Origin of the sequence: Halomonas organivorans, assembly GCF_014192055.1 — a bacterium.
In the GTDB taxonomy this organism is placed as follows: Bacteria; Pseudomonadota; Gammaproteobacteria; order Pseudomonadales; family Halomonadaceae; genus Halomonas; species Halomonas organivorans.
Map to the genome: position 1 here is coordinate 57,672 of NZ_JACHXM010000003.1, position 56,065 is coordinate 113,736.

The window sequence follows — 56,065 nt, forward strand, 5'->3', positions numbered from 1 at the left end:
GAGATGCGCCTCTACTACTACCCCCCCGCCGAGGAGGGCGCACAGCCCATCGTCCAGACCTACCCCCTCGGCGTCGGTCGCCAGGACTGGGAAACGCCGCTGGGCAATACCACCATCACGGAAATGGTCAAGGACCCGGCCTGGTATCCGCCGGCCTCCATACGTCGCGAGCATGCCGAATCCGGCGATCCGCTGCCCAGCGTGGTGCCTGCCGGCCCCGACAATCCCCTGGGTACTCGCAAGATGCGCCTCGGCATTCCCGGCTACCTGATCCACGGCACCAACAAGCCGGAAGGCGTGGGCATGCGAGTGTCCCACGGCTGCGTACGGATGCTGCCGGAAGACGTGGAGCGCCTGTTCGACCAGATCTCGGTCGGCACCCAGGTGCGGTTGATCAACGAGAGCTTCAAGCTCGGCTGGTCCGACGGCACTCTCTTCGTCCAGGCCTACCCCTACCTCGACGAGAAACAGGGCACCACCATCCAGCGGGTCACCGAGGCCCTGGATCTGGTGGGCGCCAGCGTCGACGGGCTCGACTATCCGGTCGACTATGCACGCCTGCGCGAGGTCGTCGAGGTGCCAGGCGGCATGCCGGTGGCCCTGGAGACGCCCCCAGAGCCTAAGCCAGCCCCGCGCTTCTACGAGCAACTGGAGCTGGTCACCGCTGACGCGTCTCGGGCCGACGCCGAGACGCCACGGCAAGAGGGCTGACACCCCGGGGCCCGGCCATCCGCCGGGCCCTCTCAATCGTCGATGCCAGAACCATAGCTGCCACCTCCCGCCGGTTCCGTGGCACCTTGACCCCTCCCGAGTTGCTCGCCCTCCCCGCGTTCTTGATTCGTTGCTCCCGCGCCCCAGACAGACGACGTCCCCGCTTCACCGACAAGCGGAGCTGCCGTCATTGCCTCGAGCGGCTGGCTGACATCGAAGAGCCGCCCCTGGGCCGAGACGAAGTTCATTCTCCGGATCGCCACCAATTGATCCGATGTCGCCACGCCGGTCACGGTGATGTGATGCCCCCCCAGCTTGGCCATGTCGCGCAGGCTCTTGAGCAGCAGCAGGGCCGAGCGGTCGCGCGGGATGCCCGTCATCAGCTCGGCCTCCAGCACCAGCCGGGACAGCGGTTGGCGAAAGATGGCATCCAGCGCGTGGGAAGAGTGCGCAAGCCCCTTGAGGGCAACCCCGAATCCCTGGTCACGGCAGTAGCGCAGTGCCGCCTGCAGCGACCAGGGCTCGCCCAGTTCCTCACCCTGCAGCTGCAGTTCGAAGCACGAGGTCGCCAGCGCCAGCTCCCTGCATCGATTCGCCAGCTCGTCGACGAATGCCGTGTCCATGACTTGCCCGATGCCGACCGGAAGCGCCCAGCGCGTGGGAATGGCACGGACACCTTCGTGATCTCGCACGGCACGCGCCAGGCTCGCCAGGCCCTCGACGGCCAATCGACACACCGTGCGATCCAGCAAGGCACGACGGCCCGCCGTCTCGGCCAGCCTGACCAGCTCTTCCTGCGGTACATCCCCCCAATGGGGATGCCGCCAGCGGACGATCAGCTCACCGCCACAGCGACGACGATCCGCCAGCAGAAAATGCGGCTCGACGCTCAGCCGCAACTGTACCGCGAGTCGCTCCGGGGACAACCGCTCCAGCACCTCGGTGAGGGCCAGGAAACGCTCCTTGGACGCCACGGATTCCGCCTCCAGCATGCGGGGGCGCCGCTCCCCACTACGCAGCATCTGCCGAGCGGCGCCCTGAGCCTCTTCCAAAAGCGCGAACGGCGTCGTGCCCTCGACCGACAGGGCAACCCCGATCCGTGGCAACAGCATCCGGTCGGCACGGCCGATCCGAAACGGAGCCGACAGGCTTTCCTGGAGCCGTTCGGCCAACGCCATTCCGACCGGAGACCGGCCATCGTCTGCCACCGGTAGAACGCTCATGACGGCAAAGACGTCGCCTTCGATATGGGCGACATAGCCCTCACCCCGCGTGACACGACGCAGGCGTTTGGCAATGCGCTGAATCGCCTCCTCGGTGCCGGCGGCGCCCAACGAGTCTCGCAGGCCGTCCAGGCGATCGAAGCCGATCCAGCATAGTTGAAGGCGCTGTCGATTCTCGAGGTAGTCTTGCAGGCGACGTTCGAGCCGCGGACGACTCGGCAGCCCGGTCAGCTCGTCGATGTCGAAACGCAAGCGCTGCCGGCGACGGCGACGCTCCATCCACATCGCCACCAGCATCGCCATCATGGCGACGATGGCCAGCCCCGAGGCAGCAAGAATCAGCCGATCGCCCCAGCGACGACGACTCGCCACGCTCTCTGGCACGTCGACATACTGGACATCGTCGCGCAGTGATTCTGCCACGCGCTGCCGATCGGCATAGCGCACCCTCGGTACGGCCGGTGCCGTTGCCTCACCACCGTCTTCCAGCAGTGTCAGCAGGCGTTCGGCCACTCCCGAGGCATCCGGCTGCACGCCGCCAACGCAGCCGTCCTTCAGCCATTCAGGCATCAGGCACCAGACGCTTCCGGCCTCCTGCAACAGCGATAACGCCTGCTGGCGTTGCGCCAGGTCGGGCAGGGCCAGCAGGACGTGGGCGGCATTGTCTCTCGCACCAGGCAGGTCTTGTCCCAGGATACCCAGGGCATCCACGCGCCCTTCCCCATTCGTCAGGATGCTCTCCAGCGCCCGCAGGGGAGAATTCACCGTGACCCACCCCACCAGCCTGGGGGCACCGCTGGCATGACGCACCCAGGCCAGATGACGCAGCAATACCGGCAGCAGGTCGAGGTGCCCCGCCCCTTGCTGGCGCAGCCACTGACGATAGATCGGGGAAAATACGCCGTAGGCCACCAGTTGGTCCGCCGCCGCCTCGTGACGGGTCGCGACGAGCTTGCGATATGCCGCCACTGCAGCGTCGTGGAGCAGGATGACCCTGGAACCTTCCAGGAGATCGCGTCGAAGCAGCGTCTCGTAGAGCGACTCCGTCGACACTGCGCCACCACGCAGATACACGACCTGCAGCGCCCCGGGGCCCTGATCGGCTTCCAGTCGATCCCCCAGTTCGGCGAGCAACTGCCGATCCAGTCGCTGCCCCGGCTCGCCCGGGGCGATCACCAGGGTGGAAACCGCTCCCCAGCAAGGGCCGACGACACTCAGCGCTGCCAGGAGCAACGCACCGCCTGCCCAGCGTCGCATCCCCCTCATGGGCGAAGGCTCGCAGAGACTCGAATCACCGCACCATGAGCAATGGCATCCGCCGAATCCGACTGTAGCCACGGTGGAAGCGCGATGCCGATCTCCCCACAGGACGTGACCATGCGACCGCCTTCATTATCTCCCGACAGGGCATGACGCTTGCGCTGGTCATGCCCTGCGTCAGCGGAAGGCCCCGCCACTGAAGGCGACCATCCCGGACTGTCGCTGCCGATGGCATACTGGAACCCCGTCACGATCATTCTCCACCCAGTGGGCTTTTCCATGCTCGCTCCACTGCCGCGATTGGATACACAGCATTGGCATTCAGGAAAAGCATACCCTGCTGATAGACGAATAGCAGGTATCGCGGAAGATGGCAGGGAGAGCCGGCGTAACGGCGGCTGTCCGCCAAGCCCCTGCGCCTTCATGATGGTGTTTCGTTCATCATATCCCCGGCACCGATATCAACCACACTGCCTGCCGCTCACATTCAGGCGCTATCTGCCCCCTTCCGAGGGGTCACGCTCGCACATCACCCGACTGCCAGCCATCGGAGAAAAGTCGAGAGCCGAGTGCCATCGATGGCCGCACACCGGGTCATCGAGCAGGCACAAAAAAACCACCCCTCTTGCGAGGGGTGGTTGATCGTGGCATCACCAGGCACTGAGCCTGGCCTGCCCGCTACCGCTTACTTGCGCATGGAACGCTCGAACATGCGGTTCATCTCTTCGCGGTTCTGCTGAGACATCTGCAGAGCCGCTTGAGCGTCGCGCTGGGCCTGGTTGGCAGTGTTCTGGGCCTGGGTCGCGATGCTACGAGCCTCGGCGGCGTCGGCCTGAGCGGACTCGGCGGTAGTGCGGACTTCTTCCAGAGCGCTGGAGGAAGCACAACCGGCCAGAACGGCGAGGGAGGCGGCAGCGGCGGACAGCTTCAGAGTAGTCTTGAGAGTCATGGTGTTCTCCTTGGGTCTTCCTTGGTACTGCGTTGGTGATGCCTGATGAACAGGCGTCCTGCGTTGCAGGTCCTATCGGCAGCAATACGCTTGCTGCCTCTCAAAGTCGTCAAACGCTGCGCTGAATCGCGGCACAACGCTTGCCTACCGACTAGAACGTCCTTAGCGCATGTAAAGCCTAGCGGATGACGACCCGCGTGCCAATGTCGATCATCGACGACAGGGTCTCGATCTGCCGATCGGTGACCGCGACGCAGCCATTGGTCCAATGAAAGCGCCGATGGATTTCGGGATCCGCCACGCCGACGCCATGGATACCGATATAGCCGCCCAGCGCCGTATCCTGCGGCGGACTCCCATGGCGACGATAATAGGTAAAATAGTCATCGTAGTCGCGCTGGCTATAAACGCCGGAATCCAGCGCCATGCGAGCATGGGTCGGCGTCGGATAGTCCAGGCCGACGAAGATATGGTATTTGCTGCCGTAGTTGAAGCGCGAGACATGAAACTCGCCCAGCGGCGTAGCGCGATCACCGCGCACTCGCTGCGGCTTGGCACCGCCTCGGCCCAGCGATATCGGGGAAAAGCGATCCACCAGTTGGCTGCCCCGGAAGATACTGAGCCTTGCCTCATCGTCGTCGACGAGCACCCATAGTTCATCGGGAAAACGTGGCCCGCTGGCATCGGCCAGCAGGTCGGACATCATGGTGGCCCCTTGAGCCGGCGCCCAGAACGGCAGGCTCAAAGCCAGCAGGCCGAAACGGCGGCGGGACAACTTGGGCGTCTTGGGCGTATTCATCATGGGCATGCGAGGGGCCGAGAACGAAGACGCCGTTATATCGCATTGCAACGTTGATGTCAGGGGCCATGGTATCGAATATCGCAATGGATGACGCCTACGCTCCCCGCCCGGGGCGTTGCGATGCCCACGACCAGCCATCTTGTCGCCAGATAGAGACACCTCGATAGAGACTGACGAGTATCGCTCAATACGCCTCGAGTCGCTGGATATCACGTACCAGTCGACGCACCTCGGCATCCTCACCCTGCACCAGCGCCTCGAAGAACTCTCGCTCCTCGGTCCCGCTCGCTCGCTCGCCGCGGTGACGATAGAGGTCCTGCAAGGTACGGTGCATGGTCAGGGCCGTCGCCAGCAATGCCTCCACCCCCTCGTCGTCACGCGCCTCCGGGAGGCACTCGAGTACTGGCGGATGGGGAAAGTCGTCCGGCTCATCGAACCAGGCGTCGAGCACCCGGCGATGGCCGCTGCCCTCGGCGAGGTAAGACTCGAGCTCGCGCCGCATCCGTCGCTCATGATCGGCGAGATAATCCAGCGCCAGGCGTAGCCGAGGAGCGACACTGTTCGTGGCCAGCCCCGTGTAAGCCGCCTCGAGTCGAGCGTGGTAATCCGCCGCCCAGCGCACCAATTCTCGCACTTGATGAAAGCGCATGGCTCTGCCCCCCGGTGATCCGACGTTGGCGATAGAAACATCCCGCCGCCTTCGCTACTGATATCCTAGACGAGACGAGACGCGTCCCGGCTTGATGCAGGTCAAGACGGCCTGAAGCCGTGGCAAACCGGCGAAGGGAGGCAAGCGTGGGCGAGGCAATGCTGGATTCGAGCCACCTGGCCGTGGTCGGCACCACTCTACTGGTGGTGGCGGCCTGCGTGCTGTTGCATTTCGAGGTGTCGAGCGTGCTTAGCCGACTGATGCGACGCACCTCACCCTCGCGACGGCGGCGCTTTCTGGGCCTGATGTTCGGACTGCTGACCGCCCATGTGGCGGAGATCTGGCTGTTCGGCCTGGCTGCCTGGTGGCTGGAAGGGACGACATCGGGCGCCGTGGCCGGCGCGCCGATGGTCAACGGGCTGGACTATGTCTACCTCTCGGCGATCACCTACACGACCCTCGGGTACGGAGACGTCTTCCCCGAGGGGCCGCTGCGTTTCCTGATGGGCACCGAGTCGCTGACCGGCTTCATGATGATCACCTGGTCGGCGTCGCTGACCTTCCTGGAGATGCAGCGACACTGGAACGACCGTGGCTAGGCCAGGATCAGGCCAGAAACCTATCTGCGCTCGGCGATGTGGTGCCACAAGAAGTCGGGGAGTACGCTCCCCCGCAAGGCCAACGGGCCTGACCCGACGCCTTCGCCCATCGACGTTGCCGACACCATCTTGCAGGCGACAGCTACCACTCTTCGCTGGTCTGGCGCAGTTCAGCGATCTCGCGCTTGGCCGCCGTCAAGCAGTCGTGCAGCTCATCGCCCAGTGCGGCAGCACTGCCCACGGCGATGATGCCCTGTGCAGCCCCACTGGCGCGACGCGCCACGCCGTCGCTTGCGTGCAGGGCCTCGATGCGGGCGATAAGCCGCGCAAGCCAGCTGTCCGGGCGCTGGGCCAGGCCACGCAGCCGCTCCAGCTCGGCCAGCGGCGCTCCCTGGGGCGCGAGAAGCTCACGCCAGTCGTGACGCTCGAGGCCGGCATGCTCGGTGACCTCGCGCAGCAAAGACTCAAGGGCCAGCTCGAGCAGCGCCAAGGCCCCCTCCTCACCGGCCATGCGTCTCGCCTCGGCATGCTCATCGTCGCCGGCAGGCGCCGCCAGCAGCAGCTCCGCCTGGTACAGCAGCTGATTGGTTCGGGCTCGCGGGGTCACTTGCGCTTGTCCTCCACCTGCCACTTGCCGTCGTCGAAGGTGGCCTTCCAGCCGGTGGCCTTGCCGTCATCCTCGGTCATCAGGAACTGCGCCTTGGCCTTGCGCGAGAAGCGGATCTGCGCCGGCCGGCCGTCCGGGTCCGCATCGGGAGCGTCGAGCAGGTAGCGATACTTGTCCGGCAGCTCCTCGGCATGGGCCTTTAGCTCGATCACCAACGGCGGCCGGGTCTCGCGATTCTTGGGGAACTTGCTGGCCGCCAGGAACAGGCCACTGGCCCCGTCGCGCAGCACATAGTGGTCGTCGACCTTCTGGCAAGCCAGCTCCGGCATGGGGATGGGATCCATCTTGGGCGGCGCCACCTCGCCGCTCTTGAGCAGCTTGCGAGTGTTCTTGCAGCTCTCGTTGGTGCAGCCGAAATACTTGCCGAAGCGGCCACTCTTGAGCTGCATCTCGCTGCCGCACTTGTCGCACTCGATGGTCGGGCCCTCATAGCCCTTGATGCGAAACTTGCCCTGCTCGACCTCGTAGCCGTCGCAGTCAGGACTGTTGCCGCAGACGTGCAGCTTGCGCGTCTCGTCGATCAGATAGCTGTCCATCGCCGTGCCGCACTTGGGGCAGCGATGCTTGGCGCGCAGCGCATCGGTCTCGGCGTTTTCGTCGGCATCGGCGGCCACCGCCTCGTCGCCAGGCAGCAGATCGATGGTGGTCTTGCAGCGCTCCTTGGGCGGCAGGTTGTAGCCTGAGCAGCCCAGGAATACGCCTGTCGAGGCGGTGCGAATCTGCATCTTGCGTCCGCAGCTCGGACAGTCGATGTCGGTGGGCACCGGCTGGTTGGGCCGCATGCCTTCCTCGCTCTGCGCCTCATCCAGCTCCTCGCGGAACTCGGCATAGAAGGCGTCGAGCAGCTCGCGCCAGCGGCGCTCGCCCTCGGCCACCTCGTCTAGGCTATCCTCCATGCGCGCGGTGAAGGAGTAGTCCATCAGGTCGGGGAAGGACTCCTTGAGCCGCTCGGTGACGATATCGCCCAGCTTCTCGGCGTAGAAGCGACGATTCTCCAGCTTGACGTAGCCGCGATCCTGGATGGTCGAGATGATGGCCGCGTAGGTGGACGGCCGGCCGATGCCCTTCTTCTCCAGCTCCTTGACCAGGCTCGCCTCGGTATAGCGAGCCGGCGGCTTGGTGAAGTGCTGCTGGGGATCCAGCGACGCCAGGGTGAGGGGCGTGCCTTCGGCCAGGTCAGGCAGCGACTGGTCCTCGTCCTTGCGGCCCATCGGCTTCATCACGCGGGTGTAACCGTCGAACTTCAGCACCCGGCCCTTGGCCTTGAGCTCGTAGCCATCGGCGGCCACGGTCAGGGTAGTAGAGAGATATTCCGCGGGCGTCATCTGACAGGCCACGAACTGGCGCCAGATCAGCTCATAGAGGCGTTCGGCGTCGCGCTCCATACCGGCCAGGTCGGTGGCGCGGCGTGTCACCTCGGAGGGGCGGATAGCCTCGTGGGCCTCCTGGGCGCCTTCCTTGCTGGAATAGCGGTTGGGCGCCTCGGGCAGATAGCGCGCTCCGTATTCCTCGCCGATGAAGTCGCGCACGCCGTCCACCGCCTCGCGGGACAGGTTGGTGGAGTCGGTCCGCATGTAAGTGATGTAGCCCGCCTCGTAGAGGCGCTGGGCGAGCGTCATGGTCTTCTTCACCGAGAACCCGAGGCGCCCGCTGGCGGCCTGCTGGAGCGTCGAGGTGATGAAGGGAGCGTTGGGCTTGGAGCGGGTCGGCTTGTCCTCACGGGAGGTGATCGCCAGCGACGCTTTCCTGAGCGCCTCGATGCGCTCCAGGGTCTCGGCCTCTGACGTCGGACGGAACGCCTTGCCGTCCTGTCGCACCAGCTCGAAGCGCACCGGGGCAGCCGCGGCGTCGTCGGCGGGCTCGAGATCGGCGTGGACGTCCCAGAACTCCTCGGGAACGAAGGCTCGGATCTCGCGCTCGCGCTCGACGATCAGCCGCATCGCCACCGACTGGACGCGGCCGGCGGAGAGGCCGCGGGCAATCTTGGCCCACAGCAGCGGCGACAGCATGAAGCCCACGACGCGATCCAGGAAGCGCCGCGCCTGCTGGGCCTCGACCCGCGGCATGTTGAGCTGGCCGGGATCCTCGAAGGCCTCATGGATGGCATTCTTGGTGATCTCGTTGAACACCACCCGGCGATAGCGCGAGTCATCACCGCCAATGGTCTCGCGAAGGTGCCAGGCGATGGCCTCCCCCTCGCGGTCCAGATCGGTCGCGAGGTAGACGGAGTCCGCCTTGTCGGCAAGCTTCTTGAGCTCGGCGACCACCTTCTCCTTGCCGGGCAGGATCTCGTAGTTGGCTTCCCAGTCATGCTCGGGATCGATCCCCATGCGCCGGATCAGCTGCTCCCGTGCTTTACGCTGGCGATATTCGGCCTTCTCCTCGGCGGACATCTTGCGCGTCGCGGCGGCCTGTCGGGCACGCTCCTTGGGATCCGAGGCCGTCTTGCCCGAGCCGCTGGTCGGCAGGTCACGGATGTGCCCCACGCTCGACTTCACGATGAACTCGTTGCCGAGATACTTGTTGATCGTCTTCGCCTTGGCCGGCGACTCGACGATGACCAGAGACTTGCCCATAGTGCTCCAAACGTCAGTAGGCGCGGGCATGGCCCGCGTCGAACGGAATCGACCACCCGTTGGCGGGTGAAAAATGCGCTTACCCTACCCTAGCGCCAGCCAACACGCCAGTCGCTCCCTCGCCGGGCCTTTGACCCTAGACCGCCGGCCACCGCTCGGCAAGCACCCTTCCACACGCAAGCCCCCGCCGGTCAGGCGGCAGGGGCTCGATGCGAAAGGTACGGGGATTCAGTCCTTGGACCGGGGCGGCTTGCGACGTCGCGTCGCCGATTGACGCGGACCTTGGCGACGCGCCTCGCGCTTCGCTGCCGAGACCGTCTCGGATGCCTTGGGCGGCTCAGCCGCCTTGGTCTCGCCGCTCTCGCCAGGCTTTCCTGACGTCGCGGGCGCCTCCCCGGGCGTTGACCGCGGCGGCGTTGCGGGTCGGGCGCTGGCGAACAGCGCTCGAATACGTTCGAAGCGCTGGGCGGCACGCTCGCTGAGCTCCCCGCTGGCCGCCAGCACGTGTTCGATATGTCCCAGGTGGCCGTCGATCGCTTCGGCGCTCTCACCAGCCACCAGCCGTGGAATGGCCTCCAGGGCCGCTTCGCGGTCCTGCTCGAGGATGAAGAACTGCTCACGCACCAGGTGCTTGAAGTCGGCCAGTCGAGCGGTCGGCTCGAGCTCGGCGCGGGATGCGCGCAGGCGCTTGAAGTTGCGCCCATCGGTCGCCGGCGCACCGCCCAGCACATAGATCACCGAGCGCATCACCGCCTCATGGCTGCCGCCCTCGGCGACCCTGGCCCGGATCGCCTCGCGACGCTGCTGAACGAAGCGACGCTGCTCCGGTTCGGCCCCGGGATGCCGGCGCACCGGCGCGTTGCCCCCAAGTCCGACCAGAACCTGCAACAGCGGCTGGCCGTAGACGTCCAGGAACAGCCGCTCGAGGCTGCGATCGCGCAGTTCCCGCCAGGCCTCCAGGCCCTGGGTGATCTGGCTCGACAGCACGCCCTCCAGGGCGCGAAAGACGTTGTCCTCGCCGACCGCCTGACGATCCTCGCGCACCCGCTCGGCCAGCACCGGAACCGGCACCATCAGCGGATTGCGATCGGACAGCAGCCGATATCCCAGCCGATTGGGATGCATGCGTCGCATCCAGCGAGCGGAGTCAGGGGTGGCCCAGGCCTGGACCCAGGGCTGGAGGAACTGGCGGTACAGCCCCTGGTTGATCTCCGAGACGCGGGCCACGGCGGCGAAGCGACGCTCGTCGTCGGGACGATGGTGCACCTCGCGGTCCAGTTCCTCGATGCTGCGCGGCTGAAATTCGAGCAGGTAGTCGCGCTCGATCAGCTCGGCGTCGGGGCGATCCTCGGCCCGCGAGATCGCCGTCTCGTAGAGCCCCGGCGGCAACACGTCGATGTAGTCCATGTTGGCGGTGAACTCGGTGTGCTCCTTGCGCGATACGCTGCCTGACACGAAGATGCCCAGGTGCCCGGTGGTGTCGTGGACGCAGTACACGATGGTCTGCCCGTTGGCGATGAGTTCATCGGTATCCTCGTAGAGATCCTGTATCCAGCCCAGGGCCTGCGGCGGCGGCGTAATGTCATCGCCCCGGGAACAGAACACCACCACCGGCGAACGCAGGTTGCGCAGATCGATGCGTCGCCCGTCGGCGGTGACCATCTGGGCGGTGGACAGACGGTTGCCGACGAACAGGTTGTCGACGATGTACTGGATCTCCTGCCCTCCCAGCACCACATGACCACCCCACCAGCGCTCGAAGTCCAGGTAGCGCTCCGCCTCGGTGTCGACGCGGGAATAAAGGTGATACTGCTTGCTCCACCAGGTGTTGGCCGGATTGAGCCGCTCGAAGTTCTGCACCAGCCAGGCACCGTCGAACAGTCCGGCTCCCAGGTCGCTGAGCAACGACGTCACCCAACTGCCACCGGTCATGCCGCCGGTGTAGCGCATCGGCGCCTGGCCCCGCTCGCCGGCCCAGTAGGATAGCGGTGCACCGGCGATCAGGATGGGCCCGAAGACGTCGGGCTCCAGGGCCGCCGCCATCATGATCTGCCAGCCGGCCTGGCAGTTGCCGACCACCATTGGCTTCTCCGCAGTATCCGGATGCAGCGATATCACCTGACGAAGGAAGGTCACTTCGGCCTCGACCACGTCCTCGACGGTCTGTCCGGGCTCCGGATAGGGCAGGAAACCGATGAAGTAGCAGGGATGGCCGGCGCGCAGTGCCACGCCGAGCTCGCTGTCGGGCTTGAAGCCGCCGATGCCCGGTCCGTGACCGGCCCGTGGGTCCACCACCACGAAGGGCCGCATCAAGGGATCGGTTTCCACGCCCTCGGGCGGCAGGATGCGCATCAATTCGTAGTTGACCGGCCTCGGCAATTCGCGGCCGTCGAGCAGCACCTCGGCGTCGAAGCCAAGCACGTTGGGCTTGGTCTTCTCGATGTGTTCCAGGTACTGGTTGCCACGCTGGCGCATGACGTCCAGATAGAGAATGCTGCGCTCCAGACCATCACGCCAGTACTCCAGGCCGGCACGACCGAAGCCGAAAGGATCCATCCAGGACAACACGGCAGGAGGCAAGTTCGACATCAGGGGGTTCATGGCATCGACTCCCTCGGTGGCCATGGGGAAAATGCGGTCTTGGGGTCGTTGCCCGACCGTCTTTGCTGCAATGCAATATAACCCAGATTCCACGCGCTGGCGAATGCCCCATCGTCACCCCGGCACGAGACGCGCCGCCTGCTCGTCCCCGAGCAGACACGACAGCGCCCGCCGCGCCCGAGGCTCGAGCTCCTCGAGGCGACGTCCCCAGATCACCAGGCGAGCCTCATGACCCGCGCCGGGATGATCCAGGCGGACCCCGGGGCCGCCGTCGAGGCGAGCATGCTCCGGCAAGGCCAGGCGCCACAGCCGCGCATGACCTTGCCCCACCAGATGAGACTGCCGCTCGCGCAGCCGTTCACCACACATCAGCCGCCAATGGGTGACCAACGGATCGAGGCCGAACAGCGCCTCGTCGAGCGCCTCCTCCCCCGCCGGGCCGGGACGCAGGGACACGAATCCAAGGGCATTGCCGGCGACGCGGAAGCCCGCCTCGACCAGCCCCGTTGCGCCCAGTGCCACGACGCCTCGAGCTGCCAGGCGTCCCAGGTAGGCAGTCCGCTCGGCGGTCAGCCAGGGTAGCGGCGCCATGGACATGGCGTCGCCGAGCGACTGTCGAGGCGCCAGGTACACCACGTGGCCGTGGCCATCGACCAACAGCGACAGATGGACCAGTGTCCCGCCGTCCTCGGGCGACGCCAGCGGTACGCCGGCTTCCGCCATCAGCCGACGCATGACGCGCTGCTGGGCCATGGCAGCCAGCAAGGTTGCCCCCTGGCCCAGGAAGCGCACCCCTGCCTCTCCACAGGCCTTGGCGAGTTCGAGCTGGAGCGGCGCGGCCAGTTCACCGGGGTGGATGGCGTCACATTGCCCCGCGAGGGCCCGGGCCAGCAATGTGCGGGAGTCGCCCTCGGCGGTCTGGCTCTCGATCCCCAGCTCCTGGGCGGCCTGGCACAGGCGAAGGGCGCCCGCCCCGGCCCCCACCACCAGGACGCGGCGCACAGGCATCTTGCGTGGGAACATGATCGATCTCCGGATAGCGAGTGGCGGAAGCGGAGTGCTAGCATGACGACAAGGCACGCCGGACGCTACCGCGCCGCCCAACGGATGACCCATGACCACGCCCAAACTGCTCAATCGTCTCACCTTCCGCCAGCTGCAGGTGTTTCGCGCCGTTCACGAACGCCAGTCCTATTCACGGGCGGCCGAGGCTCTGGGCCTGACCCAGCCTGCGGTCAGCGCACAGATCCGGCAGCTCGAACAGGCCCTCGGCCACCCGCTGTTCAAGTATGCCGGCCGCACCCTGCATGCCCTGCCCGCCGCGGACGCGCTGGCCGCCTCGACCCAGGCCATCTTCGGACAGGTATCGCGGCTGCAGATGAGCCTGTCGGACCTGGAAGGCACGATCACCGGTGAGCTCAACCTGGCCGCCGTGTCCACCGCCCAGTACGTGGTGCCCCATCTGCTGGCCCGCTTCCGCGCCCAGTATCCCAACGTCCAGATCCGCCTGCGGGTCTGCAACCGCAGCCAGGCCCTGGAACGCCTCGCCGAGCGCCGCGATGACCTGGTGATCATGGCACGGGTGCCCGACGACGAGGCCCTGGTGTTCATGCCGATCCTCGACAACGAGATGATTCCCGTGGTGTGGCCCGGCCATCCGCTGCTCGAGGCAACTCGCCCGACGCTCGAGGATCTGGCCCATCACTACATGCTGATGCGCGAACCCGGCTCCGGGGTTCGCGGCGCCCTGGAAGAGTTGGCCGCGGAGCAGGACGTACGCCTCGATCACGCCATCGAGATGGGAACCAACGAGGCAGTCAAGCAGGGCGTGATGGCACAGCTCGGCGTGGCCGTGCTGCCCCGCCTGGCCGTCCGCCTGGAACTCGAGGCCGGACTGCTGGCACCGCTGGATCTGCCCGGTTTCCCGCTGCGCCACTCCTGGTGCACGGTCTACCACCGCGAGCGCTTCCCCACGCCGGTCACCGAACTGTTCCTGCGCTTCGTCCGCCAGCACCTCGATGAGCTGCATGCCCACTTCGCCTCCGACCCCACCCCCCTGCCGAGTCATGGAGTCGCCTGCCTGCCACAGGCCGCCCAGTGACGGTCGACTGCCGAATCGTCATGGCTCGGTGCCTGTCCAGTCGGACGACGAATGTGATAAGTTACCCCCCTACCTTTGTATACACGCCATGCCTGCCGCCGAATGCGTCATCCAGGGACGCCCGGCGACCGGCCGCCGAGTGGAAGAGGCGCCCAGCTCATGAGCGACAACACCAGCAAGCACGTGTCCAGCGGCGAGAAGTACCGCAACGAACACGGTGCAACGGCCATCAAGGATGGCATGAAATCGCGCCCGCAGGCCGAGGAAAGCCCGGCCCTGGGTCGCAAGCCCAAGTGGCTGCGCGCCCAGATCCCCGGCGGCGAGCGTTTCGATGCCGTGAAGAAGAACGTGGCCGAGCACCGGCTGAGTACCGTGTGCGCCGAGTCGCACTGCCCCAACATGGGCGAGTGCTGGAGCAACGGCACCGCCACCATCATGCTGATGGGCTCGGTGTGTACTCGCGCCTGCCGCTTCTGCGCCGTGGACACTGGCAATCCCAAGGGCTGGCTCGATGCCGAAGAGCCCGAGAACACCGCCAAGTCGGTAGAGTTGATGGGCCTGCGCTACATCGTGCTGACCTCCGTGGACCGCGACGACCTGCCCGACGGCGGCGCCGGCCACTATGCCGACTGCATTCGCGCCATCAAGGCCCGCACGCCAGAGGTAGCGGTCGAGGCATTGACCCCGGACTTCGACGGCGCGCCCAGCGCCATCGAGCGGGTCGTCGATTCCGGGCTGGAAGTTTTCGCCCAGAACGTCGAGACCGTGGAGCGCCTGACGCGCCGCGTTCGCGATCCTCGCGCCGGCTACCGCAAGACCCTCGACGTGCTGGCCCACGCCAAGCGCCACCGTCCCGACGTCATCACCAAGACCAGCCTGATGCTGGGTCTCGGCGAGACCGAGGAGGAAATCCTGCAGACCTTCGACGACCTGCGTGAGATAGGCGTCGACATCGTCACCCTTGGCCAGTACCTGCGCCCGACGCGCAACCACCTGCCGGTGGAACGCTGGGTCACCCCCGAGGAGTTCGAGCGCTATCGGCAGCAGGGCCTCGAAAAAGGCTTCATGGAGGTGCCGTCCGGGCCGCTGGTCCGCTCCAGCTATCGCGCCGACCGGGTGTTCGAGAACAACAACCTCGGCCTGGAGCTCGCCTCCCCCGCCGAGGTGCCCGGCCAGACGCCCGACCCCAACATCATCCCGACGCGTAATGTGGGGTGATCGTGGTGAGTGGTGAGTCGGCCAGCAGGGTTGCAATGCCTTTCACCACCTCAACAGCAGCAAAGCCCGAGGCCAGCGCCTCGGGCTTTGCTGTTTCGCGGCGCCTGATCCGGCGCTATGCGTCGACCAGCTCGCGTCCCAGTTCGCTGGCCAGGCACCGGGCAAGCCCCGTCGACACGTCATCCAGGCTCGGCGGTGCCGGCACGAGATCCGCCAGCCGGGTCATCGCCAGGCCGGCATAGCCGCACGGGTTGATGCGCGCGAAGGGCGACAGGTCGCCATCGACGTTGAGGGCGATGCCGTGGAAGCTGGCTCCCCGCCGAATACGCAGCCCCAGCGAGGCGATCTTGGCATCGCCGACATAGACACCCGGCGCGTCGGGACGCGCATGAGCCTCGATACCATACTCGGCCAACAGCGCGACGGCCGAGCCCTCGAGTGCACTGACCAGCTCGCGAACGCCGAGCCCGGCGCGACGCACGTCGAGCAGCGGGTAGAGCACCACCTGCCCCGGGCCATGGTAGGTCACCTGGCCGCCGCGATCCGACTGCACCACCGGGATGTCACCGGGCATCAGCAGATGCTCGGGCTTGCCGGCACGCCCCTGGGTAAACACCGGGTCGTGCTCGACCAGCCACATCTGATCCGGCGTGGACGCATCCCGCGTGTCGGTCAACTCGCGCATCGCCTGCCATACGGGTTCGTAGGGCCGGCGCCCGAGGCGATGAAGTTGCAGTGGCGCCATCTCAGACCACCATGTGCACGCGGCCGCTGGCCTTGAGCTCGGCAAACAGCGCCTTGAGCTGATCCTCACCCGTGGCACGCAGGGTCAGCCTCACCGACTGGAAGCGACCGTTTCGGCTCGGCACCACCTGGATCTTCTCGGCATCGAAGGCGGAATCATGGCGGCTCACGATCTGGCACACCATGGCGGTGAAGTCTTCGCTGGCATCCCCCACGACCTTGATCGAATAGTCACAGGGGAAAGTGATCTTGGGCGGCTCGCCACCCTTGGTTGCGCTCGGGCGGCGCAGGTCACGCAGGGTCTTGTCGTTCATCCCTCACCCATCTGGAAGCATGGACCTCCATTTTACGCGACCCGCACCCGCCCACCAAGGTGCGGCGGGCCTCAGTCGAAGAAGCCACCCAGCAGGTTGGTGAAGAAGCGCTGCACCTTGTCGAAGATACGCTTGAAGAAGCCGCCCTCCTCGACCGGTTCAAGCGCCAGCAGGGGCCGCTCGCCAACGACTTCGTCACCCAAGCGGACTTCCATGGTACCCACCTGCTCACCGGCGGCGATGGGCGCCGTCAGGTCGGCGCGAATGTCCAGCTTGGCGGTCAGCTCCTCGTTGCGGTCACGCGGCACGGTCATGAACACGTCGCGGTCCACGCCGACCTTGAGCTCATTGCGATCGCCACCCCATACCCGCGGAGTGTTGAGCACCGCCCCCTGGTCGTAGAGCTTGAGGGTCTCGTAGTAGCGGAAGCCGTAGCTGAGCAGCTTCTGGGATTCCTGGGCCCGCGCTTCCTTGGAATCGGTGCCCATCACCACCGAGATCAGGCGCATGTCGTCACGCTGCGCAGAGGCCACCAGACAGTAGCCGGCGGCCTCGGTCCAGCCCGTCTTGAGCCCGTCGACGCTGGCGTCCCGCCACAGCAGCAGGTTGCGGTTGGGCTGGTCGATGCCACCGTAGGTGAAGTGCTTCTGCTCATACATCCGGTAGTGGTCCGGATAGTCGTTGATGATGTGCCGAGCCAGGGTCGACAGATCACGCGCCGAGGAATAGTGATTGTCGTGGGGCAGCCCGGTGGGATTCTCGTAGTGAGTGTTGCTCATGCCCAGCTGCGAGGCGTGCTGGTTCATGAGATCGGCGAAGGGCTCGGTGCCGCCGGCCAGGTACTCGGCCATGGCGACGCTGGCATCGTTGCCGGAGACGATGACGATGCCATGCAGCAGCTCGCTGACCGGCACGCGATCGCCGACCTCGACGAACATCTTGGAGCCGCCGGTGCGCCAGGCCTTCTCGCTGATCGGCACCATGTCGTCGGGGGCGATGTTGCCGCTCTCCAGCTCACGCTCCACCAGGTAGGCGGTCATCAGCTTGGTCAGGCTCGCCGGCGGCAGACGCTCGTCGGGATTGTGCTGGGCCAGCACCCGACCGCTGTCGGCATCCAGCAGGATCCAGGACTTGGCCGCCAGCCTTGGCGGCGCCGGAATCATGGTCTGGACCCGGGGCTGTTGGGGCTGCGGCGTCTGCGCCAGCAGCGGCGTGGTCACCAGCGACAGGCAGACCATCAGGACCGGCAATAGCCGGCGTAGCGAGAACGAACTCAGGACTTTCATGGATGGCAGTCTCTTCGGGTACATCGGGGAGATTCGTAAGGGCCGACTCAGTCGGCCGCCGCATCGACGACGAACGCTTCGTCGAAGCCGGCCCGGCGCAACTCGCCGCGCACCGGGTCGATCTGGGCACGGCTGGCCAAGGGGCCGACCTGGACACGATGCATGCCGGCCTCGGTGGCCACACGCACCGGACGCTCCAGGGAAGCCTGGAGCCGTGCCTTGAGAGCATTGGCGCTGGCCGCGGATCCCAGCGCCGCCACCTGCAGGTAAACGGCGTCTTTCGCCACCTGACGAGACGCCGCGGGTTCCGGCGCCACGCTCCGTGCAGACGCTGCGCCGGCGACGGAAGACGTGGCCGACTCGCTCACGGCGGCAACCGGCATCTGCCGTTCGCCGGACGAGTCGCCATGCTCGGCCAGCCAGGCCGTGGGATCAATGGCCTCGACCCGCACTCGACCGGTACCGCGATCGAGGATGTCGAGACGCGCTGCCGCGGCATAGGACAGGTCGATTTCGCGCTCGCTGTGGAAGGGGCCGCGATCATTGACCCGCACGATCACCGAACGACCGTTGTCGAGATTGGTGACCCGCGCATAGGTCGGCAACGGCAGCGAACGGTGGGCGGCGCTCATCTTGTACATGTCGTAGATTTCGCCGTTCGAGGTCGCATAGCCGTGGAACTTCTTGCCATACCAGGACGCGGTGCCGCGGTGCACATAGCCGCTGGCATCATCCAGCACGTGGTAGGTCTTGCCCCACACCCGATAGGTCGAACGATTGCCGGCTCGCGAGCGCGGCTCGACCCGAGGCTCCGCATTCGGCACCTGACTGACATCGGGGGGCTGCTCGGGATAGGCGTCGCTGCTCATCGCATAGCGCTCGCCGCCGCCTGTTGCGCTATCCGAGACACCGGCATTGTCCGACGGAGCAGGCGTGGTGCCGCCACCCCCGGCACAGCCTACCAGCCACAGGCTTGCCAGTACGGGAATCCACCAGGCTCTCATGGGCTTTCCTCCGGGTCGGCGGCGGTGGCAGTGAACCAGTCGGCCTGGCGTCCACGGGCTTCGGCGATCGCCTCGGCCAGTTCGGTGACGGCCATGGCATAGAGATAGCTGTGGTTGTATCGGGTAATGACGTAGAAGTTGTCACGACCGAGTCGGTAGCGAACGGTACCATCGGCCATGTCCAGCGCCAGCGGCATGACGTCGACATCGTCGGGCAGCGCCGCCTCGCTGACGATGCCGGCACGTTCGAGTTCCGCCAGGCGGGTGCCGGGCGGGCGCGCCTCATTGAAGCGGATGGCCTCAGGGGGCTCGGCCGGTCCCTGCGCCTCGTGATAGATCGGCGCCCCGGCCCGCCAATGATGCTCGGCGAAATAGTTGCCGATGCTGCCGATGGCATCTACCGGATCGGTCCACAGATTGCGATGCCCATCGCCGTCGAAGTCCACTGCATAGGCGCGGTAGCTGGTCGGAATGAACTGCGGATAGCCCATGGCACCGGCATAGGAGCCCTCGATGCTCTCCGGGGCAACCTCCTGCTGGAAGGCAATTTCCAGGAAGGCGGCGAGCTCATCGCGGAAGAAGGCACCGCGACGGGGATGGTGGAAGGCCAGGGTCGACAGCGAGTCGAGCACACGATGGTCGCCGGTGATCTTGCCGTAGCGCGTCTCGACGCCGAGAATCGCGGCGATGATCTCGGGCGGCACGCCGTACTCGTCCTCGGCCCGCGCGAAGGCCTCGCGGTGGGCGTCGATGAAGGCCGCACCCTGGGCGATACGTTCCTCGCCGAGGAAGATGTCGCGATACTCGTGCCACACCAGGTGATGCTCGGCGGCGCCGGACATGGCATCGAGCACCTCCTGGCGGAATTCGGCCCGGTCCAGGGCATCCTCGAGCCAGTCGCGATCGACGCCACGCTCGGCGACGTCGTCGACCAGCGCTCGCACCTCGCCGCGACGTGGATCGAAATCCGCCGCCGAAGCCCCGGCGGACATCCAGAACACCAGACCACCCAGCGCCAGGATCAACGCCCTGCGTCCCCGTGGTAGCGTCGTCACCGTCATGCATCTCTCCCTGAATCGATCGGCCCGTATGGCGCTAGCGCGGCAGCAGGCGGCGGTGCGAATGAATGGCCATGAGAATACCGAAACCGGCCAGCAAGGTCACGCTGGAGGTCCCGCCGTAGCTGACCAGAGGCAGCGGCACGCCGACGACCGGCAGGATACCGCTGACCATACCGATATTGACGAATACATAGATGAAGAAAGTAAGGATGATGCTACCGGCGAGCAGGCGCCCGAAGGTCTCCTGGGCCGCCCCGGCCAGCCATAGCCCGCGACAGACGATCAGCAGGTAGAGGGTCAGGAAGGCCAGCATGCCCACCAGCCCGAACTCTTCGCCGAGGACGGCGACGATGAAATCGGTATGACGCTCCGGCAGAAACTCCAGGTGAGACTGGGTGCCCTGCAGCCAGCCCTTGCCCCACAGGCCGCCGCTGCCGATGGCGGTGGTCGACTGGATGATATTCCAGCCGGCGCCCAGGGGATCGCTCTCGGGATCGAGAAACGTCAGCACCCGCTGACGCTGGTACTCGTGCATGTTCATCCACAGCAGCGGCAGCGCCGCGGCCGCCAGTGCGCCGAGCAGCCCGATGATGCGCCAGGACAGGCCAGCCAGCAGAATCACGAACACCGCCGCCAGGGCCACCAGCAGCGAGGTACCGAGATCGGGCTGACGGGCGATCAGCAGCACCGGTGCCCCGATCAGCAGGGCGCAGACCAGCAGGTCCTGCCAGCGCGGCGGCAACTCCCGGCGGCTGAGCCAGGCCGCCACCATCATCGGCACCGCCAGCTTCATCATTTCGGAAGGCTGGAAGCGCACCACGCCGGGGATCACCAGCCAGCGCTGGGCGCCCATGCCCATGTCGCCCATGATCTCGACCGCCACCAGCATGGCCATGCCCGCCAGATAGGCCGGCATCGCCCAGCGCTGTAGCGTCGCAGGCGTAAACTGGGCAATGATCACCATGCCCGCGATGGCCACCCCGAAACGCAGCCCCTGGGCGATCACCACTTCCAGGCGCTGCCCGCTGGCACTGTAGAGCACCACCAGACCGGCCAGCATCAGCAACAGCAGCATGCCCAGCAGCCAGGGGTCCAGGTGAATGCGCTCCCACAGGCTGCGCTTGCGGGAGATGCCACTCTGCGGTGGCTTGACCGGATAGCCGCGCCGCAGCAGAAGGTCGACCATCGCCATGCTATTCCTCTCCTTCGCCCGCATCATCGCCGGCGCTCCGAGCGTCCGGCGATTCGCCGTGATGGCGTTCAAGCAGCCAGTAGTCGGTCATGGCCCGGGCCAGCCCGGCCGCATGGTGACTGCCACCACCGGCATTCTCGACGATCACCGAGACGGCGATCTGGGGGTCTTCCACCGGCGCAAAGGCCGTGAACAGCGCATGGTCGCGCAGCCGCTCCTTGAGCTCATCGGCGTTGTAGCGTTCGTCCTGCCCCAGCGAAAAGACCTGGGCGGTACCGGACTTGCCCGCCATCCGGTATTCGAGCCCCGCACCGGCGCGGCGAGCGGTCCCCTCGCGTCCGGAAAGCACCTTCTCCATGCCCGAGTAGACGCGGTCCCACCAGTCGGGGTTGTCGAGTTCGACATCCGGCGGCGTATCGGGCAGCTCCGTGGGGACCGGCTCATCGCCGATCTTCAACGCCAGGCGCGGTTTGACCCAGTCGCCGCGGTTGGCCAACACCGCCGTGGCGGTCGCCAGCTGCAGCGGTGTGATCTGCAGGTAGCCCTGGCCGATCCCCACCGACAGCGTCTCGCCGGGATACCAGGGCTGGTTGAAGCGCGCTCGCTTCCACTCCCGAGACGGCAGCAGCGCCGAACTCTCGCCAGCGACATCGGCGGCCACCCGTTGGCCGAAGCCGAACTGCGACAGGCTGTCATGGATCCGGTCAATGCCCAGCTCATGGGCCAGCGAGTAGAAATAGGTGTTGTTCGATACCGCGAGCGCGCGCTCGAGGTCGACGCGTCCGTGCCCCCAGCGCAGCCAGTTGCGATAGCGGCGCGAGTCGTTGGGCAACTGATAGTAGCCGGGATCGTAGATCACCTCGCCGGGCGTGATCTCGCCGTCGCGCAACCCGGTGATGGCCATGAACGGCTTGATGGTCGAGCCCGCGGGGTAGCTGCCTCGAATGGCGCGGTTGAACAACGGCAGGTCGATGTCCTGTTGCAATGCCCGGTAGGAATCCACGTCGATCCCGGTCACGAACTGATTGGTGTCGAAGCCAGGCACCGACGCCATGGCCAGGATCTCGCCGGTCTGCGGCGCCACGGCCACGATGGCCCCGCGGCGTCCGTCCAGCAGCTCCACGGCCAGATGCTGCAGCCCCTTGTCCAGGGTCAGGGTCAGGTTCTTGCCCGGCACCGGATCGGTGCGTCCCAGCTCGCGCAGCACCCGCCCTCGCGCATTGGTTTCCACCTTGCGCAGCCCGGCCTGGCCATGCAGCGCTTCCTCGTAGAATCGCTCGACGCCGGTCTTGCCGATGAAGTGGGTGCCGGCATAGTTGCCGGCATCGAGATCCTGGAGCTCCTCGGCGTTGATCCGCCCCACATAGCCAAGCACGTGGGACATGATCTCGGCATCCGGGTAGTAGCGCAGCAGCTGGGCCTGCACCTCCACCCCGGGCAATCGATGGCGATTGACCGCCAGGCGGGCAATCTGCTCCTCGTCGAGGTCGCTCATCAACAGTGCCGGCTGGAACGGCCGCTGACGCTGTCGCGAGCGCTCGCGGAATGCCTCGACCCGGTCCTCGGGCAACTCGAGCAGATCCACCAGCAGCGACAGCGTCTGATCGAGATCGTCGACTCGCTCGCGCACCAGCGTCAGGTTGTAGGTCGGCCGATTTTCGGCCAGCAGCACGCCATTGCGGTCATAGATCAGCCCCCGGGTCGGCGGCAGCGGCTCGACTCGTACGCGATTCTTCTCGGAGCGAGTGCTGTAGACCTCGTGCTGAACGACCTGCAGGTAACACAGGCGGCCCGCCAGCAGACCGGTGAGCAACAGGACCACGACCACCGCCAGCAGCGAGCGCCAGCGGAAGATACGCAGTTCCTGTTCGGTATTCTTCAGGGTGTCGCGTGGCTGACGCATTGCTTGGCGGAGACCTCGGAGCGCTCAGCGATGGTAGGGATGGCCGACCATCAGGGTCCAGGCCCGATAGAGCTGCTCGGCCAGCAGGATGCGCACCAGGGGATGCGGCAGGGTCAACGGCGACAGCGACCAGCGCTGATCGGCGGCCGCGGAGAGCATCGGATCGAGGCCATCGGGACCGCCGACCAGCAGGGCGACATCACGACCTTCCAGGCGCCAGCCCTCCGCTTGACGCGCCAGCTGCTCCGTACTCCAGGCCTTGCCGCCCACTTCCAGAGCCACCAGATATTCGTCGCCTTTGAGGCGGGCGCGAATGCGCTCGGCCTCCTGGCTGACGGCGCGTCGTGTATCGGCATTCTTGCCGCGCGGACCGGGCGCGATCTCTTCGAGCTCCAGGGCAAAGTCGCGAGGCAGACGCTTGCGATATTCCTCGACGCCCCGGGTCACCCAATCGGGCATCCTGGTGCCCACGGCCAGCAGTCGCACCCTCATGAAGCGCCGTGGGCCTCTTCCTCCAGGGCCACGCCATCGCTGGGCAAGTCGGCCCACAGGCGCTCCAGATCGTAGAGTTGCCGGGTCTCGGGAAGCATGATGTGTACCACCAGGTCACCCAGGTCGACCAGTACCCAGTCGGCACCGCTCTCGCCTTCGACGCCCAGCGGCGATACGCCCTGTTCCTTCACCGCCTGAATCACCTTGCTGGAAAGCGCCGCGAGATGACGACTGGACGTACCGCTTGCCACCACCATCAGATCGGTCACGCTGGTCAGGTGAGAGACGTCCAGGACGGCGACGTCCCGGGCCTTGAGCTCTTCCAGTGCGTCCAGCACCAGCGTCTTGAGTGCGTCGATGTGCATACCCTTCGTGTCAGCCCCTCTCAGCGGGAAATGGTCATGCCTACATTGTACCGACTCGGACGAGGCCTGGCAGCGCCTGATGACACAACGCGGCCGGTTTTTTGCCGCACCGTTCGGGTCAGCGCGTACGCCGATACAGCCCCCGCTCGAGGATCCGTGCCTCCACGGCCTCGGGCAGCAGGTAGTGAACGCTGCGTCCCTCGGCCAGGCGCCGTCGCACCTCGGTGGCGGAGATCGCCATTCGCGAAGGCAGCCGCAGGCGCAGCAGGCGTCCTGACGGCGCCGCCATCAGCGTCGCCACGTCATCGACCTCGCGCCCATCGACGAGCTCGGCGAGCGCCGCGGGCAGCGCATCCTCGTGGTCGGGTCGATCCACCACCACCAGGTGCGCCAGCGCGAAGAGGCGCTCAGGGGCATGCCAGTCGGCCAGGCGCAGGAAGGCATCGTGGCCAAGCGCCATGACCAGGCGCGCCTGCGGCCCATATGCCTGGCGCAGCTCGGCCAGGGTGTCGGCGCTGTAGGAGGGACCCTGGCGCTCGAGCTCGCGGGGATCGGCCACCAGCCCGGGCGTGTCGCCGATCCCCAGCCGCAGCAGCGCCAGACGCTCTTGCGGCGATATCTGTGGCGCGCCGCGCAGCGGCGGCTGGGCCGCCGGGATCATGTGTACGCGATCGAGCCCCAGGGCCTCGTGCAGCTCCACGGCGCTGCGCAGGTGGCCGAGGTGAACGGGATCGAAGGTCCCGCCCAGCATGGCGATACGCGGCGCCTGTATGGTCTCACTCACTGACGAATCTGGCCGTCGCCGAGCACCACGTACTTGCGCGTGGTCAGGCCCTCGAGCCCCACCGGGCCCCTGGCATGCAGTCGGTCGGTGGAAATGCCGATCTCGGCGCCAAGGCCATACTCGAAGCCGTCGGCGAAGCGCGTGGAAGCGTTGACCATCACCGAACTGGAATCCACCTCGGCCAGGAAGCGGCGAGCCAGGGTATAGTTCTCGGTGACGATGGCATCGGTGTGCCGGGAGCTGTAGCGCTCGATGTGCGCCATGGCATCGTCGATGCCGTCGACCACCCGAACCGCCAGCACCGGGGCCAGGTACTCGGCCGCCCAGTCGGCCTCGGTGGCGGCAGCGATGTCGCCGAGGATCGCGCGGGTGCGCTCACAGCCGCGCAGTTCGACGCCATGCTCGGCGTAGGCCGCGGCCAGCGCGGGCAACAGTGCCTCGGCCAGCGGCGCATCGACCAGCAGGGTTTCCATGGTATTGCAGGTGCCGTAGCGCTGGGTCTTGGCATTCACGGCGATGGCCAAGGCCTTGTCACGGTCCGCACTGGCATCCAGGTAGACGTGACAGACGCCATCCAGGTGCTTGATCACCGGCACGCGAGCCTCGCGACTGATCCGCTCGATCAGCGACTTGCCGCCGCGCGGAATGATCACGTCGACGTATTCCGGCATGCTGATCAGTCGCCCGACGGCGGCCCGATCGGTGGTCGCCACGACCTGAACGCTGTACTCGGGGAGTCCGGCCTGCTCGAGGCCGACGCGGATGCAGTCGGCGATGGCCGCATTCGACTCGCGTGCCTCCGACCCGCCCCGCAGAATGGCCGCATTGCCTGACTTGAGACACAGGCTGGCCGCTTCCATGGTGACGTTGGGCCGCGATTCGTAGATGATACCGATCACGCCCAGCGGCACGCGCATCTGTCCGACCTGGATACCGCTCGGCCGAGAACGCAGCCCATCGATCTCGCCCACCGGATCGGGCAACGCCGCCACCTGGTGGAGCCCCTCGATCATGGCGTCCAGGCGCGCGTCATCGAGGGCCAGGCGATCGAGCAGCGCGGCGTCGAGGCCGTTCTCGCGACCCCGCTCGAGGTCGCGAGCGTTGGCCGCCAGCACCTCGGCGCGCGCCGCATCCAGGCGCGTCGCCATGGCCAGCAGAGCGGCATTCTTGGCCGCGGTATCGGTGCGCCGCAGCCGGGTTGCGGCATCTCGCGCCTGCTGCCCAAGGCGCTGCATGTAGGCGTCGACGTCGGTGACGACGCTGTCGGAGTGGGAGGCGTGAGCTGTCATGCCGTAAAGTGTCTCCAGGAAAAGGGCCGTGGCGCCAAGCTACGCCCCAGGCTCGAGTCAAATCGGGAAGGAGCCCATACTAAGTCACCATGCAGAGCAAGTACAAAGTCGGCCTGATGCGGGTGAACCTGCTGGTGGCCGCCAGCCTCACCGCCTTCCTGGCGACGACTGCCCAAAGCCTGCCGGACGCCTTCCTGCTGGGCCTGACCAGCCTGTGGCTCACCGTGACCGCCACCCAGATCGAACTCAGCCATCGCCATCTGGCCACCATTCCCTGGCAACTGCTGCCCGGACTGCTGCTGGCGGCCCTGCTGTGGGCGACTCCGGGGCGGCACCTGACGTGGTTCTGGGCCTGGGCCATCCTGCTGATGCTCCCCCAGCCGCGCTGGATCCTGATGTTCAACGCCCTGCTGGCCGCCGCCAGCTGGTGGAACCTCCATGATCGACTGGGCCTGGAGCAGTGGCTGCTGGCAGGCCTGCTGCTGGCCGGGCTGATGCTGCTGGGCCTGTCACGCTCGCTGGAACTCCAGGCCATGCGCCAGCGCATCCGCGATCGCGCGCGACTGGTTCCCGAACTTCCCGTGTGGTCGAACCAGCGCCTGCTGCACGATGTGCGCCATGAACGTCACCGCGCGCGCCACGAGGGCGGCCACGTCGAGCTGCTGCTGCTTCGCAGTCCCCGCTGGCAGCTCTGGCCCATGGCGGAGCAATGCTGCCGGCTGCTTCAACCTTACGACAATGCCTACCGCCTGGACCGCCGCACCCTGGGGCTGCTGCTGGTCAGCCGCAATGCCGCCCAGGCCGAGATGCGCCGCCAGGCGCTGCTGTCGGCACTGACCGTCTCGGTACGCATCAGAGCCATCGCCCTGCCGGGGCTTGGCTCGCTGAGCCACGAGCGCCGCGCCCTTGCCCGGCAAGCACACCCCCTGGAGGTCAAGGAGATCGCCCACCATGGTTGAGCCTCGCTCACCGCGCTCTCGACTCTTCACCCTGGCCATCGGCATCGGCATCGTGCTGCTGCTTGGCCAGGCGCTATGGTTCTACCTGATGGGGCACTATACCCGCATCCTGCTACCCGCCCTGCTGTCCCCGGTCATGGCGGTCGCCGCCCTGCTCGCCGCCACCGCCAGCGCCAAGGCCTCTCGTGCAGCGGCCTACCTGGTCCTGATCTGTGGCTTCCTGCTGATCGCCGTCGAACTGCCCGGCCAGTCCAGCACCGCGGCGCTGTGGATCGGCCTGCCGCCAGTGCTGACCCTGGTGCTGCTGCCGCTGGGACCGGCGGTACTGCTCAACCTGGCACTGACGCCGGTCTGGCTGGCCCTGCTCGGCAACGGCGAACTCGCGCCGGAGCTGGCCGTGGGATACCTGGCCCTGGTCGCCGTGGCCACCCTGGCACTCTGGGACCGGCTCAGACAGCGCGCCCTGCTGAAGGCCACCGACCCCCGCGAACACGAATGTCCGGCGCTGACCCGCAAGAGCCTGCACGAACGACTGAACGGGGAGTTCGAACGCGCCCGGCTGCTCGAGTGCCCACTGGCGGTCGTGCTGTTCCACCTTCCCCAGCTCGACATGACCCGCGAGCAGTTCGGCGACGCCACCCGTCGCGCCATGCTGACGGCATTCTGCCAGGGCACGCTGCGCCATTGTCGCGAGCTCGACACCCTCGGCCGCGAGGACGAGACCGCCTTCTGGCTGATTCTGCCGAACACCACCGAAAACGGGGCGCTGCTGGTCCAGCAGCGGCTGCAGCAGGCCCTCGAGCAGGTCGTACTGGTGGAGACCGGCCCCCTGGAAGTACGCCTGCGCCTGGAAACACCGCACGGCGGTGAACGCTGGCCAGCCTTCCTGACCCGCCTGCAAGGCATGACCCAGGCCCTGGCCACCGACTAGTGTCCTGTATCAGAGGTTGACGGTAGAATTCTGGCGGCCCCATGGGCCGTCATGCAGCACTGCCATGCCTTGTCGCGACGCCGGGCCTGATGCCTCGGTGCGCTCGACATCTCATCAACGCACCGTCGACACAGGACACTGGACGGACCGCCATCGATCATGGAGAGCCCCCTTGAACCCAGTTGACCTGCTCCAACAGTTGACGCCGTCCCCGGCGCTGCTGCTGCTGTTGATCGTCATCATCGCGCTGGTCGAGTCGCTGGCCCTGGTGGGGCTGTTGGTTCCGGGCGTGGTGCTGATCACCGCCACCGCGTCCATGGCCGGACATCAGCAGATCGCCGTGGCGGCGGTGATGGGTGCCGCCTTTCTCGGCGCCATCGTCGGTGACGGCCTCAGCTTCTGGCTGGGCTACACCCAACGCGAGCGTGTCACCGGCATGTGGCCGCTGTCGCGCTATCCGGAATGGCTGTCCCAGGGCGCCCGATTCTTCCACCGCCACGGCTCTCTCTCGGTGTTCCTCGGACGCTTCGTCGGGCCGGTCAGGCCGGTCGTGCCCCTGATCGCCGGCATGATGCACATGCCACCTCGACGCTTCACCTGGGCGAACCTGCTGTCAGCGGCACTATGGGCCCCCGCCTATGTACTGCCCGGCTACCTGCTGGGCCGGACATGGCAGCGCCTGCCGGGTTTCCCCGAGGCGCTGGAACCTTGGCTGGTGGGACTCGGCGTGCTGGTGGTGCTACTCGCCGTCACCTTCTCCTGGCTACGCCACCAGACTCATCATGACGGACTGGTGTATCGCGGCCTGGCCCGACTGCTGCGCCGGCATCCCAAGGGGCGCTGGGCATGGCGAGCGTTGTCGCGACACCATGATCGAGAGCCGCCACTGGGCACCTGGCTGCTACTGCTGACATCGCTCACCGCCCTGTCGGCGCTGACGCTGGTGGTGCTGCATCAGGGCGGCCCGCTGCTCATGGATCGCCGCCTCGACATCCTGATGGATACCCTGACCATTCCGGGGCTGCTGACGCTGAGCCAGGTGCTGGCGGAGCTCGGCGACCTGTACGGCATCATCGCCATGGTCCTGCCGTGGGGGCTGTGGTGGCTGGCTCGCCGGCGCTTCGATGCCCTGGGCCACTTTGCCGCCGGCCTGCTCGGCATCGCGGCACTCAACACCCTCGGCAAGGCCGTCATCGGCCGCGCCCGGCCGCACGCCTCGGTCCATCTGGCGGATTCGCTTTCCTACCCGAGTGCCCATACCTCCACCGCCGTGGTGCTGTTCGGCCTGGCCGCCGCCTTCGTCGCCCGGGAACTTCCGCCGCAACGTCGCTTCTGGGCCTACTGGGGCGCCATTGCCGTCATCGTGCCCATGGCGCTGTCGCGGCTGGTGCTGGGCGTACACTGGCTCAGCGACCTGGTCGGCGGCGCCCTGCTCGGCCTGGTGGTCTGCGCCCTGGTGCAGCTCGCCTGGCAGCATCGCTCGCGGGAGACCCTGCGCCCCTGCCCCTGGTGGGCGCTGGGCACGGCCTCGCTGGCGCTCGCCGCCGCGCGGGTGGTCTGGCTGGGGCCGGCGTAAGCTGGAAGCTGGAAGCCAGCATGAACCCCGCCATCATCGGGTCAAGGGTTTTCTTCCAGCTTCAAGCTTATGACTTCAAGCTCCGGGCGAAGCCCGGCCGGGTTTTCTTCCAGCTTCCAGCTTAAGCCCGCGAAGCGGGCGTTCTTCCAGGTGCGAAGCACCGCTCTTCGAGCTTAAGCCCGCGAAGCCGGGTCAACCCAGCGCCAGCCACAGCCCCACGCCCACCATCAGCGTCCCGGCCACGCGGTTGAGCAGCCGCACCTTGTCGGCCTGGCCCAGCAGGTGGCGTAGCGTCTGCCCACCGGTGGCGTAGGCCAGCAAGGCGCAGAATTCGATGGTCAGGATCACCGCGACCAGCGCGGCCAGCTGGGCGGGAAGCGGTCGCGAGGCATCCAGGAACGGCGGCAGCAGGGCCATGAAGAAGGCCCAGCCCTTGGGGTTGGCCACCGCCGTCACCAGCCCCTGCATGGCCAGCTCGCGGCGACCGGCACGGGCCTGGGACGCCAGGGTATCGGGAATCGCCATGCGTCCGCGGGAGCGCCACATCATCACGCCCAGATAAGCCAGGTAGGCGCCACCCAGCCACTTGAATACGGCGAACAGCGCCGGCTCCCGCAGCATCAGCGTCGCCACCCCGGCCCCGGCGGCCACCGCCACCAGCCCCACGCCGACCAGCTCGCCGAGCATCATCCACAGCGTGCGCCGCACGCCCTGGGTCATGCCCAGCACCATCGCCAGGGTCATGCACATGCCCGGCGTCAACGACACCAGCAGAAAGGTCGGCACGAACACCGATAGCAACCCCATGCTGACCATTCGAACAACCTCCATGTCAATTGGCTGGGCAGCGCCCCCCTACCGCTGGTCGGCGCCCGGATCGGTTTTTCTTCCAGCTTATGGCTTCAAGCTTTCGGCGAAGCCGAGTCCCCCCAGCGGGGCATCAGGCGATGCTCGATGCCGAGCTGGTTGAGGATGCGCGCGACGATGAAGTCGATCAGGTCCTCGACCGAGCTCGGCCGGTGGTAGAAGCCCGGCGCCGCCGGCAGCACCACCGCGCCCTGGCGGGTCAGGCTCAGCATGTGCTCGAGATGAATGGCCGACAGCGGCGTTTCCCTCGGCACCAGGATCAACTGGCGACGCTCCTTGAGCGCCACGTCGGCGGCGCGCTCGATCAGGTTGTTGCTGGCGCCGCAGGCCACCGCAGAGAGCGTGCCGGTGGAACAGGGACAGATCACCATCGCCGAGCTGGCGCCGGAGCCCGAGGCCACGGGCGCCATCCAGTCCTCGCGACCGAAGCAGCGTATCTGGCCCGGGGCCGCCCCGCAGCGCTCGATAAGCGCCTCGGCCAGCCGCTCGGGTCGTGCCGGCAGTTCGCTCTCGGTCTCGGTGGCGATCACCAGGTGCGCCGCCTTGGAGATCATCACCCAGACCTCGCGGTTCGCCACCACCAGCGCCTCGATCAGGCGCAGACCATACTGGGCACCGGAGGCCCCGGTCAGCGCCACGGTGACCGGGGCGCCAAATCCCGTCGCGTCTCGCTCAGCCGTCATGAGCCACCTCCAGTGCCGCCAGTAGCTTGTCGTGGATGCCGCCGAAGCCGCCGTTGGACATCACCACCAGCCGGTCGCCCGGCCGCGCTTCGGCCACCAGCGCCGCTACCAGGACGTCCAGATCGTCGTAGACGCCGCCGGGCCGGCCGCTGGCCTCGACCACCGGCGCCAAGGTCCAATCGAGCCCTGGAGGTTGGTACCAGTAGGCGGCGTCGGCGTCGGCCACGCTACCGGCCAGGCGCTCGCGCAGGGTGCCGAGGCGCATGGTGTTGGAGCGCGGCTCGATCACCGCCAGCAGGCGGCCGTTCGGGGTGGCGGCACGCAGCCCGCCGAGGGTGGCGGCGATGGCCGTGGGGTGATGGGCGAAATCGTCGATCACCTGAATGCCGACCACCTCGCCGCGCAGTTCCTGGCGGCGGCGCGGCGTCTCGAAACGCGCCAGAGCCTCGGCGCCATCGGCGAGCGACATGCCACAGGCGTGGGCGGCGGCCAGCGCCGCCAGCGCATTGCGGGCGTTGTAGTCGCCGGTCAGTCCCCAGTCGACCTCGGCCTCCTGCTTCACGTCGGCGCCGCGATGCAAGACCCGAAAACGGCTGGCGTCGGCGCGCTCGAGGACGACGCGCCAGGGGCTCTCCGGGGCCTGGCCGAAACGCTCTACCGGCGTCCAGCAGCCCTGCTCGAGCACACGCTCAAGGGCCGGCTCGCCGTCGGCCACCAGCAGCCGCCCCTTGCCCGGCACGGTGCGCACCAGGTGGTGGAACTGGCGCTCGATGGCGGCCAGGTCTGGGAAGATGTCGGCGTGGTCATACTCCAGGTTGCCGAGCACCGCGATCTCGGGGCGGTAATGCACGAACTTGGAGCGCTTGTCGAAGAAGGCGGTATCGTACTCGTCGGCCTCGACCACGAAGGGCGCATCGGCGTCGCCCAACCGCGCCGAGACGCCGAAGTTGCGCGGCACGCCGCCGATCAAAAAACCCGGCGCCAGTCCCGCCGCTTCCAGCAGCCAGGCAGTCAGGCTCGCCGTCGTGGTCTTGCCGTGGGTGCCGGCCACGGCGATCACCCTCCGGCCGGGCAATACGTGCTCGACAAGCCACTGGGGGCCGGAGACGTAGGGCAAGCCCCGATCCAGCACCGCTTCCACCTCGGGATTGCCCCTCGACAGGGCGTTGCCGATCACTACCAGATCAGGCCGCGGGTCCAGGTTGTCGGCAGCGAAGCCCTCGATCAGGGCGATCCCCGCCTGTTCGAGCTGGGTGCTCATGGGCGGATAGACGCCCGCGTCCGAGCCGCTGACGCGATGCCCTTGTTCTCGGGCCAGCAAGGCCAGGCTACCCATGAAGGTACCGCAGATGCCGAGAATATGAAGATGCATGGAGTCTCCGCTACCGAAATGCCTTGCCGGCGGTCAGTAGCCGCCCGGCGGAAAGCGGCAGCCTAGCATGGCCCCTGCGCGCCCTCCAGCGCGCCGCGGACGTCGCGGATCGCCGACGGGATGCAGCCACCTGGGCGATGGGCTAGAATCGACGCCTTTCTTGGACGAACCCCGGAAGCGCCCTGCCGAGCGGGCCGCTTCCCCATGACGCGACCAGCAACAGGATAGCCCCATGGCCCAGCACAACGCCTTTTACGCCCAGTCCGGCGGCGTCACCGCCGTGATCAACGCCAGCGCCTGCGGCGTCATCGAGGCCTGCCGCCGCCACTCCGACCAGATCGGCAAGGTCTACGCCGGCCACAACGGCATCATCGGCGCCCTGACCGAGGACCTGATCGACGTCAGCCAGGAGAGCGACGAGGCCATCGCGGCGCTGCGCCACACCCCCGCCGGCGCCTTCGGCTCCTGCCGCTACAAGCTCAAGGACATCGAGACCCACCGCGCCCAGTACGAGCGACTGATCGAGGTCTTCAAGGCCCACGACATCCGCTACTTCTTCTACAACGGCGGCGGCGACAGCGCCGATACCTGCCTCAAGGTCTCCCAGTTGTCCGAGAAGTTGGGCTATCCGCTGACCGCCATCCACGTGCCCAAGACCGTGGACAACGACCTGCCGATCACCGACAACTCCCCGGGCTTCGGCAGCGTGGCCAAGTACATCGCCACCTCCACCCTCGAGGCGTCGCTGGACATCGCATCCATGTGCGCCACCTCCACCAAGGTGTTCGTGCTCGAGGTCATGGGACGCCACGCCGGCTGGATCGCCGCCGCCGGCGCCCTGGCCGGGGAGAAGGAAGGCGACGCCCCGCACCTGGTGATCTTCCCCGAGATCGCCTTCGACCGCGCCGCGGTGATGGCGCGTGTCGAGGAGTCCGTGCAGAAGTACGGCTACTGCGTAATCGTGGTCTCCGAGGGCGCCCGCTACGAGGACGGCACCTTCCTCGCCGACTCCGGCAACACCGACGCCTTCGGCCACCGCCAGCTGGGCGGCGTGGCGCCGACGCTGGCCGGCATGGTCAAGCAGGATCTCGGCTACAAGTATCACTGGGCGGTCGCCGACTACCTGCAGCGCGCCGCGCGCCACCTGGCGTCCAAGACCGACGTGGACCAGGCCTACGCGGTGGGCGAGAAGGCCGTCGAGCTGGCACTCGCCGGCGAAAACGCCAAGATGCCGGCCATCAAGCGTACCGGCGACGCCCCCTATTCCTGGACCGTCGAGGCCGCACCGCTGGCCGAGGTGGCCAACCGCGAGAAGTTCATGCCGCGCGATTTCATCCGCGACGACGGCTTCGGCATTACCGAGGACTGCCGCCGCTACCTGTCACCGCTGATCCAGGGCGAGGACTTCCCCCCCTTCGAGAACGGCCTGCCCAAGGTGGCCAAGCTGGCCAAGCATCGCGCCGAACGCAAGCTGCCGGAGTTCAAGATTTAAAGCTGGAAGCTGGAAGCTGGAAGCTGGAAGCTGGAAGCTGGAAGCTGGAAGCTGGAAGCTGGAAGCTGGAAGCTGGAAAACAGCATGGACCCCGACATCATGGGGTCAAGGGTTGTCTTCAAGCTTCCAGCTTAAGCCCGCGAAGCGGGCGTTCTTCCAGGTGCGAAGCACCGCTCTTCAAGCTCCGGGCGCAGCCCGGTTCTAGCGCAGCAGCCAGGAGATCACCAGCAGCACCAGCAGCACGCCGGCCACCGCCTGCCAGACCCAGGCTGGCTCGTGCCAGCGCCGGGACGGCGAGCCACCGCTGCCTCCCTCGGGGACCCGCAGGGCATGCAGGAACTCCGAGAGCCGCCGGTAGCGCAGCGCGCGCTGGGGCGTGAGCGCCCTGCGAAGGGCATCGTCGAGGGCCGGCGGTATCTCGGGATCGTGACTCCGGGCACTGCGATAGTGCATTCGCTCCAGGTCGGTATGGCGCAGCAACTCCTTGACCGGCTGCTCATAGGGCAAGGCACCGGTGAGCAGCCAGTAGGTCGTGGAGGCCAGCGAATACTGGTCGCTGCGACGCCCCACCTCGTCATCCAGGGCATACTCGGGCGCACTGTGCTCGGTCAACCCGACCTGGCGCAGCAGCCCCCGCGAGCGACGATGGCCGTCCACGTCGCGCAGATGGCAGGCGCTCAGGTCGGCGAGCACCACCTGGCCGTGCCGGTCGATCAGCACGTTGTCGGGATGTACTCGCTGGTGCAGCAGGTCGCGGTGGTGCAGCGCCTGGAGTCCCTTGCCGAGCTGGATAGCGATATCGAGCCGCTGGGCCAGGCCGGCCTGGGGATGGCGACGCACCCACTCGGCGAGGGTCTCCCCCGCCACGTAGGCCATCAGGTAATACAGATGGCGCCGGGGGCGCGAGGGCTCCATGACCCGCACCACGAACGGCGAACGCACGCGCTCGACGACCCACTGCTGAAGCAGGAAGTGCTCCAGATAGGCATTGCGGCTGGAAAGCTCGGGGCTGGGCGCCTTCATCACCATCTCGCGCTCGGAGTGGACATCGCACACTCGATAGACCCGTGACTGGGCCGTGCGCGACAGCACCTCGCGTACCTCCAGGCCATCGAGTCGCTCGCCCACATCGAGTTCCGGCGGGATCGGCAGGTCGCCGTACAGCCTGTCGGGATGATCGCGAGCCTCTTCGGGCAGGGCGTCGATGCGCACCAGCTGGAAGCAGAACTGGTCGCCGCCGTAGCCCCGCTCACGGGCCCGCTCGCTGGCGGTCTGGGCCAGCCGCTCGCAGGCGGCGTCCAGATCGCTGGCATCCTGGCGAATCAGGCCCACGTAGTCCGACGGCATCAGCGTGCCCTGCACCCCCTGGCTGGTGAACAGGAAGATGTCACCCTGCTTGAGCGGCATCTGCACATAGTCGATATCCAGGCTGGCATCCATCCCCAGCGCCCGGGACGGATAGCGATAGCCGCCAAGATCCGTGACGTGGTCCCGGGTGAGCTGCTCGAACTCCGCGCCCCTGAGACGAAACACCAGGGTATCCCCCATATGGAAGAGGTGCGCCTCGCGCCCCTCGTAGACCATGGCGGACATCGAGCTCACGTAGCCGCCGTCGCTGACCTGCCGGCTCTGGCCGAAGCACCAGGCGTTCAGCGAGCGCAGCACCCGGGTCGCCGACAGCTTGGCTCCCCAGTGGTCGGGCGTCGAATAGTAGTCGGCCAGGAAGCCCTGGACGCTGAGGTCACCGGCCTGCTTGGCCAGCGGGTTGCGCGAGGTGGAGTCGGTGATCAGCGCGCAGGCGCCCTTCGTCGCCAGCAGCCGCTCCTCGGGAACGCACACCGACATCGAGCTGCGATGCCGGCCACGCGCCGGTACCACGAAGGCCTGGCCGAAACTCAGTGACAGTTGCGCGGATGCCAAGACGGTCTCCTTGTGCTGGCAGCGGCTCCAGACCCCGGCGGGGCCCTCCATAGCGGGCCCATGATACACGCCCACCCCCGCCTCTGGCTCTACCTCTCGGCATGCAACGCCCTCGCCGAAGACCTAGGTCGGATTGGTAATCGCCAGGTCGGCCTCGTATAATTCGCCGCATTTCACACCCGACGGCTATCCGCCAGAGAAGGACGCGCTCATGAACTTCGACAACATCCCCGCCGGCAAGGACCTGCCCAACGACCTCTACGTGGCAATCGAGATTCCGGCCAACCATGCCCCGGTCAAGTACGAGATCGACAAGGACATGGGAGCGCTGCTGGTCGACCGCTTCATGGCCACCCCGATGTTCTATCCGGCCAACTACGGCTTCATTCCGCACACCCTGGCCGATGACGGCGACCCCCTGGACGCCCTGGTCGTGACCCCCTACCCGGTTCAGCCCGGCAGCGTCATTCGCGCCCGCCCGGTCGGCATCCTCAACATGACCGACGAGGCCGGCGAGGATGCCAAGCTGGTGTGCGTGCCGCACCCCAAGCTGTCCAGCCTCTACGACGACATCCAGGAAGTGACCGACCTGCCCGAACTGCTGCGCCAGCAGATCGCCCACTTCTTCGAGAACTACAAGGATCTCGAGAAGGGCAAATGGGTCAAGGTGGAGTCCTGGGAAGGCGTCGAAGCCGCCCGCAAGGCCATCGAGAAGGCTGCCGCCGCCCACGGCAAGGCCTGATCGCCGCCGCGCTTGCGCAAGCGAAGGGGCCGCCCGGTGGGCGGCCCCTTCGTCGTTGCGGGCATCGACGATGTTCGGCTCAATGCTCGCCGCCCGCCTCGGGCAGGGCCATGGCATCGCCCGATGCCGGCGCATCACCAGCGGCCTGATCCACTTCACCGGCGGCGGCATCCTGCGTCGGCACGCCTGACGCCTCGTTGACGACCCCGGCCGGCACCGCCGGCTCGCCGCCCCCGGCAGCGGGCAACGCCTTGGCCAGCTCGCGACTCAGGTCCCGTGCACGCAGCACGTGATTGGCCATCACCAGCGAATGATTGGCGAAGATGCCGAAGCCTGAGCCGTTGAGCACCACCGGACTCCACAGCCGCCGCTGGCTTCTCTCGAGCTCGGCGACCAGCATCCCCCAGCGAGCGGCGAGCCCGGCATCTTCGAGCCATTCGGCTCGATCGCGCCCCACCGCGGTAAGCAGCCGATGCAGCGCCCAGGTCTGGCCGCGCGCCTCGAAGAAGACATTGTCGACCCGATACCAGGGCGTCTCGCGCGGCAGCCCTTCCGCCTCGAGATCCAGGTCGGCCAGGGCCTCGGGGCTGCCGACGCTGGCCGACAGGCGTCGTCCGAGATCGTCCAGCCCCTGCGCCACCCCGACCAACCACGGCGCAATGCCCTGCCCGCCAGCCGCGAAACCATCATCACCACCGCTCAGCGCCTCCCGGTAAGCGGCAAGCCCGGCCCGCGCCTGACGCAACCGGTGCTCAGTGGAAGGATAGAACCAGTCGCGACTATCGCCTTCCAACTGCATCTGCACGGCCCCCAGGGCCGCCGTGTCTCCACCGGCCATGGCCGGCAGCGCCTGACTCAGCCGGCGGGCCTGGCTGAGCACGCCAAGCTCCCAGGCCGGCATGTTGTCGAGCCACAGCCCCGGCGGCGCCAGATCGTTGCGCAGGTAGCCGCCGGGCTTGTCCAGCAGCGTGACTACCAGGCCCGACAGGCCGTCAAGGGTCGCCGTACCCGGCACCGCATCGGCGGCCGGCGAGGCCTCCTGCCCCGACTCGAGGGCCGGGGTACGGCTCCACCAGATGCCCAGCCCGAGAGCCACCAGCAGATAGATCACCAACGCGGCCAGCAGCGGTTTCCACAGCCAGCCATACTGCGGGCGTTCGAGCGCCTCGATCCTGCGGCGACGCCGGTCGCTCGCCTGTCGCTTCAATACCATGATCCTGTTCCCTGATGGTGAGGGGCCCGGGCACGATCGCCCGAACCGGCAAGGGGCATCCACAGCGCCCCATCGCTGCGATATCCTAGGCAATGTCTGAAAAATGCCTGCGCTCGGCTATACGGCGTTAAAAATCGGCTCAAAGTACTCATTTACTACCTGTAAACTCCGTCTTTTCACCGATTTTTGCCTTGTCTAGCCTTCGCTCACCGACTTTTCAGAAAAGCCTAGGCCAGATCCGATGCCTGCCGTGGCACCGAACGGCCCAAGGGCCCGAAGGGCTGGCTCGAACGTCGCGCCTGCGCGTCGACGCCGAGCAGGCGCGAGCCATCGATCGACAGCCCGGTGCTCATGGCCCAGTATCTCGTCCTTCAGGCTCCCATGCATCTGATCATAGCGGCCCCCGGCGCGGAACCCCATGCCACGCCACGGGTCACAAACGCGCTCCTTCAACGTCTGCCAAGGGAAGTCTCGTGTTGCACCTCTATCGCCTGCTCTGCCTGTTCGCCCTGCTGTGGATCCCGCTGACCGCCCAGGCCCAGTGGTTCGGCGGCGACGACGACGGCGAGTTCCTGCCGGTGGAGCAGGCGTTCCAGCCTAGCGCCTGGCACGATGGCGACACCCTCAGCATCGGCTTCGAGAACGCCGACGGCTACTATCTGTACCGCCATCGTTTCAGCGTCGAGAGCGACGCGAAGGGCATCACCCTCGGCGAACCCAGGCTGCCTCCCGGCGAGGCCAAGTCCGATGAATTCCTCGGCGACGTGCGTGTCTTCTACGACCGCGTCGTCTTCACGGTGCCGATCGAGGGCCAGCCCCAAGGCCCCCTGTCGCTGACCCTGGGCTTCCAGGGCTGCGCCGATGCGGGCCTGTGCTATCCCCCCGAGCGGGTCACGCTACAGGCCCCCGAAGGCCAGGCCCCGGCGGCCTTCCGCTCCGCCCCGCCCGCTGGCGAGGCCGCCACCGACGGCCGTGCCGTTACCGCCCCACCGGTCAGCGAGGATGGTCGCTTCAGCACCCTGCTCGAGGAAGCCAGCCTGCCGCTGGTGCTGGGCCTGTTCTTCGTCGCCGGCCTGGGACTGACCTTCACGCCCTGCGTGCTGCCGATGGTGCCGATCCTGTCCTCGATCATCGTCGGCCAGCACCCCAGTCGCTCCCGAGCCTTCGCGCTGTCACTGTCCTACGTGGCCGGCATGGCGCTGACCTATGCCATCGTGGGCGTGCTGATGGGCATCTTCGGTGCCGGCCTCAACCTCCAGGCCCGGCTGCAATCGGCCCCTGTGCTGATCGGCTTCGCGGTACTGTTCACGCTGTTCGCCATGGCCATGTTCGGCGCCTTTGACCTGCGCCTGTCGCCGCGACTGGCGAGCCGCATCGAAGGCTGGCAGACGCGTGCGCAGCGCAGCGGCCCGGCGGGACTGGCACTGGCCGGGGCACTCTCGGTGCTGGTGGTCTCGCCCTGCGTCTCGGCGCCGCTGGCCGGCGCCCTGGTCTTTATCTCCTCCACCGGCGATGCCGCGATGGGGGGCGCCGCCCTGCTGGCCCTGGGCCTGGGCATGGGGGTCCCGCTGCTGCTCGTGGGCACCTTCGGCCCCACCCTGCTGCCGCGCACCGGCGCCTGGATGAACGGGATCAAGACCGCCTTCGGCCTCCTGCTGCTGGGGGTGGCCATATGGCTGGTCGAACGGCTGATCCCCGCCACGGCCGCCCTGCTGCTGTGGGCCGCGCTGGCCATCGGCAGCGCCCTGGCGCTCGGCGCCCTGACGCTGAACCCGCCCCAGGGCTGGCCGCGGGCCCGTCAGACGCTCGGCATCCTGCTGCTGGTATGGGGCGTGACCATGGTGATCGGCGCCTCGCGGGGGGCCCACGATCCGCTGCGCCCGCTGGCCACCAGCGCCGCGACGACCGCCACGGCCGACGCCAGCGCCGCAGCGAACCGGCAGCCGGTGCAGGTCGTGACTCGACTCGACGAGCTCCAGGCGGCGCTGGCCGATGCTTCCCGGCCGGCGTTCGTCGACATCACCGCCGACTGGTGCATTTCCTGCCAGGTCATGAAGCGCGAGGTCTTCCCGGACCCGGCGGTGGCCGAAGCACTGGCCGACTTTCGGCGCATCGAGGTGGACGTCACCGCCTCCGACGAGGACAGCCGGGCCTTGCTGAAACACTTCGCCCTGTTCGGCCCGCCAAGCCTGCTATTCTTCGACGACGGCCGTGAACTCCGCCAGGCACGCATCCAGGGCGAGGTCGATGCCCAGCGGCTGGCACGCCACCTGGATGACGTTCGGAGCTGGCTGGACGGCGGTCGAGCCCCGGGCTAGGGCTCGCACGAAACGCCTCCGCGAACGCTGTTCGCCGGCTGCTGGACATCACCGCCGAATTTCGGCAAACTCCGACCACATCGCTTTTCAAGGCCGTTAGAGACGGTAAGAGACGACATCTTGCCGCGATCTATGGCAAGTTAGCCAAGGTTGACAGCGCCGGCCGTCACCCCGAATCCACTCATCGAGACGACGTCATATGGATATCCGCAAGGTCAAGAAGCTGATCGAGCTGCTGGAAGAGTCGAACATCAGCGAGATCGAGATCCAGGAAGGCGAGGAATCGGTGCGCATCAGCCGCCACCCCAACGGTGCCGCCTATCCCCAGGCACCGGCTCCCGCCTGGCCGGCTCCGGCGCCGGCCCAGCCCGCCGCCCCGGCAGCCCAGCCCGCCGCGGCTCCCGCCGAGCCCGCCGCCGATCAGGGCCCCGGCTACCAGGGAGAGGCCGTGCTCTCGCCCATGGTGGGTACCTTCTACCGCGCCCCGGCACCGGGCGCCAAGCCCTTCATCGAAGTCGGCCAGAGCGTCAAGAAGGGTGAGACCATCTGCATCGTCGAAGCGATGAAGATGATGAACCAGATCGAAGCCGATCGTGACGGCGTCATCGAGGCCATCCTGGTCGAGGACGGCGAGCCGGTCGAATTCGAGCAGCCGATGGTCGTCATCTCCTGATCTTTTCACCCACTTGGCGGACCCCATCATGCTGGACAAGGTTCTCATCGCCAATCGCGGCGAGATCGCCCTGCGCATCCTGCGCGCCTGCAAGGAACTGGGCATTCGCACGGTCGCAGTACACTCCAAGGCCGACCGCGAGCTGATGCACGTGCGCCTGGCCGACGAGGCCGTATGCATCGGCCCCGCAGCCTCGGCACAGTCCTACCTCAATATCCCGGCGCTGATCAGCGCCGCCGAGGTGACCGATTCTAGCGCCATCCACCCCGGCTACGGCTTTCTCTCCGAGAACGCCGACTTCGCCGAGCAGGTAGAACGTTCCGGCTTCACCTTCATCGGCCCCAGGGCCGAGACGATTCGCCTGATGGGCGACAAGGTGAGCGCCATTGCTGCCATGAAGAAGGCCGGGGTGCCCACCGTCCCGGGCTCCAATGGCCCGCTGGGCGACGACGAGGGCGAGATACTCGCCACCGCGCGGCGGATCGGCTATCCGGTGATCATCAAGGCCGCCGCCGGCGGCGGCGGACGCGGCATGCGCGTGGTGCACGCCGAGGGCCACCTGCTCTCCGCGGTGACCGTGACCCGCACCGAGGCCCACTCGGCCTTCGGCGACGGCACCGTCTACATGGAGAAGTTCCTCGAGAAGCCGCGCCACGTCGAGGTGCAGGTACTGGCCGATGGCCAGGGTAACGCCATCCACCTCTATGACCGCGACTGCTCGCTGCAGCGCCGTCACCAGAAGGTGCTCGAAGAGGCGCCGGCCCCGGGTCTCGATCCGGACGCTCGCGCCCAGGTGCTCAAGGCGTGTACCGATGCCTGCATCGAGATCGGCTACCGCGGCGCCGGCACCTTCGAGTTCCTGTACGAGGACGGCCAGTTCTTCTTCATCGAGATGAACACCCGGGTCCAGGTCGAGCACCCGGTCACCGAGATGGTGACCGGCGTCGACATCGTCCGCGAGCAGCTGCGCATCGCCTCCGGCCTGCCGCTGTCGATCACCCAGGACGAGGTCGAGCTCAACGGCCACGCCTTCGAGTGCCGCATCAACGCCGAGGATGCCAGGACCTTCATGCCCTCCCCGGGCAAGGTCACCCTCTACCACCCGCCGGGCGGGCTCGGCGTGCGCATGGACTCCCATGTCTATACCGGTTACTCGGTGCCGCCGCACTACGACTCGCTGATCGGCAAGCTGATCACCTGGGGCGCCGACCGCGAGACCGCACTGACGCGCATGCGTAACGCCCTCGACGAGCTGCTGGTCGAAGGCATCAAGACCAACACCGACCTGCACAAGGACCTGGTCCGCGACGGCTATTTCCAGCAGGGCGGCGTGAACATCCACTACCTGGAGAAGAAGCTCGGACTCTGAGCCCAGCCGATACTCCTCCGGCGCGGGGCGGCATGGCCGCCCCGTCGTCGTTTCTTCACCCGACCTTCCTGGAGCCCCCATGCCCTGGCTGCAACTCAAGGCGCGTATCGCCCCCGAACAGGCCGAGCTGCTCGAGGAGCTGCTGCTGGCCGAAGGCGCCACCGCCATTACCCTCCAGGACGCCGAGGACGACCCGCTGTTCGAGCCCGAGCGCGGCACCACCCCGCTGTGGGACGAGACCGTGCTGACCGGCCTCTACGACGACCTGGAGGGTCTGTCGGCGATGCTCGAACGCCTGGGCGCCGCCTGGGCCGAGGCCATGCCCGGCGAGCCCTGCCCCGAGATCGAGCACGAGCTGCTCGACGACCGGGACTGGGAGCGCGCCTGGATGGACGACTTCAAGCCCCTGCGCATGGGTCAGCGACTATGGATCGTGCCCAGTTGGCACGAGGCGCCGGATCCCGAGGCGGTGAACCTGCTCCTCGACCCGGGACTGGCCTTCGGCACCGGCACCCACCCCACCACGGCGCTTTGCCTGGCATGGCTCGACCGACTGGCCGTGGACGGCGAGCTTCAGGGCCGCCGCGTCCTCGACGTGGGCTGCGGCTCCGGCATCCTCGCCATCGCCGGCCTCAGGCTCGGCGCCGACGCGGCGGTGGGCACCGACATCGATCCCCAGGCGCTCTCGGCCAGCCGCGACAACGCCGAGCGCAATGGCGTTGCGGAGCAAGCCTTTGCGCTGTACTACCCGGAACAGCTGGAGACCTCGGCACGCTTCCCGGTGGTGATCGCCAACATCCTGGCCGGCCCGCTGGTCGAGCTGGCCGACGAGATCGCCGCACGCGTCGCCCCGGGCGGCCGCCTGGCGCTGTCCGGCATCCTCGAGACCCAGGCCGAAGAGGTCCGCGAGGCCTACGAGGATCAAGGCCTGATCATGGACGAGCCCGACGTGCGCGAGGGCTGGGTGCGTCTCGACGGACGGCGTCCCGACTGATACCCGCGAAGACTACCTTCACCCAGGCCATCGGGGGGCGTATGATATGTCCCCCTTCGAACCATCGACGCTGATCATGTCCGACTCACGCCCCCTGCCACGCATCGGTCGCCATGCCCTGCCCAACCGGGTCATCCTGGCGCCCATGGCCGGTGTCACCGACCGTCCCTTCCGTGCGCTCTGTCGCCGGCTCGGCGCCGGACTGGTAGTGGGCGAGATGGTGACCTCGGACCCCAACCTGTGGCACACCCGCAAGTCTCGGCTGCGCATGGACCATCGCGGCGAACCCGGCCCCCGCGCCGTGCAGATCGCTGGCGGCGACGCCGAGATGCTCGCCGAGGCGGCGCGACTCAACGCCGAGATGGGCGCCGAGATCATCGACATCAACATGGGCTGCCCGGCCAAGAAGGTCTGCAACAAGGCCGCCGGTTCTGCGCTGCTGCGCGACGAGGCGCTGGTCGCCGACATTCTCGGCTCGGTGGTCGCCGCGGTAGACGTACCGGTGACGCTGAAGATCCGTACCGGCTGGTGCGCCGACAGTAACAATGGCGTGCGAGTGGCGCGTCTGGCCGAAGCCGCCGGCATCCAGGCGCTGGCCGTACACGGTCGCCATCGCCAACAGCGCTACGGCGGCGAGGCGGAATACGACACCATCGCCGCCATCAAGGCCGCCGTGTCGTTGCCGGTGTTCGCCAACGGCGATATCGATTCGCCCGAGAAGGCTCGCCGGGTCCTCGACTATACTGGGGCGGATGCGGTAATGATCGGCCGCGGCGCCCAGGGCAATCCCTGGATCTTTCGCGAGATCGACCACTACCTGCGGCATGGCCGGCGCCTGGCGCCCCCCGATGCCACCGAGCGCGCGGCGGTGCTGCACGGCCACCTGAAGGCCCTGCACGACTTCTACGGTGAGCACATGGGCGTGCGCATTGCCCGCAAGCATCTCGGCTGGTACCTCGCCGGCGATGCCCGCTTCGACGACGACGGGCGCCGCACGCTACGTGCCACCTTCAATGGCCTGGACAGCGCCGCTGACCAGAGCCGCTTCATCGACGAACTCTTTCGTCATGGCTCCGCCGCGGCTCCCGACCGCGTTGCCCGGGTCATGACGCCGGACGGAACCTGTGCCGCATGACCAGCAGCCAAGCCTTTGACCATGATCCCGCGCTGACCGAGCTGGACGCCCACGCCTCCCGGGCCCTCGCCGAGTCCACCGATGGCGCCGCTCCGCGCCCGCACAGCGACATGCCCCTGCGTGAGGCCGTCGAGGCCTCCATGCGTCGCTACTTCGACCATCTCGACGGAGGCGACGTCACCGACCTCCATGCCATGGTGATGGCCGAGGTCGAGGCACCGCTGCTCGCCGCCGTGCTCGAGCACGCCCAGGGCAACCAGACCCGGGCCGCCGAAATGCTCGGCCTCAACCGCGGCACCTTGCGCAAGAAGCTCAAGCACTATGGTCTGATCTGATTCCCCGCGAGGGCGCCGACGAGCGCCCTCGCCTGCTTTGCGTCTTCCTCTTACCATGCCCGCAACAGAGTGACCCCCATGTCCCAAGCTTCCACCACCCCGGTCCGCCGCGCCCTGATCAGCGTGTCCGACAAGACCGGCATCGTCGACTTCGCCCGCGGCCTCAGCGCACAGGGCGTCGAACTGCTCTCTACCGGCGGCACCTTCCGCCTGCTGCAGGAGAACGGCGTTCCGGTCACCGAGGTATCCGAGCATACCGGCTTCCCCGAGATCATGGACGGCCGGGTCAAGACCCTGCATCCGAAGATCCACGGCGGCATCCTCGGGCGTCGCGGACAGGACGACGCGGTGATGGCCGAACACGGCATCGCCCCCATCGACATGGTGGTGGTCAACCTCTACCCGTTCTCGGCCACGGTGGCGCGCCCCGACTGCACCCTCGAGGACGCCATCGAGAACATCGATATCGGCGGCCCGACCATGGTTCGCGCCTGCGCCAAGAACCACGCCTACACCACCATCGTGGTGGACGCCGGCGACTATGCGCGGGTGCTGGAGGAGGTCAGCCAGGGCGGCATGCAGCAGGCCACTCGCTTCGACCTGGCGGTCAAGGCCTTCGAGCATACCGCCGGCTATGACGCCGCGATCGCCGACTATCTCGGCCAGCGCGTCCCGGGCGGCGAGGACGGCTTTCCGCGCACCTACAACCTGCAGTTCGTCAAGAAGCAGGCCATGCGCTACGGCGAGAACCCGCACCAGTCCGCGGCCTTCTACGTCGAGCCTGACTGCAAGGAGCCAAGCGTCTCCACCGCCGAAACCCTGCAGGGCAAGCCGCTGTCGTTCAACAACGTGGCCGACACCGACTCCGCCCTGGAGTGCGTCAAGACCTTCACCGACACCGCCTGCGTCATCGTCAAGCACGCCAACCCCTGCGGCGTGGCAGTGGGCGCGACCCTGATGGAGGCCTACGACAAGGCCTTCGCCACCGACCCCACCAGCGCCTTCGGCGGCATCATCGCCTTCAACCGGGCGCTGGACGCCGAGACCGCCCGAGCCATCATCGACCGCCAGTTCGTCGAAGTGATCATCGCACCGGGCGTCGAGGCCGAGGCCCGCGAGATCGTCGCCGAGAAGAAGAACGTGCGGCTGCTCGACATCGGCGCCCACTGGCCCGGCGAACGCGAGCACGCCCATGACTTCAAGCGCGTCACCGGCGGCCTGCTGGTTCAGGACCGCGACCTGGGCATGGTCGGGCGCGACGAGCTGACCGTGGTCACCGAACGCGTGCCCACCGAGCAGGAGATGCGCGACCTGGCCTTCGCCTGGAAGGTCGGCAAGTACGTCAAGTCCAACGCCATCGTCTACGCCAAGAACGGCCAGACCATCGGCGTCGGCGCCGGCCAGATGAGCCGGGTCTACTCGGCCAAGATCGCCGGCATCAAGGCCGCCGACGAGGGGCTCTCGGTGCCCGGCTCGGTGATGGCCAGCGATGCCTTCTTCCCCTTCCGTGACGGCATCGACGCCGCCGCCAAGGCCGGCATCACCGCGGTGATCCAGCCCGGCGGCTCCATGCGCGACCAGGAAGTGATCGACGCCGCCAACGAGGCCGGCATTGCCATGGTGTTTACCGGCATGCGCCACTTCAGGCACTGAGCGGAGGGGAAAACGCTGGAACTCGACCACGCGTCGTTGAAAAGCGGCATCAAGATGCTCATTTGCAACAGCAAACTCCGCTTTCGCGCCGATGTTCGCCTAGCCTGACCATCGTCCAGCCGTTTTCTCGAGTAGCGCAAAAGAAACACCCCGCCGAGCATGCTCGGCGGGGTGTTTTTCTTCCCGCTTCCAGCCGCGAAGCGGCGCTCTTCAAGCGTCCAGCTTTAGGCCCCGAGATCGATACACAGGTACTTGGTCTCGAGGAACTCCTCGATGCCCTGGTGGCCGCCTTCGCGTCCGAGCCCCGAGGCCTTGACGCCGCCGAAGGGCGCTGCGGCGTTGGAGATGAGGCCGGTGTTGATGCCCACCATGCCATATTCCAGGGCATCGGCGACGCGCCATACACGGCCCAGGTCGCGGGAATAGAAGTAGGAGGCCAGGCCGTACTCGGTATCGTTGGCCATGCGCACGGCGTCTTCCTCGTCCTCGAAGGGGAATACCGCGGCCAGCGGCCCGAAGGTTTCTTCTCCTGCCACCTTCATGGTGTCGTTGGCATTGCTGATCAGCGTCGGCGTGAAGAAGTTGCCGCCCAGCGGATGGGGATGCCCGCCCAGCAGCAGCTCGGCGCCGTGATCCACCGCATCCTGAACGTGCTCGGAGACCTTGTTCACCGCCTTGTCGTCGATCAACGGGCCAATGTTGATACCGCTCTCGGTGCCATTGCCCACCTTGAGCTCGCTGTTCATCGCCACCGCCAGCTTCTCGCAGAAGGCGTTGACCACGCTGGACTGCACCAGGAAACGATTGGTGCACACGCAGGTCTGGCCGGCATTGCGGAACTTGGCGGCCATGGCCCCTTCCACGGCGGCGTCGAGGTCGGCATCCTCGAAGACGATGAAAGGCGCGTTGCCGCCGAGCTCCAGCGAGATCTTCTGCACGTGACGCGAGGCCTGGCTCATCAGCTCGCGGCCCACCTCGGTGGAGCCAGTGAAGGTGATCTTGCGCACCAGGGGAGATTCGGTGAGCGCGGCGGCGATCTCGGCGGCGCGGCCCGGCACCACGTTGAACACCCCGCGCGGCACGCCGGCACGCTCGGCCAGCAGCGCCAGGGCAGTGGCAGAGAACGGCGTCTGGCTGGCCGGCTTGACCACAATGGTGCAGCCCGCCGCCAGGGCGGCGCCGGCCTTGCGGGTGATCATCGCGGCGGGGAAGTTCCAAGGCGTGATGGCGCCGACCACGCCGACCGGCTGCTTGGTCACGACGATGCGCTGGTGGGACTTGGCGGCGGGAACCGTCTCGCCGTAGACTCGCCGCGCCTCTTCGGCGAACCAGCGCAGGAAGCTCGCCGCGTAGGCGATCTCGCCGGCGGCCTCCGCCAGCGGCTTGCCCTGCTCGTGAGTCATGATCATGGCCAGGTCGTCCTGATGCTCGAGCATCAGGTCGTGCCATTTCATCAGGATGTCGGCCCGCTCCTGAGCGGTCAGCGCCCGCCAGGCCGGCAACGCGGCATCGGCGGCGTCGATGGCGCGCTCGGTTTCGGCGCGGCCCAGCCGAGGCACGTTGCCCATCGTCTCGCCGGTGGCCGGATTGATCACATCGATCTGCTCGCCGCTATCGGCGGCGACCCAGCTGCCGTCGATATAGGCGAACGGACAATAGAGCTGGGTTTCCTTCAGGGATTCCATGGTCGACTCCTGGCGTGTGGGCAAACTTCATGAGGGATGCTCCTCATGCTAAGCGCAAGCCCCCCGACACGCCAACCGCTCATGCGCGCACGACCTTCAGCTTCCGCGGCGCGCCTCGCGAGAATCGGACAGGGTGATCGACACCGAGTCGGCAAAGCGCAGGGCGTGAGGCTTGTCGATCTCCACCTGGGCGGCCAGCACCTGGTCGAAGCTCATGATCAGGTCGAGCACCTCACGAGTCATGCGTTCGAGCAGCAGGAAGCGGTTATCCTCGACGTGAGCGATCACCTGCTTGGTGATGGTGCGGTAGTTCAGCGCCTCCTCTATGTGGTTGAAGGCCACGGCCTTGTCGGCGCGATAGCGAATCACCGCATTGATCACCACATCCTGACGGTTCTGGATCTCTTCGTCCTTGATCCCGATATGCGTTCTCAGGCGCAGGTCCTTGATACGGATCGTCGCCAGATCATGGTCGAGATGTTCGTCGCCCAGCGCATGCAATGGCATGTCGGTCTCCTTCAGCGGCCATGGACCAGGGTAAGGAACTCCTGGCGGGTACTCTGGTGCTCGCGGAAGGCACCGAGCATCACCGAAGAGGTCATGCTGGAGTTCTGCTTCTCGACGCCGCGCATCATCATGCACAGGTGGCGCGCCTCGATGACCACCGCCACGCCGCGGGCCTCGGTCACCTGCTGCACCGCCTCGGCGATCTGACGGGTCAGGTTCTCCTGGATCTGCATGCGTCGCGCATACATGTCGACGATCCGCGCGAACTTGGACAGGCCCAGCACCTTGCCTCGCGGCAGGTAGGCGATATGGCATTTACCGATGAACGGCAGCAGGTGGTGTTCACACATCGAGTAGAGCTCGATGTCTTTCACCAGCACCATTTCATCGGTATCCGAGGCGAACACCGCCCCGTTGACGATCTCCTCGAGGGACTGGTGATAGCCATGGTTGAGGAATTGCATGGCCTTGGCGGCCCGCTTGGGGGTATCGCGCAGCCCCTCACGCTCGGGGTCCTCTCCCAGTTCCTCGATGATGTGGCGATAGTGCTCGGCGAGATGTTCGGTCATGGTCAGGTTCCATGCAGAGTCGTCGTTGTGGCGGTGCGACGGCGCGGGTCAGGGCACGCACCTTTATGCATTCTATACGTAACTTATGCAAAATCCCGTATTTGTACAAGATACAGGATCAAAGAGGCCCTGATTCTATCGCAAGCCGCCGCCCGACGCAGTGCCATGCCGCGCTCACGCTGTTCGGCAGCGACAGAATACCGCGCAGCGCCTCCCTGCCGGTCGACCGCCGCGGCCCCATCATGTGATAGAGTGGCCGCAACGTCCGCCACCCCAACAGACACCTGCCGAACGCCAACATGATCAAGACTGCGCGCCTGCTGCTGGCGACCTCACTGTTGCTGCCGAGCCTGGCATTGGGCGATACCCTGTCCCTGCCCGCCGACGCTCGGGTGGAGATGGCACTGGTCGACGACCTGCTCCTCGACGCCGAAACACCGAGCCGTCACGACGTGGTGATGCATCCTGTCCAGGGCGACAAGGGAAGCCATCACCTGCCCGACTATTGCGTGGTGACCGGAGATGCCCGGCGCGAAGGCCAGCGCATCCACATCACCACCCATGCCCTGACCTGCATCGAGGCCCAGGGCGGCGAAAGCGCCATCTTCACCGGCGAGCTCACCGCCGGCGCCTACGACGAGGACGGCGACTTCGGCATCGCCGCCTGCCAGGACGGCCGTTGCCGGCTGACGCCGGACGACACCTTCCTGCTGACCCTCACCCGCCCATTGAGCGTGGAGCAGCAGGCCAATCCCTCGGCGGAGATCAACGAGCGCCGCCGCCAGCACGGCGAACCGGCCCCGGAGGAGAACGCCGCCGGACAGTGATGCCCCCGGCGCCCTGCAACGATCCCGAGAACGTCCCCGGGCGGAGCGTTGCAACTTTCTTGCCGCTCAGGCCAGCCAGCGAGTCGCGTCATCCAACGCCTGGCGCTGCTGCTCGAGTTCGCGGATATGGGCATCCCAGTAGCCGGCATCCGCCAGCCAGGGAAACGCCACCGGGAACGCCGGATCTTCCCAACGGGCCACCAGCCAGGCGCTGTGGCGCAGCAGGCGCAAGGCCCGCAACGGTTCCACCAGCGACAGCTCGCCTCGATCGAAGTCGCGGTGCTGCTCGTAGCCCTCGATCACCTCCGACAGCTGCATCTGCCGTTCGCCCTCGTCCTCGGCGGTGAGCAGCATCCACAGGTCCTGCACCGCCGGGGCCATCAGGCAGTCGTCGAAGTCGACCAGCGCAAAGTGCTCGTCGCGCCCCAGCATGTTGCCCAGATGGCAGTCACCCTGGGCCCGCAGCCTGCGCGTCGGCCAGTCCCGCGCGACCAGCGCCTCGACCAGCGACTCGCCGATACGCCCGTAGGCGCGCCGCTGGCGGTCCGATAGCCAACGGCTCGCCAATACCGTCTCGGCGGCTTCCTCCGCCATCTCCCGCGGCGCCAGGGTGCGACGATGTTCGAAGGGCCGACGCTCGCCCACCGCATGGATGGCGCCAATGACCTCGCCCAGAGCGAACAGGTGCTCGGGATTCTCCAGCTCCGGCGCCTGGCCGGGCAGATGGGGAAAGAGGGAGAAGCGGAAATCGTCGTGGCAGTGCAGGCTCGTCCCCGCGGCATCCCGCCAGGGCGCGGCAACTGTCACGCCCGCCTCATCAAGCTCGGCCAGGAAGTCATGTTCCTCCTGGATCTGGGCGTCGCTCCAGCGCTGCGGGCGATAGAACTTGACCACCCAGCGGCGCCGCTCGTCATCGTGCACCAGGTAGACCCGGTTCTCGTAACTGTTGAGCGCGAAAGGTTCTCCCGGCAGCCAGAAGCCCAGGGACTCCACCGCTGCCACCACCCGGGCGGGTTCGAGGCGAGCAAAGGGATGAATCGCATCGGTCATGGGCATTCTCGTCGCAGGCAAAATTCCATGGTAACAAAGCCTTCCCTTGGGCGGCGCTCGGAGTCGATAGCGCAAGCGTCTGGAAACCGCCCCCGCGCCTGCCCTATGCTGGTGCATTCATCGACGCGCTGACTGACGTACTGACGGACATCTCTGCCGGAGACTCGCCATGGAACTGCTCACCTGGATCACCTACGTCGGGGTGATCGTCGCGCTGATCATCTTCCCCGGCCCGGTGGCCCTGCTCTGCACCAGCCATGGCCTGCGCTTCGGCCGTCGCCGCGCCTCGGCCACCGTAGTGGGCGGCACCCTGGCCTCCCTGGCGCTGATGCTACTGTCGGCACTGGGACTCGGCGCCGTCCTGGCCACCTCGGAGAGCACCTTCCACCTGCTGAAGCTGATCGGCGGCGCCTACCTGGTCGTGCTGGGACTCCAGGCCTGGCGCCGCGCCGGCGATGTCTCTCCGCTGGACGCTCCGAACTCGACGGCAGCGCCCCGGCCGGCGAACACCTCCTCGGTTCGACTGTTCCGCCAGGGCTTTCTGGTCGGCATCGGCAATCCCAAGGACCTGCTGTTTTTCGCCGCCCTCTTTCCCAACTTCATCGACGTGAGCGAACCCCAGCTCCTGCAGTTCACCATCCTCGCCGCTACCTGGCTGGTGATCGACCTCACCCTGATGTCGCTCTACGCCGCCATGGGTTCAGGGCTTGGGCAGTGGTTCCGGCATCCGCGGCGCGCCAGATGTTTTCATCGTGCCACCGGCGGCCTGTTCATGACCGCTGGCGGCTCGCTGATCGCATCGTCTCCCTGAGCCGGCCACCCTCCGGCCCCTGCTTGCGAGAAATCTCATGTATCAGTTGCATATCGCCAACAAGAACTACTCGTCCTGGTCGCTGCGCCCCTGGCTGCTGATGCGCGAGCTCGGGATCGACGTCGAGGAGCAATTGACGCCCTTCGACACCGGCTCGAGCTGGGCCACCTTCCGCGCCTTCTCCCCCAGCGGCCGGGTACCCTGCCTCATCGACGGCGGTCTCGCCGTCTGGGACTCCCTGGCCATCGTCGAGTATCTGGCCGAACGTCACCCGGGGGTGTGGCCGGCGTCGGCCAACGCCCGCGCCTGGGCGCGTTCAGCCTGCGCCGAGATGCACTCGGGATTCAACGCACTAAGAAGCGAATGCCCGATGAACTGCGGGCTGCGTGTGCGAGTGACGTCTCCCTCTACCCCGCTCCAGCATGACCTGGCAAGGCTAGAGGAGCTCTGGCAACAGGGTCTGGAGACCTTCGGCGGTGCCTTCCTGGCCGGTGACGCCTTTACCGCCGTGGACGCCTTCTTCGCCCCCGTCGCCTTTCGCGTGCAGGGCTTCGACCTGCCCCTCGGTGCGACCACCGGCGCCTACGTCAAACGTCTGCTGGCGCTGCCCGGCATGCAGGACTGGTATCGCGCCGCCCTCGCCGAGCCCTGGCGGGACGAGCCCCACGAGCGCGAGACGCTGGCCGCCGGCGAACGGCTGGCCGATCACCGCCACGCTGCCACGCCCTGAGCCCAGCGTCGAAGCCACCACGCTCACCCGTGCTCCAGCGGCGTACGAGCGATCGCCCAGGCCTCGACCTCCTCGGCGCCTGCCCGACGGCAGGCCCGGGCCAGGGCGTCGAGGGTCGCGCCGGTGGTCATCACGTCGTCGAGCAGCGCCACCCGCGCCGGCAGCACCTCAGGCACCTCGAAGGCCCCGCGAAGGTTGCCCCGCCGCCCTCGCCGGTCGAGACCCCGCTGGCTCGGGGTATCCTTCCGCCTCAGGGCCATGATGAGCGGCACCTCGAGTCTCGCCGCCAAGCGTTCGGCCAGCCAGCGTCCCTGATCGAAACCGCGCTCCCGGGCCCGGCGCGGATGCAGCGGCACCGCCAGCAGCGCCTGAGGCCGCTCCACGCCGGCCAGGCCCTCCTCGAGCAGCGCCAGCAGGACCGTGCCGGCCCGCGGCGAGGCGTGGAACTTGAAGTGCTGCATCAGCCCTGCCACCTCGGCCTCGTAGCGCAGCGGCACCCGCGCCCGCTGGAAGATCGGCGGGCGGCGCAGGCAATGCCCGCAGGGCCGCGGGCCGACCGAGGCCGGCAGCGGCTCGGCACACTGCGGGCAGGCAGGCCGATTCCAGGGGAGCGCGTCGCCGCAGGCCAAACACCAGGGGCGAGACGGCTCGCAGGCCGTCAGGCAAAACACGCACCGCCCCGGCAGGACCCGGCGCAGCCAACCGTCAACCTCATGACGCCACAAGGTTGACATGCCGCGCCATCCTCGTACCCTGTCGGTCAACCGCCATACTCGAGCCAAGTTGACCATAAGCGAGCCCTCCATGCCTGCCCAGCCCCACGACAACGCCCCGGTTGATCTGACCCTAGCCGCCCGTCCCGACGTTCGCCACGACTGGTCCCTGGAGGAAATCGAGGCACTGTTCGCGCTGCCCTTCAACGACCTGCTGTTCCGTGCCCAGCAGGTCCACCGCGCGCACTTCGACCCCAACGCGGTACAGGTCTCGACCCTGCTGTCGATCAAGACCGGCGCCTGCCCGGAGGACTGCAAGTACTGCCCGCAGTCCGGCCACTACAACACCGGGCTCGACAAGGAGAAGCTGCTCGAGATCGAGAAGGTCGTTGAGCAGGCCAAGGCGGCCAAGCAAGCCGGCGCCAGCCGCTTCTGCATGGGCGCCGCCTGGCGCAGCCCGCGGGAGAAGGACCTGCAGGTGGTGATGGAGATGGTCAGCCAGGTCAAGGCGCTGGGGCTCGAGACCTGCATGACGCTGGGCATGGTCGACGTCGATCAAGCCAAGCGCCTCTCGGAAGCCGGGCTCGACTACTACAACCACAACCTCGACACCTCGCCGGACTACTACGGCGAGATCATCACCACCCGCAGCTACGCCGATCGCCTGGACACCCTGGCCAACGTGCGCGAGGCCGGCATGAAGGTCTGCTCCGGCGGTATCCTCGGCATGGGCGAGGCGCCCCGCGATCGCGCCGCCCTGCTCCAGCAGCTGGTGCGCCTGGAACCGCACCCCGAGTCGGTGCCGATCAACATGCTGGTCAAGGTGCCGGGCACCCCGCTGGAGGACGTCGAGGACATGGACCCGCTGGACTTCATCCGCGCCATCGCCGTGGCCCGCATCCTGATGCCCAAGAGCCACGTGCGCCTGTCCGCCGGCCGCGAGCAGATGGACGAATCCACACAGGCCATGGCCTTCCTGGCCGGCGCCAACTCGATCTTCTACGGCGACACCTTGCTGACCACCGGCAACCCCCAGGTCGAGCGCGACCGGGCGCTGTTCGACAAGCTCGGCCTGCATCCCGAGCACGTCGAAAACCGCCAGCATGAGACCTGCGCCGACGACGAGAAGACCGAGACCGCCCTGCAGGCCGCCATACGCGAGCGCCGGAACGACGCCATGTTCTACGACGCCAGCGGGGCCTGATCCCATGGCCGAGACCTGGTCGCGTCGCCTCGCCGAGCGTGCCGAGGCCCGCCGCGCCGAGGGGCTGTGGCGCGCCAGGCCCACCGTGGGGCCGGCGGACGGCCGGCTCGACTTCGCCGGCAACGACTATCTCGGCCTGGCCCGCGACCCGCGGCTGGCCGAGGCCCAGGCCGAGGGCGCGCGGCGCTTCGGCGCCGGCGGCCGGGCCTCGCATCTGGTGTGCGGCCATCAGGACATCCACGAGGCACTGGAACGGCGCCTCGCCGAGCTCACCGGCCGCCCCCGGGCGCTGCTGTTCTCCACCGGCTACATGGCCAACCTGGGCGTGCTGCAGGCGCTCTGCGATCGCCACACGCCGGTCTTCCAGGATCGCCTCAACCACGCCTCGCTGATCGACGGCGCGCGGCTTGCCGATGCACCCTCGCGGCGCTTTCACCACCGCGACCTCGACGATCTCGAGCGGCTGCTGGCCCGAGCCCCGAAAGATGCGCCGGCGCTGGTGGTCAGCGACGGCGTATTCAGCATGGACGGCGACGTGGCCGATGTGGCGGGACTTTCCGCCACCGCTCGCCGCCACGACGCCTGGCTGATGATCGACGACGCACACGGCCTGGGCGTGCTCGGCGAGGCCGGTGACGGTTGCGTCGGTCGGGCCCACGGCGTCGATGACGTCCCGGTGCTGGTCGGCACCCTGGGCAAGGCGCTCGGCAGCGCCGGCGCCTTCGTGGCCGGCGACGAGGCACTGATCGAGCACCTCGTGCAGTTCGCCCGACCCTACGTCTATACCACCGCCCAGCCGCCCGGCGTGGCGGCGGCGACCCTGGCCGCCCTCGACGTGCTGTCGACCGAGCCCGAGCGTCGCGCCCTACTGTTCGAGCGCATCGCGCGCTTCCGGCGCGAGGCCGCCACCCTCGGCCTGACGCTGGACGCCTCGACCACGCCGATCCAGCCACTGCGCCTCGGCGACAGCGAGCGCACGCTGCGCTGGGCCGCGCGGCTCGGCGACGCCGGCCTGCGGGTCGGCGCCATCCGCGCCCCGACGGTGCCCAGAGGCGAGGCGCGGCTGCGCATCACGCTCTCCGCCGCCCACGACGACGACGCCCTGGACGCCCTGCTCGACGGACTGGCCGCCTGCCAGCGGGAGGAGGCCGCATGAGCGAATCGGCAACCCGAAAGCTGGTACTGCTCTCCGGATGGGGCTGCGACGCCCGCCTCTGGCAGGCGCTCGACGGCCACTGGCCGAGCGGGCTTGCGGTCACGACGCCAGACTGGCCGGGCTACGGCGAGCGCGCGGCCCTCGACGACCCCGCCTCGCTGGCGGCGCTGGCCGAGGCCATGGCCGACGACCTGCCGAGCGACGCCGTCTGGGTCGGCTGGTCGCTGGGCGGCCTGCTGGCTGGCGCCCTGCTCGGCCGGCTGCCCACACCCCGCGCCCTGGTGCTGCTCGGCATGGGCGAGCGCTTCCCGCACCCCGAGGGCGTCAGCCGCGCTGCCCTGGCTCAGTTTCGCCAGGCCTTCCGCCGCGACCCGGCGGGCACCCACGCCCACTTCCTGCGCTGGCAGCTCGGCGGCGAGCCATCGCCCCGGGCCGCGCATCAGAGGCTCATCGCACTGCTCGGCGACACCGCTGGCGCCGACACCGCCACCCTGGCCGCGGGCCTCGCTCAGCTCGCCGAGATCGACAACGCCGAGCGCCTTGCCCCGCCGCCCTGCCCGGTGCATCGCCTGGCCGGCGAGGCCGACCCGCTGCTGGCCCCAATGGTGCGCGAGCGGGCCGACCTGCGGCTGCCCGAGGCCGGCCACTGTCCGCTGGTCAGCCAACCGGAACGGCTCGCCAAGACGCTGGCCGCCATCGCCGAAACGCCCGAGCGCACGACGCTTTCCGAGGCCAGGGCCGAGACAGCCCTGGAGCCCACGCCATGACGGCCCTGCCGAACCACGCCGTCG

53 protein-coding genes (2 of these 53 only partly in view) are annotated in these 56,065 nt (G+C 67.4%); 23 read left to right on the forward strand and 30 right to left on the reverse strand.

What is annotated here, in order from left to right:
- A protein-coding gene (locus FHR96_RS04640; RefSeq protein WP_183386506.1) for a L,D-transpeptidase family protein crosses the window boundary here: on the forward strand, positions 1–711 show its 3' portion. Its footprint begins 342 nt before the window's first position; the window shows 711 of its 1,053 coding nt (coding positions 343–1,053); the start codon falls outside the window, past its left edge; the stop codon is at positions 709–711.
- Positions 712–743: 32 nt separating this feature from the next.
- Here the strand turns inward: FHR96_RS04640 and FHR96_RS04645 are convergent, their stop codons facing one another.
- The 4 genes from FHR96_RS04645 to FHR96_RS04660 form a co-directional block, all read right to left on the reverse strand.
- Entirely contained in the window at positions 744–3,191 is a 2,448-nt protein-coding gene (locus FHR96_RS04645) for an EAL domain-containing protein (protein ID WP_183386507.1), read from the reverse strand.
- Positions 3,192–3,879: 688 nt separating this feature from the next.
- Positions 3,880–4,143, reverse strand: a complete 264-nt coding sequence (locus FHR96_RS04650; protein ID WP_016854575.1) for an Lpp/OprI family alanine-zipper lipoprotein — start codon at positions 4,141–4,143, stop codon at positions 3,880–3,882.
- Positions 4,144–4,321: 178 nt separating this feature from the next.
- Positions 4,322–4,951 carry a L,D-transpeptidase family protein gene (locus FHR96_RS04655; protein WP_246392782.1) on the reverse strand — a complete coding sequence of 210 codons (630 nt, stop codon included), beginning with the start codon at positions 4,949–4,951 and terminating at the stop codon, positions 4,322–4,324.
- 178 nt (positions 4,952–5,129) lie between these two features.
- Positions 5,130–5,594, reverse strand: coding sequence for a 2-hydroxyacyl-CoA dehydratase (locus FHR96_RS04660; protein ID WP_246392783.1), 465 nt, complete (start codon positions 5,592–5,594; stop codon positions 5,130–5,132).
- Positions 5,595–5,740: 146 nt separating this feature from the next.
- On the opposite strand from FHR96_RS04660, the gene FHR96_RS04665 reads away from it, so the two are divergent.
- The gene (locus tag FHR96_RS04665) at positions 5,741–6,193 is read left to right on the forward strand and encodes a two pore domain potassium channel family protein (protein ID WP_183386508.1); all 453 of its coding nucleotides are present in this window, start codon (positions 5,741–5,743) and stop codon (positions 6,191–6,193) included.
- 142 nt (positions 6,194–6,335) lie between these two features.
- On the opposite strand, the gene FHR96_RS04670 is transcribed toward FHR96_RS04665, so the two are convergent.
- The 4 genes from FHR96_RS04670 to FHR96_RS04685 form a co-directional block, all read right to left on the reverse strand.
- Positions 6,336–6,800: a DUF6586 family protein gene (locus FHR96_RS04670; RefSeq protein WP_183386509.1), complete on the reverse strand. Its 465-nt coding sequence runs from the start codon at positions 6,798–6,800 to the stop codon at positions 6,336–6,338.
- A complete protein-coding gene (gene topA / locus FHR96_RS04675) occupies positions 6,797–9,436 on the reverse strand; it encodes a type I DNA topoisomerase (protein WP_183386510.1) in 2,640 nt (879 codons plus the stop codon). The genes FHR96_RS04670 and topA overlap by 4 nt, the downstream gene beginning before the upstream one ends.
- A 228-nt stretch (positions 9,437–9,664) precedes the next feature.
- Complete coding sequence (locus FHR96_RS04680) at positions 9,665–12,037, reverse strand: DUF3141 domain-containing protein (protein ID WP_183386511.1); 2,373 nt, start codon at positions 12,035–12,037, stop codon at positions 9,665–9,667.
- Positions 12,038–12,151: 114 nt separating this feature from the next.
- The gene (locus tag FHR96_RS04685; protein WP_183386512.1) at positions 12,152–13,060 is read right to left on the reverse strand and encodes an acetyl-CoA carboxylase biotin carboxylase subunit family protein; all 909 of its coding nucleotides are present in this window, start codon (positions 13,058–13,060) and stop codon (positions 12,152–12,154) included.
- Positions 13,061–13,151: 91 nt separating this feature from the next.
- Here FHR96_RS04685 and FHR96_RS04690 point away from each other — a divergent pair, with 91 nt between their 5' ends.
- Together FHR96_RS04690 and lipA are read left to right on the forward strand one after the other, a co-directional pair.
- Positions 13,152–14,138, forward strand: coding sequence for a LysR family transcriptional regulator (locus FHR96_RS04690; RefSeq protein ID WP_183386513.1), 987 nt, complete (start codon positions 13,152–13,154; stop codon positions 14,136–14,138).
- A 159-nt stretch (positions 14,139–14,297) separates the two neighbouring features.
- Complete coding sequence (gene lipA, locus FHR96_RS04695; protein WP_183386514.1) at positions 14,298–15,356, forward strand: lipoyl synthase; 1,059 nt, start codon at positions 14,298–14,300, stop codon at positions 15,354–15,356.
- Between the two features lie 115 nt (positions 15,357–15,471).
- Here the strand turns inward: lipA and lipB are convergent, their stop codons facing one another.
- The 11 genes from lipB to FHR96_RS04750 all read right to left on the reverse strand — a co-directional run bounded on the left by lipB (position 15,472) and on the right by FHR96_RS04750 (position 25,790).
- A complete protein-coding gene (gene lipB, locus FHR96_RS04700; protein WP_183386515.1) occupies positions 15,472–16,101 on the reverse strand; it encodes a lipoyl(octanoyl) transferase LipB in 630 nt (209 codons plus the stop codon).
- A gap of 1 nt (position 16,102) precedes the next feature.
- On the reverse strand, positions 16,103–16,414 hold the full coding sequence (locus FHR96_RS04705; RefSeq protein WP_183386516.1) for an HP0495 family protein: 312 nt from the start codon (positions 16,412–16,414) through the stop codon (positions 16,103–16,105).
- A gap of 71 nt (positions 16,415–16,485) precedes the next feature.
- On the reverse strand, positions 16,486–17,700 hold the full coding sequence (locus tag FHR96_RS04710) for a D-alanyl-D-alanine carboxypeptidase family protein (protein ID WP_183386517.1): 1,215 nt from the start codon (positions 17,698–17,700) through the stop codon (positions 16,486–16,488).
- A gap of 47 nt (positions 17,701–17,747) precedes the next feature.
- On the reverse strand, positions 17,748–18,704 hold the full coding sequence (locus FHR96_RS04715; protein ID WP_183386518.1) for a septal ring lytic transglycosylase RlpA family protein: 957 nt from the start codon (positions 18,702–18,704) through the stop codon (positions 17,748–17,750).
- The gene (gene mltB / locus FHR96_RS04720; RefSeq protein WP_183386519.1) at positions 18,701–19,765 is read right to left on the reverse strand and encodes a lytic murein transglycosylase B; all 1,065 of its coding nucleotides are present in this window, start codon (positions 19,763–19,765) and stop codon (positions 18,701–18,703) included. The genes FHR96_RS04715 and mltB overlap by 4 nt, the downstream gene beginning before the upstream one ends.
- Before the next feature lie 34 nt (positions 19,766–19,799).
- Complete coding sequence (gene rodA, locus FHR96_RS04725) at positions 19,800–20,957, reverse strand: rod shape-determining protein RodA (protein ID WP_183386520.1); 1,158 nt, start codon at positions 20,955–20,957, stop codon at positions 19,800–19,802.
- 1 nt (position 20,958) lies between these two features.
- A complete protein-coding gene (gene mrdA, locus FHR96_RS04730; RefSeq protein ID WP_183386521.1) occupies positions 20,959–22,860 on the reverse strand; it encodes a penicillin-binding protein 2 in 1,902 nt (633 codons plus the stop codon).
- Between the two features lie 24 nt (positions 22,861–22,884).
- Positions 22,885–23,352, reverse strand: a complete 468-nt coding sequence (rlmH, locus tag FHR96_RS04735) for a 23S rRNA (pseudouridine(1915)-N(3))-methyltransferase RlmH (RefSeq protein WP_183386522.1) — start codon at positions 23,350–23,352, stop codon at positions 22,885–22,887.
- Positions 23,349–23,717 carry a ribosome silencing factor gene (gene rsfS / locus FHR96_RS04740; protein ID WP_183386523.1) on the reverse strand — a complete coding sequence of 123 codons (369 nt, stop codon included), beginning with the start codon at positions 23,715–23,717 and terminating at the stop codon, positions 23,349–23,351. The genes rlmH and rsfS overlap by 4 nt, the downstream gene beginning before the upstream one ends.
- Positions 23,718–23,835: 118 nt before the next feature.
- Positions 23,836–24,468: a nicotinate-nucleotide adenylyltransferase gene (gene nadD, locus FHR96_RS04745; protein WP_183386695.1), complete on the reverse strand. Its 633-nt coding sequence runs from the start codon at positions 24,466–24,468 to the stop codon at positions 23,836–23,838.
- A gap of 29 nt (positions 24,469–24,497) precedes the next feature.
- Positions 24,498–25,790 carry a glutamate-5-semialdehyde dehydrogenase gene (locus FHR96_RS04750; RefSeq protein ID WP_183386524.1) on the reverse strand — a complete coding sequence of 431 codons (1,293 nt, stop codon included), beginning with the start codon at positions 25,788–25,790 and terminating at the stop codon, positions 24,498–24,500.
- Between the two features lie 89 nt (positions 25,791–25,879).
- Between FHR96_RS04750 and FHR96_RS04755 the strand changes: the two genes are divergently transcribed.
- The 3 genes from FHR96_RS04755 (at position 25,880) to FHR96_RS04765 (ending at position 29,256) form a co-directional block, all read left to right on the forward strand.
- Positions 25,880–26,749, forward strand: a complete 870-nt coding sequence (locus FHR96_RS04755) for a hypothetical protein (protein WP_183386525.1) — start codon at positions 25,880–25,882, stop codon at positions 26,747–26,749.
- Positions 26,742–27,680 carry a GGDEF domain-containing protein gene (locus FHR96_RS04760; protein WP_183386526.1) on the forward strand — a complete coding sequence of 313 codons (939 nt, stop codon included), beginning with the start codon at positions 26,742–26,744 and terminating at the stop codon, positions 27,678–27,680. The genes FHR96_RS04755 and FHR96_RS04760 overlap by 8 nt, the downstream gene beginning before the upstream one ends.
- Positions 27,681–27,852: 172 nt before the next feature.
- Positions 27,853–29,256, forward strand: a complete 1,404-nt coding sequence (locus FHR96_RS04765; RefSeq protein ID WP_183386527.1) for a bifunctional DedA family/phosphatase PAP2 family protein — start codon at positions 27,853–27,855, stop codon at positions 29,254–29,256.
- Positions 29,257–29,448: 192 nt separating this feature from the next.
- On the opposite strand, the gene FHR96_RS04770 is transcribed toward FHR96_RS04765, so the two are convergent.
- The 3 genes from FHR96_RS04770 to mpl all read right to left on the reverse strand — a co-directional run bounded on the left by FHR96_RS04770 (position 29,449) and on the right by mpl (position 32,178).
- Positions 29,449–30,072 carry a LysE family translocator gene (locus tag FHR96_RS04770; RefSeq protein WP_183386528.1) on the reverse strand — a complete coding sequence of 208 codons (624 nt, stop codon included), beginning with the start codon at positions 30,070–30,072 and terminating at the stop codon, positions 29,449–29,451.
- Between the two features lie 86 nt (positions 30,073–30,158).
- Positions 30,159–30,806: a flavin prenyltransferase UbiX gene (locus FHR96_RS04775; RefSeq protein ID WP_183386529.1), complete on the reverse strand. Its 648-nt coding sequence runs from the start codon at positions 30,804–30,806 to the stop codon at positions 30,159–30,161.
- Positions 30,796–32,178: a UDP-N-acetylmuramate:L-alanyl-gamma-D-glutamyl-meso-diaminopimelate ligase gene (mpl, locus tag FHR96_RS04780; RefSeq protein WP_183386530.1), complete on the reverse strand. Its 1,383-nt coding sequence runs from the start codon at positions 32,176–32,178 to the stop codon at positions 30,796–30,798. The genes FHR96_RS04775 and mpl overlap by 11 nt, the downstream gene beginning before the upstream one ends.
- Positions 32,179–32,410: 232 nt before the next feature.
- Here mpl and FHR96_RS04785 point away from each other — a divergent pair, with 232 nt between their 5' ends.
- Positions 32,411–33,670: a 6-phosphofructokinase gene (locus FHR96_RS04785; protein WP_183386531.1), complete on the forward strand. Its 1,260-nt coding sequence runs from the start codon at positions 32,411–32,413 to the stop codon at positions 33,668–33,670.
- 201 nt (positions 33,671–33,871) lie between these two features.
- Here FHR96_RS04785 and FHR96_RS04790 read toward each other — a convergent pair whose 3' ends face one another.
- A complete protein-coding gene (locus tag FHR96_RS04790) occupies positions 33,872–35,590 on the reverse strand; it encodes a bifunctional protein-serine/threonine kinase/phosphatase (RefSeq protein ID WP_183386532.1) in 1,719 nt (572 codons plus the stop codon).
- A 211-nt stretch (positions 35,591–35,801) separates the two neighbouring features.
- Between FHR96_RS04790 and ppa the strand changes: the two genes are divergently transcribed.
- Positions 35,802–36,332 carry an inorganic diphosphatase gene (gene ppa / locus FHR96_RS04795; protein WP_183386533.1) on the forward strand — a complete coding sequence of 177 codons (531 nt, stop codon included), beginning with the start codon at positions 35,802–35,804 and terminating at the stop codon, positions 36,330–36,332.
- Positions 36,333–36,411: 79 nt separating this feature from the next.
- Here ppa and FHR96_RS04800 read toward each other — a convergent pair whose 3' ends face one another.
- Positions 36,412–37,545 (reverse strand): DUF2333 family protein, encoded by a 1,134-nt coding sequence (locus FHR96_RS04800; RefSeq protein WP_183386534.1) that lies wholly within the window; start codon positions 37,543–37,545, stop codon positions 36,412–36,414.
- Positions 37,546–37,772: 227 nt separating this feature from the next.
- Positions 37,773–37,898 carry a hypothetical protein gene (locus FHR96_RS22560; RefSeq protein WP_281378368.1) on the reverse strand — a complete coding sequence of 42 codons (126 nt, stop codon included), beginning with the start codon at positions 37,896–37,898 and terminating at the stop codon, positions 37,773–37,775.
- Between the two features lie 120 nt (positions 37,899–38,018).
- Here FHR96_RS22560 and dsbD point away from each other — a divergent pair, with 120 nt between their 5' ends.
- From dsbD to purH, 7 genes are all read left to right on the forward strand, one after another.
- Entirely contained in the window at positions 38,019–39,863 is a 1,845-nt protein-coding gene (dsbD, locus tag FHR96_RS04805; RefSeq protein ID WP_183386535.1) for a protein-disulfide reductase DsbD, read from the forward strand.
- Between the two features lie 199 nt (positions 39,864–40,062).
- Positions 40,063–40,536 carry an acetyl-CoA carboxylase biotin carboxyl carrier protein gene (accB, locus tag FHR96_RS04810; RefSeq protein WP_183386536.1) on the forward strand — a complete coding sequence of 158 codons (474 nt, stop codon included), beginning with the start codon at positions 40,063–40,065 and terminating at the stop codon, positions 40,534–40,536.
- A 28-nt stretch (positions 40,537–40,564) separates the two neighbouring features.
- The gene (gene accC / locus FHR96_RS04815) at positions 40,565–41,905 is read left to right on the forward strand and encodes an acetyl-CoA carboxylase biotin carboxylase subunit (RefSeq protein WP_183386537.1); all 1,341 of its coding nucleotides are present in this window, start codon (positions 40,565–40,567) and stop codon (positions 41,903–41,905) included.
- Between the two features lie 79 nt (positions 41,906–41,984).
- Entirely contained in the window at positions 41,985–42,899 is a 915-nt protein-coding gene (prmA, locus tag FHR96_RS04820; RefSeq protein WP_183386538.1) for a 50S ribosomal protein L11 methyltransferase, read from the forward strand.
- 76 nt (positions 42,900–42,975) lie between these two features.
- The gene (gene dusB / locus FHR96_RS04825; protein WP_183386539.1) at positions 42,976–44,034 is read left to right on the forward strand and encodes a tRNA dihydrouridine synthase DusB; all 1,059 of its coding nucleotides are present in this window, start codon (positions 42,976–42,978) and stop codon (positions 44,032–44,034) included.
- Entirely contained in the window at positions 44,031–44,369 is a 339-nt protein-coding gene (fis, locus tag FHR96_RS04830) for a DNA-binding transcriptional regulator Fis (protein WP_183386540.1), read from the forward strand. Before dusB ends, fis begins: the two co-directional genes overlap by 4 nt.
- A 78-nt stretch (positions 44,370–44,447) precedes the next feature.
- A complete protein-coding gene (gene purH, locus FHR96_RS04835; RefSeq protein WP_183386541.1) occupies positions 44,448–46,022 on the forward strand; it encodes a bifunctional phosphoribosylaminoimidazolecarboxamide formyltransferase/IMP cyclohydrolase in 1,575 nt (524 codons plus the stop codon).
- A gap of 224 nt (positions 46,023–46,246) precedes the next feature.
- On the opposite strand, the gene FHR96_RS04840 is transcribed toward purH, so the two are convergent.
- From FHR96_RS04840 to folE, 3 genes are all read right to left on the reverse strand, one after another.
- On the reverse strand, positions 46,247–47,707 hold the full coding sequence (locus tag FHR96_RS04840) for an NAD-dependent succinate-semialdehyde dehydrogenase (RefSeq protein WP_183386542.1): 1,461 nt from the start codon (positions 47,705–47,707) through the stop codon (positions 46,247–46,249).
- Positions 47,708–47,803: 96 nt separating this feature from the next.
- Positions 47,804–48,214 carry a dihydroneopterin triphosphate 2'-epimerase gene (gene folX / locus FHR96_RS04845; protein ID WP_183386543.1) on the reverse strand — a complete coding sequence of 137 codons (411 nt, stop codon included), beginning with the start codon at positions 48,212–48,214 and terminating at the stop codon, positions 47,804–47,806.
- Positions 48,215–48,225: 11 nt separating this feature from the next.
- Complete coding sequence (gene folE / locus FHR96_RS04850) at positions 48,226–48,783, reverse strand: GTP cyclohydrolase I FolE (protein ID WP_183386544.1); 558 nt, start codon at positions 48,781–48,783, stop codon at positions 48,226–48,228.
- Positions 48,784–49,082: 299 nt separating this feature from the next.
- On the opposite strand from folE, the gene FHR96_RS04855 reads away from it, so the two are divergent.
- The gene (locus FHR96_RS04855; RefSeq protein ID WP_183386545.1) at positions 49,083–49,610 is read left to right on the forward strand and encodes a hypothetical protein; all 528 of its coding nucleotides are present in this window, start codon (positions 49,083–49,085) and stop codon (positions 49,608–49,610) included.
- Positions 49,611–49,676: 66 nt separating this feature from the next.
- Here FHR96_RS04855 and FHR96_RS04860 read toward each other — a convergent pair whose 3' ends face one another.
- Positions 49,677–50,660: a serine/threonine protein kinase gene (locus tag FHR96_RS04860; protein WP_183386546.1), complete on the reverse strand. Its 984-nt coding sequence runs from the start codon at positions 50,658–50,660 to the stop codon at positions 49,677–49,679.
- A gap of 169 nt (positions 50,661–50,829) precedes the next feature.
- Between FHR96_RS04860 and FHR96_RS04865 the strand changes: the two genes are divergently transcribed.
- Positions 50,830–51,471, forward strand: a complete 642-nt coding sequence (locus FHR96_RS04865; RefSeq protein ID WP_183386547.1) for a LysE family translocator — start codon at positions 50,830–50,832, stop codon at positions 51,469–51,471.
- 37 nt (positions 51,472–51,508) lie between these two features.
- Entirely contained in the window at positions 51,509–52,201 is a 693-nt protein-coding gene (locus FHR96_RS04870) for a glutathione S-transferase family protein (protein WP_183386548.1), read from the forward strand.
- A 23-nt stretch (positions 52,202–52,224) separates the two neighbouring features.
- On the opposite strand, the gene FHR96_RS04875 is transcribed toward FHR96_RS04870, so the two are convergent.
- Positions 52,225–52,935 (reverse strand): ComF family protein, encoded by a 711-nt coding sequence (locus tag FHR96_RS04875; RefSeq protein ID WP_183386549.1) that lies wholly within the window; start codon positions 52,933–52,935, stop codon positions 52,225–52,227.
- 70 nt (positions 52,936–53,005) lie between these two features.
- Here FHR96_RS04875 and bioB point away from each other — a divergent pair, with 70 nt between their 5' ends.
- The 4 genes in view from bioB to FHR96_RS04895 are tightly spaced (at most 4 nt apart) and all read left to right on the forward strand, a layout consistent with a single transcriptional unit that may run on beyond the window.
- Positions 53,006–54,118, forward strand: coding sequence for a biotin synthase BioB (gene bioB / locus FHR96_RS04880; RefSeq protein WP_183386550.1), 1,113 nt, complete (start codon positions 53,006–53,008; stop codon positions 54,116–54,118).
- Positions 54,119–54,122: 4 nt separating this feature from the next.
- A complete protein-coding gene (bioF, locus tag FHR96_RS04885; RefSeq protein ID WP_183386551.1) occupies positions 54,123–55,274 on the forward strand; it encodes an 8-amino-7-oxononanoate synthase in 1,152 nt (383 codons plus the stop codon).
- Positions 55,271–56,041, forward strand: coding sequence for an alpha/beta fold hydrolase (locus FHR96_RS04890; RefSeq protein WP_183386552.1), 771 nt, complete (start codon positions 55,271–55,273; stop codon positions 56,039–56,041). Before bioF ends, FHR96_RS04890 begins: the two co-directional genes overlap by 4 nt.
- On the forward strand, positions 56,038–56,065 hold the 5' portion of the coding sequence (locus tag FHR96_RS04895) for a methyltransferase domain-containing protein (RefSeq protein WP_183386553.1). 806 nt of this gene lie beyond the right edge of the window; the window shows 28 of its 834 coding nt (coding positions 1–28); its start codon is at positions 56,038–56,040; its stop codon lies beyond the right edge, outside the window. Before FHR96_RS04890 ends, FHR96_RS04895 begins: the two co-directional genes overlap by 4 nt.

What these genes read in the sequence shown, in the direction of transcription:
- FHR96_RS04645 (WP_183386507.1), bottom strand. Translation starts at nt 3,191, where the DNA reads ATGCGACGCTGGGCAGGCGGTGCGTTGCTCCTGGCAGCGCTGAGTGTC.
- FHR96_RS04650 (WP_016854575.1), bottom strand. Translation starts at nt 4,143, where the DNA reads ATGACTCTCAAGACTACTCTGAAGCTGTCCGCCGCTGCCGCCTCCCTC.
- FHR96_RS04655 (WP_246392782.1), bottom strand. Translation starts at nt 4,951, where the DNA reads ATGCCCATGATGAATACGCCCAAGACGCCCAAGTTGTCCCGCCGCCGT.
- FHR96_RS04660 (WP_246392783.1), bottom strand. Translation starts at nt 5,594, where the DNA reads ATGCGCTTTCATCAAGTGCGAGAATTGGTGCGCTGGGCGGCGGATTAC.
- topA (WP_183386510.1), bottom strand. Translation starts at nt 9,436, where the DNA reads ATGGGCAAGTCTCTGGTCATCGTCGAGTCGCCGGCCAAGGCGAAGACG.
- FHR96_RS04680 (WP_183386511.1), bottom strand. Translation starts at nt 12,037, where the DNA reads ATGAACCCCCTGATGTCGAACTTGCCTCCTGCCGTGTTGTCCTGGATG.
- FHR96_RS04685 (WP_183386512.1), bottom strand. Translation starts at nt 13,060, where the DNA reads ATGTTCCCACGCAAGATGCCTGTGCGCCGCGTCCTGGTGGTGGGGGCC.
- FHR96_RS04690 (WP_183386513.1), top strand. Translation starts at nt 13,152, where the DNA reads ATGACCACGCCCAAACTGCTCAATCGTCTCACCTTCCGCCAGCTGCAG.
- lipA (WP_183386514.1), top strand. Translation starts at nt 14,298, where the DNA reads ATGAGCGACAACACCAGCAAGCACGTGTCCAGCGGCGAGAAGTACCGC.
- lipB (WP_183386515.1), bottom strand. Translation starts at nt 16,101, where the DNA reads ATGGCGCCACTGCAACTTCATCGCCTCGGGCGCCGGCCCTACGAACCC.
- FHR96_RS04705 (WP_183386516.1), bottom strand. Translation starts at nt 16,414, where the DNA reads ATGAACGACAAGACCCTGCGTGACCTGCGCCGCCCGAGCGCAACCAAG.
- FHR96_RS04710 (WP_183386517.1), bottom strand. Translation starts at nt 17,700, where the DNA reads ATGAAAGTCCTGAGTTCGTTCTCGCTACGCCGGCTATTGCCGGTCCTG.
- FHR96_RS04715 (WP_183386518.1), bottom strand. Translation starts at nt 18,704, where the DNA reads ATGAGAGCCTGGTGGATTCCCGTACTGGCAAGCCTGTGGCTGGTAGGC.
- mltB (WP_183386519.1), bottom strand. Translation starts at nt 19,765, where the DNA reads ATGACGGTGACGACGCTACCACGGGGACGCAGGGCGTTGATCCTGGCG.
- rodA (WP_183386520.1), bottom strand. Translation starts at nt 20,957, where the DNA reads ATGGCGATGGTCGACCTTCTGCTGCGGCGCGGCTATCCGGTCAAGCCA.
- mrdA (WP_183386521.1), bottom strand. Translation starts at nt 22,860, where the DNA reads ATGCGTCAGCCACGCGACACCCTGAAGAATACCGAACAGGAACTGCGT.
- rlmH (WP_183386522.1), bottom strand. Translation starts at nt 23,352, where the DNA reads ATGAGGGTGCGACTGCTGGCCGTGGGCACCAGGATGCCCGATTGGGTG.
- rsfS (WP_183386523.1), bottom strand. Translation starts at nt 23,717, where the DNA reads ATGCACATCGACGCACTCAAGACGCTGGTGCTGGACGCACTGGAAGAG.
- nadD (WP_183386695.1), bottom strand. Translation starts at nt 24,468, where the DNA reads ATGCTGGGCGGGACCTTCGATCCCGTTCACCTCGGCCACCTGCGCAGC.
- FHR96_RS04750 (WP_183386524.1), bottom strand. Translation starts at nt 25,790, where the DNA reads ATGACAGCTCACGCCTCCCACTCCGACAGCGTCGTCACCGACGTCGAC.
- FHR96_RS04755 (WP_183386525.1), top strand. Translation starts at nt 25,880, where the DNA reads ATGCAGAGCAAGTACAAAGTCGGCCTGATGCGGGTGAACCTGCTGGTG.
- FHR96_RS04760 (WP_183386526.1), top strand. Translation starts at nt 26,742, where the DNA reads ATGGTTGAGCCTCGCTCACCGCGCTCTCGACTCTTCACCCTGGCCATC.
- FHR96_RS04770 (WP_183386528.1), bottom strand. Translation starts at nt 30,072, where the DNA reads ATGGTCAGCATGGGGTTGCTATCGGTGTTCGTGCCGACCTTTCTGCTG.
- FHR96_RS04775 (WP_183386529.1), bottom strand. Translation starts at nt 30,806, where the DNA reads ATGACGGCTGAGCGAGACGCGACGGGATTTGGCGCCCCGGTCACCGTG.
- mpl (WP_183386530.1), bottom strand. Translation starts at nt 32,178, where the DNA reads ATGCATCTTCATATTCTCGGCATCTGCGGTACCTTCATGGGTAGCCTG.
- FHR96_RS04785 (WP_183386531.1), top strand. Translation starts at nt 32,411, where the DNA reads ATGGCCCAGCACAACGCCTTTTACGCCCAGTCCGGCGGCGTCACCGCC.
- ppa (WP_183386533.1), top strand. Translation starts at nt 35,802, where the DNA reads ATGAACTTCGACAACATCCCCGCCGGCAAGGACCTGCCCAACGACCTC.
- FHR96_RS04800 (WP_183386534.1), bottom strand. Translation starts at nt 37,545, where the DNA reads ATGGTATTGAAGCGACAGGCGAGCGACCGGCGTCGCCGCAGGATCGAG.
- FHR96_RS22560 (WP_281378368.1), bottom strand. Translation starts at nt 37,898, where the DNA reads ATGAGCACCGGGCTGTCGATCGATGGCTCGCGCCTGCTCGGCGTCGAC.
- accB (WP_183386536.1), top strand. Translation starts at nt 40,063, where the DNA reads ATGGATATCCGCAAGGTCAAGAAGCTGATCGAGCTGCTGGAAGAGTCG.
- accC (WP_183386537.1), top strand. Translation starts at nt 40,565, where the DNA reads ATGCTGGACAAGGTTCTCATCGCCAATCGCGGCGAGATCGCCCTGCGC.
- prmA (WP_183386538.1), top strand. Translation starts at nt 41,985, where the DNA reads ATGCCCTGGCTGCAACTCAAGGCGCGTATCGCCCCCGAACAGGCCGAG.
- dusB (WP_183386539.1), top strand. Translation starts at nt 42,976, where the DNA reads ATGTCCGACTCACGCCCCCTGCCACGCATCGGTCGCCATGCCCTGCCC.
- fis (WP_183386540.1), top strand. Translation starts at nt 44,031, where the DNA reads ATGACCAGCAGCCAAGCCTTTGACCATGATCCCGCGCTGACCGAGCTG.
- purH (WP_183386541.1), top strand. Translation starts at nt 44,448, where the DNA reads ATGTCCCAAGCTTCCACCACCCCGGTCCGCCGCGCCCTGATCAGCGTG.
- FHR96_RS04840 (WP_183386542.1), bottom strand. Translation starts at nt 47,707, where the DNA reads ATGGAATCCCTGAAGGAAACCCAGCTCTATTGTCCGTTCGCCTATATC.
- folX (WP_183386543.1), bottom strand. Translation starts at nt 48,214, where the DNA reads ATGCCATTGCATGCGCTGGGCGACGAACATCTCGACCATGATCTGGCG.
- folE (WP_183386544.1), bottom strand. Translation starts at nt 48,783, where the DNA reads ATGACCGAACATCTCGCCGAGCACTATCGCCACATCATCGAGGAACTG.
- FHR96_RS04855 (WP_183386545.1), top strand. Translation starts at nt 49,083, where the DNA reads ATGATCAAGACTGCGCGCCTGCTGCTGGCGACCTCACTGTTGCTGCCG.
- FHR96_RS04860 (WP_183386546.1), bottom strand. Translation starts at nt 50,660, where the DNA reads ATGACCGATGCGATTCATCCCTTTGCTCGCCTCGAACCCGCCCGGGTG.
- FHR96_RS04865 (WP_183386547.1), top strand. Translation starts at nt 50,830, where the DNA reads ATGGAACTGCTCACCTGGATCACCTACGTCGGGGTGATCGTCGCGCTG.
- FHR96_RS04870 (WP_183386548.1), top strand. Translation starts at nt 51,509, where the DNA reads ATGTATCAGTTGCATATCGCCAACAAGAACTACTCGTCCTGGTCGCTG.
- FHR96_RS04875 (WP_183386549.1), bottom strand. Translation starts at nt 52,935, where the DNA reads ATGTCAACCTTGTGGCGTCATGAGGTTGACGGTTGGCTGCGCCGGGTC.
- bioB (WP_183386550.1), top strand. Translation starts at nt 53,006, where the DNA reads ATGCCTGCCCAGCCCCACGACAACGCCCCGGTTGATCTGACCCTAGCC.
- bioF (WP_183386551.1), top strand. Translation starts at nt 54,123, where the DNA reads ATGGCCGAGACCTGGTCGCGTCGCCTCGCCGAGCGTGCCGAGGCCCGC.
- FHR96_RS04890 (WP_183386552.1), top strand. Translation starts at nt 55,271, where the DNA reads ATGAGCGAATCGGCAACCCGAAAGCTGGTACTGCTCTCCGGATGGGGC.